The 56203-nt window shown below is 34.5% G+C and carries 64 protein-coding genes (2 of these 64 only partly in view); 39 read left to right on the forward strand and 25 right to left on the reverse strand.

The window, feature by feature from the left end:
* Positions 1 to 342, forward strand: partial view of an aldo/keto reductase gene (locus tag FGF67_RS09095; RefSeq protein ID WP_139696962.1) — the end only. The gene continues 690 nt to the left of window position 1, outside the view; the window shows 342 of its 1032 coding nt (coding positions 691-1032); its start codon lies off the left edge, out of view; its stop codon occupies positions 340 to 342.
* 61 nt (positions 343 to 403) lie between these two features.
* Here FGF67_RS09095 and FGF67_RS09100 read toward each other — a convergent pair whose 3' ends face one another.
* Together FGF67_RS09100 and FGF67_RS09105 are read right to left on the reverse strand one after the other, a co-directional pair.
* The gene (locus FGF67_RS09100) at positions 404 to 1948 is read right to left on the reverse strand and encodes an Rne/Rng family ribonuclease (protein WP_139696964.1); all 1545 of its coding nucleotides are present in this window, start codon (positions 1946 to 1948) and stop codon (positions 404 to 406) included.
* 409 nt (positions 1949 to 2357) lie between these two features.
* Positions 2358 to 2678, reverse strand: coding sequence for an HU family DNA-binding protein (locus FGF67_RS09105; RefSeq protein WP_262709371.1), 321 nt, complete (start codon positions 2676 to 2678; stop codon positions 2358 to 2360).
* 108 nt (positions 2679 to 2786) lie between these two features.
* On the opposite strand from FGF67_RS09105, the gene mutY reads away from it, so the two are divergent.
* From mutY to gldD, 4 genes are all read left to right on the forward strand, one after another.
* A complete protein-coding gene (mutY, locus tag FGF67_RS09110) occupies positions 2787 to 3830 on the forward strand; it encodes an A/G-specific adenine glycosylase (RefSeq protein WP_139696966.1) in 1044 nt (347 codons plus the stop codon).
* 86 nt (positions 3831 to 3916) lie between these two features.
* Positions 3917 to 4366, forward strand: a complete 450-nt coding sequence (locus FGF67_RS09115) for a single-stranded DNA-binding protein (RefSeq protein WP_139696968.1) — start codon at positions 3917 to 3919, stop codon at positions 4364 to 4366.
* 49 nt (positions 4367 to 4415) lie between these two features.
* Complete coding sequence (locus tag FGF67_RS09120) at positions 4416 to 5723, forward strand: gliding motility-associated protein GldE (RefSeq protein ID WP_139696970.1); 1308 nt, start codon at positions 4416 to 4418, stop codon at positions 5721 to 5723.
* Positions 5720 to 6301: a gliding motility lipoprotein GldD gene (gene gldD / locus FGF67_RS09125; RefSeq protein WP_139696972.1), complete on the forward strand. Its 582-nt coding sequence runs from the start codon at positions 5720 to 5722 to the stop codon at positions 6299 to 6301. The genes FGF67_RS09120 and gldD overlap by 4 nt, the downstream gene beginning before the upstream one ends.
* Positions 6302 to 6362: 61 nt before the next feature.
* Here the strand turns inward: gldD and FGF67_RS09130 are convergent, their stop codons facing one another.
* Complete coding sequence (locus FGF67_RS09130; RefSeq protein ID WP_233244045.1) at positions 6363 to 6860, reverse strand: heavy-metal-associated domain-containing protein; 498 nt, start codon at positions 6858 to 6860, stop codon at positions 6363 to 6365.
* A gap of 223 nt (positions 6861 to 7083) precedes the next feature.
* Here FGF67_RS09130 and FGF67_RS09135 point away from each other — a divergent pair, with 223 nt between their 5' ends.
* The 3 genes from FGF67_RS09135 (at position 7084) to rpmA (ending at position 8551) form a co-directional block, all read left to right on the forward strand.
* Positions 7084 to 7530: a DUF4199 domain-containing protein gene (locus FGF67_RS09135; RefSeq protein WP_139696977.1), complete on the forward strand. Its 447-nt coding sequence runs from the start codon at positions 7084 to 7086 to the stop codon at positions 7528 to 7530.
* 244 nt (positions 7531 to 7774) lie between these two features.
* Positions 7775 to 8266, forward strand: coding sequence for a 50S ribosomal protein L21 (rplU, locus tag FGF67_RS09140; RefSeq protein ID WP_139696979.1), 492 nt, complete (start codon positions 7775 to 7777; stop codon positions 8264 to 8266).
* A 24-nt stretch (positions 8267 to 8290) separates the two neighbouring features.
* Complete coding sequence (gene rpmA / locus FGF67_RS09145) at positions 8291 to 8551, forward strand: 50S ribosomal protein L27 (protein WP_136480425.1); 261 nt, start codon at positions 8291 to 8293, stop codon at positions 8549 to 8551.
* Positions 8552 to 8698: 147 nt separating this feature from the next.
* On the opposite strand, the gene FGF67_RS09150 is transcribed toward rpmA, so the two are convergent.
* Positions 8699 to 9043: a T9SS type A sorting domain-containing protein gene (locus FGF67_RS09150; protein WP_139696981.1), complete on the reverse strand. Its 345-nt coding sequence runs from the start codon at positions 9041 to 9043 to the stop codon at positions 8699 to 8701.
* Positions 9044 to 9302: 259 nt separating this feature from the next.
* Between FGF67_RS09150 and FGF67_RS09155 the strand changes: the two genes are divergently transcribed.
* Complete coding sequence (locus tag FGF67_RS09155) at positions 9303 to 9575, forward strand: hypothetical protein (RefSeq protein ID WP_139696983.1); 273 nt, start codon at positions 9303 to 9305, stop codon at positions 9573 to 9575.
* 159 nt (positions 9576 to 9734) lie between these two features.
* Here FGF67_RS09155 and ahcY read toward each other — a convergent pair whose 3' ends face one another.
* Positions 9735 to 11051 carry an adenosylhomocysteinase gene (gene ahcY / locus FGF67_RS09160; protein ID WP_139696984.1) on the reverse strand — a complete coding sequence of 439 codons (1317 nt, stop codon included), beginning with the start codon at positions 11049 to 11051 and terminating at the stop codon, positions 9735 to 9737.
* Between the two features lie 129 nt (positions 11052 to 11180).
* Between ahcY and FGF67_RS09165 the strand changes: the two genes are divergently transcribed.
* The 8 genes from FGF67_RS09165 to FGF67_RS09195 all read left to right on the forward strand — a co-directional run bounded on the left by FGF67_RS09165 (position 11181) and on the right by FGF67_RS09195 (position 18102).
* The gene (locus FGF67_RS09165; protein ID WP_139696986.1) at positions 11181 to 11807 is read left to right on the forward strand and encodes a 4'-phosphopantetheinyl transferase family protein; all 627 of its coding nucleotides are present in this window, start codon (positions 11181 to 11183) and stop codon (positions 11805 to 11807) included.
* The gene (locus FGF67_RS09170; protein ID WP_139696988.1) at positions 11807 to 12565 is read left to right on the forward strand and encodes a phosphoglycerol geranylgeranyltransferase; all 759 of its coding nucleotides are present in this window, start codon (positions 11807 to 11809) and stop codon (positions 12563 to 12565) included. Before FGF67_RS09165 ends, FGF67_RS09170 begins: the two co-directional genes overlap by 1 nt.
* On the forward strand, positions 12562 to 13194 hold the full coding sequence (gene pnuC, locus FGF67_RS09175; RefSeq protein WP_139696990.1) for a nicotinamide riboside transporter PnuC: 633 nt from the start codon (positions 12562 to 12564) through the stop codon (positions 13192 to 13194). Before FGF67_RS09170 ends, pnuC begins: the two co-directional genes overlap by 4 nt.
* Positions 13155 to 13724, forward strand: coding sequence for an AAA family ATPase (locus FGF67_RS09180; RefSeq protein WP_139696992.1), 570 nt, complete (start codon positions 13155 to 13157; stop codon positions 13722 to 13724). Before pnuC ends, FGF67_RS09180 begins: the two co-directional genes overlap by 40 nt.
* Complete coding sequence (locus FGF67_RS09185) at positions 13724 to 15277, forward strand: DUF4301 family protein (protein WP_139696994.1); 1554 nt, start codon at positions 13724 to 13726, stop codon at positions 15275 to 15277. Before FGF67_RS09180 ends, FGF67_RS09185 begins: the two co-directional genes overlap by 1 nt.
* Positions 15274 to 15681 (forward strand): alternative ribosome rescue aminoacyl-tRNA hydrolase ArfB, encoded by a 408-nt coding sequence (gene arfB / locus FGF67_RS09190; protein WP_139696996.1) that lies wholly within the window; start codon positions 15274 to 15276, stop codon positions 15679 to 15681. The genes FGF67_RS09185 and arfB overlap by 4 nt, the downstream gene beginning before the upstream one ends.
* Complete coding sequence (locus tag FGF67_RS17605) at positions 15674 to 15805, forward strand: hypothetical protein (RefSeq protein WP_262709370.1); 132 nt, start codon at positions 15674 to 15676, stop codon at positions 15803 to 15805. Before arfB ends, FGF67_RS17605 begins: the two co-directional genes overlap by 8 nt.
* Positions 15806 to 15924: 119 nt before the next feature.
* Positions 15925 to 18102, forward strand: a complete 2178-nt coding sequence (locus FGF67_RS09195) for a TonB-dependent receptor (protein ID WP_139696998.1) — start codon at positions 15925 to 15927, stop codon at positions 18100 to 18102.
* 145 nt (positions 18103 to 18247) lie between these two features.
* On the opposite strand, the gene FGF67_RS09200 is transcribed toward FGF67_RS09195, so the two are convergent.
* Positions 18248 to 18676: a hypothetical protein gene (locus FGF67_RS09200; RefSeq protein WP_139697000.1), complete on the reverse strand. Its 429-nt coding sequence runs from the start codon at positions 18674 to 18676 to the stop codon at positions 18248 to 18250.
* 161 nt (positions 18677 to 18837) lie between these two features.
* On the opposite strand from FGF67_RS09200, the gene greA reads away from it, so the two are divergent.
* On the forward strand, positions 18838 to 19311 hold the full coding sequence (gene greA, locus FGF67_RS09205) for a transcription elongation factor GreA (RefSeq protein ID WP_139697002.1): 474 nt from the start codon (positions 18838 to 18840) through the stop codon (positions 19309 to 19311).
* Between the two features lie 120 nt (positions 19312 to 19431).
* Complete coding sequence (locus tag FGF67_RS09210; RefSeq protein ID WP_139697004.1) at positions 19432 to 19821, forward strand: HIT family protein; 390 nt, start codon at positions 19432 to 19434, stop codon at positions 19819 to 19821.
* Between the two features lies 1 nt (position 19822).
* Here FGF67_RS09210 and FGF67_RS09215 read toward each other — a convergent pair whose 3' ends face one another.
* Both FGF67_RS09215 and FGF67_RS09220 read right to left on the reverse strand, forming a co-directional pair.
* Complete coding sequence (locus FGF67_RS09215; RefSeq protein ID WP_233244046.1) at positions 19823 to 20170, reverse strand: hypothetical protein; 348 nt, start codon at positions 20168 to 20170, stop codon at positions 19823 to 19825.
* Entirely contained in the window at positions 20171 to 21322 is a 1152-nt protein-coding gene (locus FGF67_RS09220) for a sensor histidine kinase (RefSeq protein WP_139697006.1), read from the reverse strand.
* A 122-nt stretch (positions 21323 to 21444) separates the two neighbouring features.
* Between FGF67_RS09220 and FGF67_RS09225 the strand changes: the two genes are divergently transcribed.
* The 3 genes from FGF67_RS09225 to aat all read left to right on the forward strand — a co-directional run bounded on the left by FGF67_RS09225 (position 21445) and on the right by aat (position 23445).
* A complete protein-coding gene (locus FGF67_RS09225; protein ID WP_139697008.1) occupies positions 21445 to 22314 on the forward strand; it encodes a flavin reductase family protein in 870 nt (289 codons plus the stop codon).
* A gap of 31 nt (positions 22315 to 22345) precedes the next feature.
* A complete protein-coding gene (locus FGF67_RS09230) occupies positions 22346 to 22723 on the forward strand; it encodes a DUF3127 domain-containing protein (RefSeq protein WP_139697010.1) in 378 nt (125 codons plus the stop codon).
* Positions 22724 to 22818: 95 nt separating this feature from the next.
* Positions 22819 to 23445 carry a leucyl/phenylalanyl-tRNA--protein transferase gene (gene aat, locus FGF67_RS09235; protein WP_139697013.1) on the forward strand — a complete coding sequence of 209 codons (627 nt, stop codon included), beginning with the start codon at positions 22819 to 22821 and terminating at the stop codon, positions 23443 to 23445.
* Between the two features lie 7 nt (positions 23446 to 23452).
* On the opposite strand, the gene FGF67_RS09240 is transcribed toward aat, so the two are convergent.
* From FGF67_RS09240 to FGF67_RS09250, 3 genes are read right to left on the reverse strand one after another with little or no spacing between them, the layout of a single operon-like run.
* Positions 23453 to 24130 carry a DUF2490 domain-containing protein gene (locus tag FGF67_RS09240; protein ID WP_139697014.1) on the reverse strand — a complete coding sequence of 226 codons (678 nt, stop codon included), beginning with the start codon at positions 24128 to 24130 and terminating at the stop codon, positions 23453 to 23455.
* Complete coding sequence (locus FGF67_RS09245) at positions 24117 to 24695, reverse strand: hypothetical protein (protein WP_139697016.1); 579 nt, start codon at positions 24693 to 24695, stop codon at positions 24117 to 24119. Before FGF67_RS09245 ends, FGF67_RS09240 begins: the two co-directional genes overlap by 14 nt.
* Positions 24682 to 25245, reverse strand: a complete 564-nt coding sequence (locus tag FGF67_RS09250) for a DNA-3-methyladenine glycosylase I (RefSeq protein WP_139697018.1) — start codon at positions 25243 to 25245, stop codon at positions 24682 to 24684. The genes FGF67_RS09245 and FGF67_RS09250 overlap by 14 nt, the downstream gene beginning before the upstream one ends.
* 198 nt (positions 25246 to 25443) lie before the next feature.
* On the opposite strand from FGF67_RS09250, the gene FGF67_RS09255 reads away from it, so the two are divergent.
* Both FGF67_RS09255 and FGF67_RS09260 read left to right on the forward strand, forming a co-directional pair.
* On the forward strand, positions 25444 to 26064 hold the full coding sequence (locus tag FGF67_RS09255) for a thioredoxin family protein (RefSeq protein WP_139697020.1): 621 nt from the start codon (positions 25444 to 25446) through the stop codon (positions 26062 to 26064).
* Positions 26065 to 26226: 162 nt separating this feature from the next.
* Positions 26227 to 26856 carry a thioredoxin family protein gene (locus tag FGF67_RS09260; RefSeq protein ID WP_233244048.1) on the forward strand — a complete coding sequence of 210 codons (630 nt, stop codon included), beginning with the start codon at positions 26227 to 26229 and terminating at the stop codon, positions 26854 to 26856.
* On the opposite strand, the gene FGF67_RS09265 is transcribed toward FGF67_RS09260, so the two are convergent.
* From FGF67_RS09265 to FGF67_RS09275, 3 genes are read right to left on the reverse strand one after another with little or no spacing between them, the layout of a single operon-like run.
* Positions 26840 to 27559 (reverse strand): hypothetical protein, encoded by a 720-nt coding sequence (locus FGF67_RS09265; RefSeq protein WP_233244049.1) that lies wholly within the window; start codon positions 27557 to 27559, stop codon positions 26840 to 26842. The genes FGF67_RS09260 and FGF67_RS09265 overlap by 17 nt on opposite strands.
* Before the next feature lie 45 nt (positions 27560 to 27604).
* A complete protein-coding gene (truB, locus tag FGF67_RS09270) occupies positions 27605 to 28306 on the reverse strand; it encodes a tRNA pseudouridine(55) synthase TruB (RefSeq protein WP_139697021.1) in 702 nt (233 codons plus the stop codon).
* A gap of 1 nt (position 28307) precedes the next feature.
* A complete protein-coding gene (locus FGF67_RS09275) occupies positions 28308 to 29102 on the reverse strand; it encodes an undecaprenyl-diphosphate phosphatase (protein ID WP_139697023.1) in 795 nt (264 codons plus the stop codon).
* An 82-nt stretch (positions 29103 to 29184) separates the two neighbouring features.
* Between FGF67_RS09275 and FGF67_RS09280 the strand changes: the two genes are divergently transcribed.
* On the forward strand, positions 29185 to 30306 hold the full coding sequence (locus FGF67_RS09280) for a glycerate kinase (protein ID WP_139697025.1): 1122 nt from the start codon (positions 29185 to 29187) through the stop codon (positions 30304 to 30306).
* A 4-nt stretch (positions 30307 to 30310) separates the two neighbouring features.
* Here FGF67_RS09280 and FGF67_RS09285 read toward each other — a convergent pair whose 3' ends face one another.
* The 3 genes from FGF67_RS09285 to FGF67_RS09295 form a co-directional block, all read right to left on the reverse strand.
* Positions 30311 to 30565 (reverse strand): DUF3098 domain-containing protein, encoded by a 255-nt coding sequence (locus FGF67_RS09285; protein WP_139697027.1) that lies wholly within the window; start codon positions 30563 to 30565, stop codon positions 30311 to 30313.
* A gap of 88 nt (positions 30566 to 30653) precedes the next feature.
* Positions 30654 to 31532 (reverse strand): cell division protein FtsX, encoded by an 879-nt coding sequence (locus FGF67_RS09290; RefSeq protein ID WP_139697029.1) that lies wholly within the window; start codon positions 31530 to 31532, stop codon positions 30654 to 30656.
* 89 nt (positions 31533 to 31621) lie between these two features.
* Positions 31622 to 32536, reverse strand: a complete 915-nt coding sequence (locus FGF67_RS09295; RefSeq protein WP_139697031.1) for a DMT family transporter — start codon at positions 32534 to 32536, stop codon at positions 31622 to 31624.
* Between the two features lie 152 nt (positions 32537 to 32688).
* Here FGF67_RS09295 and leuS point away from each other — a divergent pair, with 152 nt between their 5' ends.
* From leuS to FGF67_RS09330, 7 genes are all read left to right on the forward strand, one after another.
* Entirely contained in the window at positions 32689 to 35514 is a 2826-nt protein-coding gene (gene leuS, locus FGF67_RS09300) for a leucine--tRNA ligase (RefSeq protein ID WP_139697032.1), read from the forward strand.
* Positions 35507 to 35770 carry a SemiSWEET family sugar transporter gene (locus FGF67_RS09305; RefSeq protein WP_139697034.1) on the forward strand — a complete coding sequence of 88 codons (264 nt, stop codon included), beginning with the start codon at positions 35507 to 35509 and terminating at the stop codon, positions 35768 to 35770. The genes leuS and FGF67_RS09305 overlap by 8 nt, the downstream gene beginning before the upstream one ends.
* A 216-nt stretch (positions 35771 to 35986) precedes the next feature.
* A complete protein-coding gene (ald, locus tag FGF67_RS09310) occupies positions 35987 to 37084 on the forward strand; it encodes an alanine dehydrogenase (RefSeq protein ID WP_139697036.1) in 1098 nt (365 codons plus the stop codon).
* Between the two features lie 178 nt (positions 37085 to 37262).
* Complete coding sequence (locus FGF67_RS09315; RefSeq protein WP_139697037.1) at positions 37263 to 37958, forward strand: zinc metallopeptidase; 696 nt, start codon at positions 37263 to 37265, stop codon at positions 37956 to 37958.
* 81 nt (positions 37959 to 38039) lie between these two features.
* Positions 38040 to 39815 (forward strand): MutS-related protein, encoded by a 1776-nt coding sequence (locus FGF67_RS09320; RefSeq protein WP_139697040.1) that lies wholly within the window; start codon positions 38040 to 38042, stop codon positions 39813 to 39815.
* Between the two features lie 56 nt (positions 39816 to 39871).
* Positions 39872 to 41014, forward strand: coding sequence for a methionine aminotransferase (locus FGF67_RS09325; protein ID WP_139697042.1), 1143 nt, complete (start codon positions 39872 to 39874; stop codon positions 41012 to 41014).
* Between the two features lie 34 nt (positions 41015 to 41048).
* Positions 41049 to 41831, forward strand: a complete 783-nt coding sequence (locus FGF67_RS09330) for an amidohydrolase (RefSeq protein WP_139697044.1) — start codon at positions 41049 to 41051, stop codon at positions 41829 to 41831.
* Here FGF67_RS09330 and FGF67_RS09335 read toward each other — a convergent pair.
* Together FGF67_RS09335 and FGF67_RS09340 are read right to left on the reverse strand one after the other, a co-directional pair.
* Entirely contained in the window at positions 41821 to 43428 is a 1608-nt protein-coding gene (locus tag FGF67_RS09335; RefSeq protein ID WP_139697045.1) for an Ig-like domain-containing protein, read from the reverse strand. The two genes, FGF67_RS09330 and FGF67_RS09335, sit on opposite strands and share 11 nt — an antisense overlap.
* 54 nt (positions 43429 to 43482) lie before the next feature.
* On the reverse strand, positions 43483 to 44163 hold the full coding sequence (locus FGF67_RS09340) for a ComF family protein (protein WP_139697047.1): 681 nt from the start codon (positions 44161 to 44163) through the stop codon (positions 43483 to 43485).
* Positions 44164 to 44270: 107 nt separating this feature from the next.
* On the opposite strand from FGF67_RS09340, the gene FGF67_RS09345 reads away from it, so the two are divergent.
* Positions 44271 to 45818, forward strand: a complete 1548-nt coding sequence (locus FGF67_RS09345; protein ID WP_139697050.1) for a glycine--tRNA ligase — start codon at positions 44271 to 44273, stop codon at positions 45816 to 45818.
* A 60-nt stretch (positions 45819 to 45878) separates the two neighbouring features.
* Here FGF67_RS09345 and FGF67_RS09350 read toward each other — a convergent pair whose 3' ends face one another.
* The 3 genes from FGF67_RS09350 to FGF67_RS09360 all read right to left on the reverse strand — a co-directional run bounded on the left by FGF67_RS09350 (position 45879) and on the right by FGF67_RS09360 (position 48550).
* Positions 45879 to 46460, reverse strand: coding sequence for a DUF3575 domain-containing protein (locus FGF67_RS09350; protein WP_139697052.1), 582 nt, complete (start codon positions 46458 to 46460; stop codon positions 45879 to 45881).
* Positions 46461 to 46543: 83 nt separating this feature from the next.
* On the reverse strand, positions 46544 to 47011 hold the full coding sequence (locus FGF67_RS09355; RefSeq protein WP_139697055.1) for an Lrp/AsnC family transcriptional regulator: 468 nt from the start codon (positions 47009 to 47011) through the stop codon (positions 46544 to 46546).
* Between the two features lie 174 nt (positions 47012 to 47185).
* Positions 47186 to 48550 (reverse strand): saccharopine dehydrogenase family protein, encoded by a 1365-nt coding sequence (locus tag FGF67_RS09360; protein WP_139697056.1) that lies wholly within the window; start codon positions 48548 to 48550, stop codon positions 47186 to 47188.
* 97 nt (positions 48551 to 48647) lie between these two features.
* On the opposite strand from FGF67_RS09360, the gene FGF67_RS09365 reads away from it, so the two are divergent.
* Both FGF67_RS09365 and pckA read left to right on the forward strand, forming a co-directional pair.
* Entirely contained in the window at positions 48648 to 49031 is a 384-nt protein-coding gene (locus tag FGF67_RS09365) for a DUF423 domain-containing protein (protein WP_139697059.1), read from the forward strand.
* A 75-nt stretch (positions 49032 to 49106) separates the two neighbouring features.
* Positions 49107 to 50723: a phosphoenolpyruvate carboxykinase (ATP) gene (gene pckA, locus FGF67_RS09370; RefSeq protein ID WP_139697060.1), complete on the forward strand. Its 1617-nt coding sequence runs from the start codon at positions 49107 to 49109 to the stop codon at positions 50721 to 50723.
* Positions 50724 to 50792: 69 nt separating this feature from the next.
* Here pckA and FGF67_RS09375 read toward each other — a convergent pair whose 3' ends face one another.
* Positions 50793 to 51545, reverse strand: coding sequence for a uroporphyrinogen-III synthase (locus FGF67_RS09375; RefSeq protein ID WP_139697062.1), 753 nt, complete (start codon positions 51543 to 51545; stop codon positions 50793 to 50795).
* 20 nt (positions 51546 to 51565) lie between these two features.
* Positions 51566 to 52213, reverse strand: a complete 648-nt coding sequence (locus FGF67_RS09380; protein WP_139697065.1) for a DUF4271 domain-containing protein — start codon at positions 52211 to 52213, stop codon at positions 51566 to 51568.
* Between the two features lie 121 nt (positions 52214 to 52334).
* On the opposite strand from FGF67_RS09380, the gene FGF67_RS09385 reads away from it, so the two are divergent.
* The 3 genes from FGF67_RS09385 to FGF67_RS09395 are packed head-to-tail and all read left to right on the forward strand — an operon-like array spanning position 52335 to position 54987.
* Positions 52335 to 53060, forward strand: a complete 726-nt coding sequence (locus FGF67_RS09385) for a polyprenol monophosphomannose synthase (RefSeq protein WP_139697067.1) — start codon at positions 52335 to 52337, stop codon at positions 53058 to 53060.
* Positions 53061 to 53071: 11 nt separating this feature from the next.
* Positions 53072 to 54418: a dihydroorotase gene (locus FGF67_RS09390; protein ID WP_139697069.1), complete on the forward strand. Its 1347-nt coding sequence runs from the start codon at positions 53072 to 53074 to the stop codon at positions 54416 to 54418.
* The gene (locus tag FGF67_RS09395; RefSeq protein ID WP_139697070.1) at positions 54415 to 54987 is read left to right on the forward strand and encodes a DUF4296 domain-containing protein; all 573 of its coding nucleotides are present in this window, start codon (positions 54415 to 54417) and stop codon (positions 54985 to 54987) included. Before FGF67_RS09390 ends, FGF67_RS09395 begins: the two co-directional genes overlap by 4 nt.
* On the opposite strand, the gene FGF67_RS09400 is transcribed toward FGF67_RS09395, so the two are convergent.
* Positions 54947 to 55954: an NAD-dependent epimerase/dehydratase family protein gene (locus tag FGF67_RS09400; protein WP_139697072.1), complete on the reverse strand. Its 1008-nt coding sequence runs from the start codon at positions 55952 to 55954 to the stop codon at positions 54947 to 54949. The two genes, FGF67_RS09395 and FGF67_RS09400, sit on opposite strands and share 41 nt — an antisense overlap.
* An 86-nt stretch (positions 55955 to 56040) precedes the next feature.
* On the opposite strand from FGF67_RS09400, the gene tyrS reads away from it, so the two are divergent.
* A protein-coding gene (gene tyrS, locus FGF67_RS09405; RefSeq protein ID WP_139697074.1) for a tyrosine--tRNA ligase crosses the window boundary here: on the forward strand, positions 56041 to 56203 show its 5' end (the start). Its footprint extends 1133 nt past the window's final position; only the first 163 of its 1296 coding nucleotides appear in the window; it begins with the start codon at positions 56041 to 56043; its stop codon lies beyond the right edge, outside the window.

Raw genomic sequence — 56203 nt, forward strand, 5'->3', positions numbered from 1 at the left:
TCGCCAATGGCATTTGGGGTGCTTTCGGGGAAATACATCAAAGGAACGGCTTTAAGCAATGCAAGACTTAAATTGTTTCCAAGATTTTCCAGATATAGTAGTGAAGCTAGTACCGAAGCCACTAAACGTTATTTAAAGATAGCCGAGGATAATAATATGACTTTGGCACAAATGAGCTTAGCTTTTGTAAACCAACAGCCGTTTGTAACCAGTAATATTATTGGTGCCACTAATTTAGAACAACTTAAGGAAAATATAGCCAGTATTGAGGTAACACTTTCAGATGAGGTTTTACAGCAAATAAATGTAGTACACCAAGCTATACCTAATCCAGCCACTTAAAAAAGTTTATAAGCCTAATAAAAACAAAAAACCCTTAACTAGTATCAGCTAAGGGTTTTTGTTATTTGATTTTATCACCATTTTTATCAAAAAAGTGATATTCTAAATATGTGTAAGCATCACGGGGTAATATTTTAACCCACTTTTTGTGTTCTAAAAACCATTTAGAACGAATAGATGGAAAGCCTTTTGTTAAAAAGGCTGCTATAAAAGGATGTGTGTTTAGGGTCACCTTTTTATAGTCTTTTTTTAATAGTTTTTCAAGATCATGGGTGATGGTTTGCACCAATCCTATGGGTGCTTCAACCTCTGAACCATTTAGGTTATTAGGGTTTTCTTCACGCGTTTTTATGTTCATCTCAGGGCGAACTCGTTGTCTTGTTATTTGTATCAATCCAAACTTGCTAGGCGGCAATATTTTGTGTTTAGCTCTATCGTCCTTCATTTCATCACGAAGAAAGTTAAAGAGTTTTTGCCTGTTTTCAGCATTGGTCATATCAATGAAGTCTACTACAATAATACCCCCCATATCACGTAAACGCAATTGGCGCGCAATTTCAGCAGCAGCTATTAAATTGACTTCCAGTGCTGTATCCTCTTGACTATTGGCTTTATTTGATCGATTACCGCTATTCACGTCAATAACATGAAGGGCTTCGGTGTGTTCAATTACCAAATACGCACCTTTCGCCATAGATACAGTTTTGCCAAACGAGGTTTTTATTTGACGTTCTATTCCAAATTTTTCAAATATGGGAACTTTTGATTGATACAATTTAACTATTGATTCTTTTTTTGGTGCAATTTCTTGCAAATAATCTTTGATTTGATAATATAACTCTTCATCATCAACAGTAATGCCTGTAAAGGTGTCATTGAATATATCTCTTAAAATAGAAGAAGCTTTATTCATTTCGCCTAATACTTTACTGGGGTGGTGAGCTTTATGTAGCTTTTTGCACATTGCTGTCCATCGACTGAGCAAATGTTGCAAATCTTTATCTAGCTCAGCTACTTTTTTGCCTTGTGCTACGGTACGTACAATTACGCCAAAACCTTGGGGAGTGATACTCTTTACCAGGCGTTTTAGGCGGTCTTTTTCATCGCGGTCTTCTATTTTTTGTGAAATAGAAATGCGGTTTGAAAAAGGAACTAAAACAATATATCGACCAGCTATAGAAAGCTCAGAACTTATTCTTGGTCCTTTGGTTGATATAGGTTCTTTTACTATTTGTACCAATAGCGACTGATTAGATTTTAAGACATCGGCAATTTTACCGTCTTTCTCAATATCTTTTTCAAATGGGAAATCTTTTAAAGAAAAATCTTTTAGTTTACCTGTGCTTACACGTTTAATGAATTTTAAAAGAGAAGGTAGCTTTGGCCCTAAATCATGATAGTGCAAAAAGGCATCTTTATCATAACCTACATTTACAAATGCAGCATTTAGTCCAGGAACCGCTTTTCGTATTTTGGCTATAAACACATCACCAACAGAAAAGTTGTTACTATCTTCATCCTTTTGTAATTCAATGAGTTTTCCATCTTTTAATAAGGCAAAATCAACATTTTCGGAACTAGATCTAATGATCAATTCTTTATCCATTGTGTTAATTTTTATCCATACTTTTCAGTGAATAGTTAAAAGTTAATCGTTAATGGCGTTACTGCCAATAACTAATAACCAATTGCTAATAACCAAATGGTACAGATGGATTATACATTATTTTTTGTCACAGGATTTTTATCCGTGGAGCTCAAAATACATCGTTAAAATGCTAAAAAATTTAAGAGCTCATGTCAAAGAACTTTGTTGTTTTTCAAATCAAAAAAAGTAGTTAACCTAACTACTTTTTTGATTTATTTTTTCTTTTTGTGACGGTTAGCGCGTCTACGTTTCTTACGTTTGTGAGTCGCTACCTTATGTCTTTTACGTTTTTTACCACTTGGCATAAATAGTGTCTTTTTTAAATTAATAATTCGTTTTAATGCTGAACCTGACTAGCAGGTGTGTTTTATTTAACGTCTACATTTGTTTTAACGCCTTCAACAAATACTTTGGCAGGCTTAAATGCAGGAATGTTATGTGCTGGTATTTTAATGGTTGTGTTCTTAGAAATATTTCTTCCTGTTTTTTCTGCTCTTGTTTTAATGATAAAGCTTCCAAAACCTCTTAAGTAAACATTATCACCACCTTCTAAAGAAGTTTTTACTTCTTCCATGAATGTTTCAACAGTTGCTTGAACATCACCTTTTTCAATTCCTAATTTCTCAGAAATTTTTGCTACTAAATCAGCCTTCGTCATTTTAATATTATATTTTGGGTTACTATAAATTCTAAAAGGGATGCAAATATAGGAATTTAATATTCAATATTTCAAACCTAATTCACTAAAATTTAATATAATAAACGTTTATTTTTGTTCGCCCTATTACAATCATGTATGCAATTTTCTAAAAAGTTAATTAATTGGTATTCAGTTAATAAGAGAGTTTTGCCTTGGCGAGAGACTAAAAACCCCTATTATATTTGGTTGTCTGAAATTATTTTGCAGCAAACACAGGTTAAGCAAGGTTTACCATATTATGAAGCTTTTGTCGCACAATATCCTACTGTTTTTGATTTGGCAAATGCCGAAGAAAGAGAGGTCCTTAAATTGTGGCAAGGCTTAGGATATTACTCGAGAGCAAGAAATTTACATGCTTCTGCAAAGCATGTGGTTAATGCGTTAAAAGGTGAGTTTCCAAAAACATACAAAGAACTCCTTAACTTAAAAGGTGTTGGTGATTATACGGCAAGCGCCATAGCGTCTATTTGTTATAATGAACCAACGGCGGTAGTTGATGGTAATGTATACAGAGTCTTATCTCGCTATTTTGCCATTTGCACACCCACAAATGGATCAAAGGGTGTTAAGGAGTTTAAACTATTGGCTCAAGAATTAATTGACCAAGATAATCCTGCCGAATTCAATCAAGCCATAATGGAATTTGGTGCTACTTGGTGCACACCTAAAAATCCGAAATGTATAAGTTGTGTATTTCAAGATAGCTGTTTGGCGTTTGCTCATAATAAGGTAGAAGATTATCCGGTTAAAATAAAGTCAGCAAAGGCAAAGGTTAAATATTTCAATTTTCTGGTATTTATTTCTGATGATGGCAATACCATTATAGAAAGACGGAAAGGCAAAGGTATTTGGCAGAATTTATATCAATTTCCATTGGTAGAAACCAAGAAAGCTGTTGATTATACAACCTTTAGGAATCAAATAGAACAGCATCATTTATTGAAAAACATACCATTTAAATTGTCACTATATAATTCAGAGGCTATTGTGCACAAGCTGTCTCACCAACATTTATACACTAAGTTTTGGATTGTTAACGTTAATAGACTTCATGCCGAAGGCATTTCTGTTAATGATATAGAACAATTTGCAGTGCCTGTTTTAATTGGTAAGTTTATTGATGCTTTTAATTTTAAGTAGTTTCCTAATCACAATCATATTTTTTTATTAATTTTAAAAAAATGAAAAGCAATTGACTAATTTTGTTTTTCAAATTATAAAACATTATGTCAGGAACTTTAAATAAAGTTATGTTAATTGGTCATTTAGGTGATGAAGTCAAAATGCACTATTTTGAAGGTGGTGGTTGTGTAGGACGTTTTCCTTTAGCAACTAACGAAACCTATACCAATAAGCAAACCAATGAACGTATTACCAATACAGAATGGCATAATATAGTGGTGCGAAATAAGGCTGCTGAAATTTGTGAAAAATATTTGACCAAAGGTGATAAGGTGTATATTGAAGGGCGGTTGAAAACAAGAAAATGGACTGATGATAAAGGTAATGAGCGTTACTCAACAGAAATTCAGTGTAATGATTTTACGTTTCTTTCTACAAAGCGGGAAAGTGAGAATAACGCTCAAAATACAGCTTCGGTACAGCCTACTAACGTGTCCAAGTCAACTGAAAACTTTGAGCCTTTAGTTGATGATAATGATGATCTTCCTTTTTAATTGATGGTAGCGTATTATCAAAAATCTATGTTTAATTAAAGTGTGTTTTTTGGATCCTGACCCTGCCAGTTTGATACTTTTAATAATAGCAATTGACGCTTCAGTTGTTTTTAGTTTTGTGTTGCTCTTTGTCTTACTACTCTGTTCTGCACTTATTTCGGGTGCCGAAGTGGCTTTATTCTCATTAAATATTAATGATATACAAGAAAGTCTTGAACAAAAAGATAAGCGTATAGAAATCGTTTCTAGGCTTTTAGAGCGTCCTAAAAAATTACTCGCCACCATTCTAGTGGCCAATAACTTTATCAATATAGCGGTTGTTATTCTATTTGCTTATTTAGGGGATTATATGTTTGGTGGTTTAACCAATCCAAAAATTAAGTTTCTTATTGAAGTTGTTGTGGTTACCTTCCTCATTTTGCTATTTGGCGAAATACTACCAAAGATTTATGCTAGTAGAAATAATTTAAAGTTTGCGTCTTTTATGGCCCATCCGTTAAGGGTTTTAGATGTGGTGTTATCACCCATTAGTTTGCCTATGCGTAGTGTGACTTTGGGCATTCATGGTAGGTTAGGTAAAAAAAGGTCTAATATCAGTGTAGATCAGTTGTCTCAAGCATTAGAGCTAACTAGTGAAGAAGATACTACTAAAGAAGAGCATAAAATTTTACAAGGTATTGTGTCATTTGGTAATACAGATACTAAGCAAGCCATGAGGCCACGAATAGATATATTTGCTTTAAATATAGAGCAAAAATATTCCGAAGTAATGAAAGAAATTGTGGCTAATGGGTATTCTAGAATCCCTGTTTATCGAGATAATGTAGATACTATTGAAGGTATTTTATATGTGAAAGATTTGTTGCCATACATTGATAGAAAGCAGTTTGATTGGACACGCTTACTTCGTGACCCCTTTTTTGTGCCTGAAAACAAAAAGCTGGATGATCTAATGGCTGAATTTCAAGAAAAGAAGGTGCATTTGGCGGTTGTGGTTGATGAATATGGCGGTACTTCAGGAATTATATCCTTAGAAGATATTATTGAGGAAATAGTGGGAGATATAAGTGATGAATTTGATGATGAAGATTTAACTTACTCTAAGCTTGATGATAAAAACTACGTATTTGAAGGTAAAACGGCGCTAAAAGATTTTTATAAGATTACCAAAATAGAAGATGATGCACTTTTTGAAAATAATAAAGGCGAAGCAGAAACCATAGCAGGCTTTGTTTTAGAGATTTCGGGTAGTTTTCCTAAATTGAATAGCAAAATAAATTTTGAACATTATGTGTTTACCATTGAAGCTATGGATAAAAAGCGTATTAAACTCTTAAAATTCACCATTAACTCATGAGAAATCACCTCTGTATTATAGTTTTTATATGTTGTTTGTTTGCTTGTGGAGATGACGTGGTGCCAAAACCCAAGGCCTATTTACGGCTAGAATATCCTGAAGCTAAGTATGAAGCTGCCAATTTAGACTTGCCTTTTACATTTGAAATAAATAATCTAGCAACAGAGGTTACGTTGAAGTCTGTAAAAGCTTCAACAAAAAGTTATGGCATTAATTTAGAATATCCTGCATTAAAAGGAACCATTTTTTTAACCTATAAGTCGGTAGAAAATAGCAAGGAAAATTTGAATGACTTTTTAAGAGATGCTCAAAACTTTACTCAAAAGCACACTATTAAAGCTGATGAAATTCCTGTAGCATCTTATGAGAATACAGAACGTAACGTTTATGGTGCATTGGCTGAGGTTAAAGGAAATGTAGCGTCGCCCGCACAATTTTACGTAACAGACAGTGTGAACCATTTTTTAACAGGATCGTTATATTTTTATGCAAAACCTAATTACGATTCTATTCTTCCTGCGGCACATTATTTACAAAAAGACATTAGGCATATTATGGAAACCATCAGGTGGAAATAAAAAAAGGTTTCACTATAAGAAACCTTTTTTGTATTCTATTAAAACTGATTTAAGTCTTTAATTAGGCTGTTTTCTTAGCACAACAAGCTTTTTTACAATCAGCATTGCAGGCTGTTTTTTCTTCTGCCTGAATATCTTTTTTGCAACATGCTTTTTCGCAACCTGGTTTACAAGTTTTTTCTGTGGTAAAATCATTTACCGTTTTCATATCGCTTACTTTGTACGTATCAGAAACATTAGCAACAGCTTCGGTAAGGCTCATAGGCGTAACTTTTGCCTCATCATATTCAACCATGGCTAATTTTTTATCAAAATCAACAGTGGCCGATTTTACACCATCCATTTTTGATATTTTTTTCTGAATAGTCGCTGCACATCCAATAGCACAAGTCATTCCTTCAATGGTGAATTCTGCTTTGGCATAAGTAGCATGGGGGTCTGTGGTGTTAACTTCTTGTGTTTCAGAAGCAACTTCAACCGTTTTAACTTCTGGATTTGAATTGTTTTTGCAGCTTAATGCAGTAAAGCCAATTAAAACAATAACTAAAATATGTTTCATAATTTTCATAACTTAAAATTTATAGGTTAGTGCAAAATTACTAAATATTCAGAGGCATTTTAATGTTATATGAAAAGAAATATACCCTGTTTTTATAAATAAAAAAAGAAGGATTAAATGAAAAGCGGTTGCAAATCAAGTTGTTGCTGGTTATGTTTTTGCCATGAAATTATTTTTATTCAAGAAAATTCACGAAATTTAAGAGAAATAATTCCCTTTTGATATGAAAAAATTATCCATTGCATTACGTTTTGGCTTAGTAACAAGTGCCGTTTTAATAGCCTATTTTTTAGTTTTGGCTTTAGTAGATAAACATACAAATCCTGCATTTAGTTTTGTGAATGCTATTATTACAGGTTTAGGAATTTATGAAGCTATCCGATTACATAAACTTGAAAATCCAAGTGCTTTTTCCTATGGCGAAGGGTTTAAAACAGGTATAATTACGGGATTTGTGGCTACGTTGATTTTTACCATTTTCTTCTTGTTTTATGCCACAGAAATTAATAATACGTTTATTTCTGATTTGATTTTATCTATACATAGCGGATTGAATGCCGATATAGGTATGGTAGCGTTTGTAGTGGCTGTTATGGGGTTTGCTACAACCGTTGTAGCTACCTTAACAGTTATGCAGTTGTTTAAAAACACTAGAAACATAGTAAAGTAGTTTTTGCTCTTCAATAAACAACTGATTTATATACTTTTTTGTTACGGCTTAATGAGGTGTGTTTGGTTAAGTTAAATGTTTGTTACTAAGAGATTTGGGTTGTATTAAGCGATTTCATGGCATAATTTTTCAGAGAAATACAATGACTTTTTTTAAAATTAAAGCTTAAGGTTTGTAGTTTAATTATTTAGCAGTATATTTGCACTCATTTTTAATAAAAATTAATTAATAAAAACGTTACGCTATGTACGCAATTGTAGAGATAGCAGGGCAACAATTTAAAGTTGAAAAAGACCAAAAAGTTTTTGTTAATCGTTTACAAACTGAAGAAGGTGAGAAAGTTTCTTTCGATAATGTTCTTTTAGTTGGTGATGGTGACAATATAACTGTAGGCGCCCCGGCTATAGACGGAGCTCAGGTAGGAGCAAAAGTCTTAAAACACCTTAAAGGTGATAAAGTTATAGTTTTCAAAAAGAAAAGACGTAAAGGTTACCGTGTAAAGAATGGTCACCGTCAATCTTTAACTGAAATTGTAATTGAAAGCATTGCTGCTTCTGGATCTAAAAAAGCAGCCCCAGCAAAAGCAGAAAAGAAAGCAGAAGCTGCTCCTCAAGCTGAAGAAACTCAAGATTTAAGCAAATTAACAGTTGCTGAATTAAAAGAGTTAGCAAAAGCTAAAGGTGTTGAAGGGATTTCTTCAATGAAGAAAGCTGATTTAATTGCTGCTTTAAGTTAATATAAAAACTAAAATCGAAATAAAATGGCACATAAAAAAGGAGTCGGAAGTTCGAAGAATGGTAGAGAATCAGAATCGAAACGCTTAGGGGTTAAGATTTTTGGTGGTCAAGCTGCGTTAGCTGGAAACATTATCATAAGACAACGTGGTAACACACACCATCCAGGTGAGAACGTATACCAAGGAAAAGATCATACCTTACACGCTAAAGTTGATGGCGTAGTTAAGTTTACTAAGAAAAAAGATAACAAATCGTATGTTTCTATTGAGCCTTTTGAGGCTTAGAAAAGAAAATAAAGTTATCTTATAGAACGAATAAAATAAACCCTACTAAACATAGTAGGGTTTATTCGTTATTTATTATATATATTACAAAAATAGCCTTGCAACTTGCAAGGCTATTTTTTGAGTTTAGTTTGTCTAATTCAGAAATTAGTATTTAGCAAACTTTAAAGTTCCAGACGCTGATGTTAAGATATACATGCAAGATTTTAATGTAGAAACACTAATTTCTCTTGAAAACTCACCATTTAAAACAGACTGGCCTAATAAATTATAAATAGCATATTTGCCACTCACTGCATTATCAACCACTATAGTATCTAAACGGCTGTTGTAATAAGCGGCTAACTTTGTTTTGTTAAAGTCTTTTGTGCTTAAAGCATAATCTACAACTAAGACAGGGGAATCATTACCGTAAGTGAGACTTGTTGTTCCAAGGTTGGCATTGCCAGTATCTCGAGGTTGACCACCTGAACGTTTTCCATAAACTGTCATGTCAGCTGTTGGTGCATTTATATAACTTCTAACTGGAGGTATAGAGGTTGGTACCTAGGTCTTGTTCTAACAAAATTATCAGTATTGTGTGTGGTAGCATTGGCAGTAGTTAAACCGCTGTAAGCGTACACATTACTTGTGTTGTCTGTAGAATCTCTTCGAAGATGGAAAAATTGTTATACATGATATTAATAAATTTCTTAACTTTAAGCTATTGCGATAGCAATTGTTGTATTGTTTAACCTGAAATTATTTGATTATGCTACCGTTTAGATCTGAAATTAGAAATTCGCCAACCCAGCCAACCATCAAAATTTTTTTAAGTGATGAATCTTTAGATGAAAAGATAAAAAAGCACTTAGAGCATTTTAAGGAAATTGATACTATTGAAATAGCCGAAAGTATTGGGCAAAACAGAGCAAGCGAAAGTATTACCGTATTTTTAAAGGATGGTGTTGATATTAATAAAATGAAAACTTCTATAGACTCCAGTTTGTGGTGGTACTTTGAAGAAGATTTAGTAGATGAATAATAGGTTGTAATGAGTGTGTCTCGCTTTTGTTGATACAGCGTAAAAGATACTGTAACGCAGGATTGTTTTAGTATGAAATGGTTAAAAATAAAAAATCCCAAACGATGTTGATGTTTGGGATTTTTTATTAGAAAAACTGAAGCACGTTCAGTATAATGATTAATATCTGTAGTGTTCTGGTTTGTAAGGGCCGTCAACAGTAACACCAATATATGCGGCTTGATCTTCTTTTAATTCGGTAAGTTCTACGCCAATTTTTTCTAAATGTAATTTGGCTACTTTTTCATCAAGGTGTTTTGGTAGCATATACACGTTATTTTCATAAGCACTAGCATTATTCCAAAGTTCAATTTGAGCTAAGGTTTGGTTGGTAAATGAGTTACTCATTACAAAACTAGGATGCCCTGTAGCACAACCTAAGTTTACTAAACGACCTTCAGCAAGAATAATAATATCTTTTCCTTCAATGGTATATTTATCTACCTGAGGCTTTATGGTGTTTTTAGTGTGTCCATAATTTTGATTTAACCAAGCCATTTGAATTTCATTATCAAAATGACCAATATTACAAACTATGGTTTTATCTTTCATTGCTTGAAAATGTTCAGCACGTACAATGTCTTTGTTTCCTGTGGTTGTAATAACAATATCGGCATTAGCTACAACAGTTTCTAGTTTTTTAACTTCAAAGCCATCCATAGCTGCCTGTAGTGCACAAATTGGGTCAATTTCAGTTACTGTAACTATACTTCCAGCCCCTTTAAACGAAGCAGCGGTTCCTTTACCAACATCACCATAACCACAAACTACAACGCGTTTTCCAGCCAACATAATATCGGTAGCTCTACGTATAGCGTCAACAGCACTTTCTTTACATCCGTATTTGTTATCAAACTTAGATTTGGTAACCGAATCATTTACATTAATGGCAGGCATTGGTAATGTGCCATTTTTTACGCGTTCGTACAACCGGTGAACACCCGTTGTTGTTTCTTCCGATAAGCCATTGATACCAGCAGCTAATTCAGGATATTTATCCAAAACCATATTGGTTAAATCACCACCGTCATCAAGAATCATGTTTAAAGGCTGTCTTTCCTCACCAAAAAATAAGGTTTGCTCAATACACCAGTCAAATTCTTCTTCGGTCATGTCTTTCCAAGCATAAACAGCTGTTCCTGCAGCAGCAATGGCAGCAGCAGCCTGATCTTGCGTAGAGAAAATGTTACAAGAGCTCCAAGTAACTTCTGCACCAAGTGCTTGCAGCGTTTCTATTAGAACAGCTGTTTGAATGGTCATATGTAAACAGCCTGCTATTCTAGCGCCTTTTAAAGGTTGCTCGTCTTTATATTCTTCACGAAGACTCATTAAACCCGGCATTTCAGCCTCAGCCAATTCAATTTCTTTTCTTCCCCAATCTGCAAGCGTGATGTCTTTTACTTTATTTGCTACGTAAGGAATTGTTTTTGTACTCATATCAATTTTTTCTTTTGTTAATACCCAAACTTCATTGTGATTAGCACTTAAAATACTTAAATTCGCTTATCTAATAAGCAATGATGCTTTAGGCGATGCAAAGATAACTAATAACTTTCAGAATAATAAATGCCTCTATTTAAAACCATTGAAGCAAATTCACAAACCACGGTTAAAATTTGGAAGATTGAAGAATCACATGATGAACTGATGCAGCCATTAACCTTGAAACCCAATTCTATGGAGCGGGTTTTAGGTATGAAAAGTCAGTTACATCAAAGAGGTTTTTTAAGTGTGAGGCATTTATTGCGTGCATTTGGTTATACAGATTTTGATTTGTTTTATGATGAGCATGGGAAACCTCATTTAAAAGATGGTAAGCATATTTCTATAACACATTCGTTTAATTTTTCAGCTGTTATTGTAAGTGATGTTGAAGTAGGTGTTGATATTGAAAAGCACAGAGATAAGATTCAAATTATAGCTCATAAATTTATCGATTATGAGTTTGACTACTTGCAAAAGGAGGACTTAGATTATATTAGAAAATTAACGGCCATTTGGTGCGTGAAAGAATCCTTGTATAAATTATTTTGTGTACCAGGTTTAAGTTTTAAAAATTGTTTTTTGGTCATTCCATTTAATATAACCGATGAAGAAACGGTTGCATGGATTGACTATAAGGATAAAAAATACCGTTATACTATTCACTTTTTAGAATTTGAAGGCTTTACTTGCGCCTACGCGATAGCTTAATGACTATTTACAGTCACATACAAAACGCTGTTAATACTAAAAGAAAGCTTTTGGCAGTATTGATTGATCCTGATAAATTTCAATTAGAAAATACCAAACAGTTTATACTAAAAGTTAATGCTTCTATAGCCACACACATTTTTGTGGGAGGGAGTACAGTACAGCAGAATGCGACGCATGCTTTGGTGATAGAAATTAAAAAATACACGCAGCTACCTATTGTTTTATTTCCTGGTGATGTAACACAAATTACCGGAAGAGCCGATGCCTTATTATTCTTATCGTTAATTTCAGGAAGAAACCCAGACTATTTAATTGATAAGCATGTTAAAGCAGTTCAAACATTGAAGGGTTTAAATTTGGAAGTGATTCCAACAGGATATATTTTGATAGATGGCGGGCAGATTACAGCGGTTGAAAGAGTAACCAAAACAAAACCGATGGTGGTAAGTGGACTTCAAGATATTGCAAATACAGCTAAAGCGGGACAGTTATTAGGTATGAAGCTAATTTATTTAGAAGCTGGGAGTGGTGCCAAACAGGCTGTGTCATTTGAAACGATAAAGCAGGTAAAACAAGATGTAAATATTCCTTTAATTGTAGGAGGCGGGATAAAAAGTAAAATACAAATAAATGAAGCCTTTACCGCAGGAGCTGACATGGTGGTTATTGGGACAGCTTTTGAAAAAGATGAAACGTTTTTTGAAGCAATAAACGAGGTGGGTGAAAGAAAGAAAATAAATACTAGCATAGCATGAGTGCAATAATTGATTGGCTGTTTTCTCAGTATCAAGATGTGGAAACTCATCTTATAGTTTTAGAATTTATTGGGGTGTTTTTTGGGTTTTTAAGTGTTTGGTTTTCAAAAGAAGAAAATATTTTAGTGTATCCTACAGGGATTATTAGTACGGCTATATTTGTTTATATACTGTTAGTTTATGGTCTTTTGGGCGATATGCTTATTAATGCATATTATTTTATTATGAGCATTTTTGGTTGGTATTATTGGTCGAGAAAAGATACAAATAACAACGATATACCTGTGACAGTAACAACATATAAAGAACAACTTTGGAGTCTCTTTATTTTTTTAGCAACTACCCTATTTGTGGCTGTTGTTTATGGTGTAAATGATAATTTTAATAATTGGACGGCTTATATAGATACCCTAACTACAGCCATATTTTTTGTAGGCATGTGGCTCATGGCTAAAAAGAAAATAGAAAATTGGGTCTATTGGATTATAGGAGATATTATTTCTGTTCCCCTATATTTATACAAAGGGTTGGTGTTTACATCGTTTCAATATTTACTATTTACAATAATTGCTATTTATGGTTATAGAGCATGGAAGAAAAGCTTAAACAAGAGCCTGCAGATTGCCTAAAGGTGGTATTGTTCGGCCCAGAATCTACAGGAAAAACAACGTTGTCAAGACAATTGGCAAGGTATTACAATTCGGTATGGGTACCAGAATATGCTAGAGAATACCTTCAAAATAAGTGGAATAATGAAAGAAAAACTTGTGAGGCTCATGATTTATTACCTATTGCAGAAGGACAAATAAAACTAGAAAACGAGTTAGCAACAAAAACAGATACCGTTTTAATTTGTGATACCGATTTACTTGAAACCAAAGTATATGCCGAAACAAGTTATGGCGGTAGTTGTGATTCTCTTCTTGGAAAATATGCTATTGAAAATTCTTATGATTTATATCTTTTAACGTATATTGATACCCCTTGGGAAGCAGATGACTTAAGAGATAAATCTGACCAGCGTAAAGAAATGTTTGAAGCCTTTGAAAAAGCATTAATAGCACACAAAAAACCTTATGTTTTAATAAAAGGAAATAAAAAAAAGCGGTTAGAAGTAGCCGTAAAACATATTGATAATCTATTTAAAGCGCGTAAATAATGTTTTCAGAAAAAGATTTGAAGCAGATACATGATAAAGGAATCACTGTTGATCAGGTTAATGCTCAAGTAACACGACTAAAAAATGGCATGTCTTATTCTGATTTACTTAGTGCTGCAACTATAGGGAAGGGTGTTGAAAGCTACAATACCAATGAGATTGATGAATTCATTAGGCTATATGAAGCTAAGCAAAACGACTTATCTATAGTGAAGTTTGTACCAGCCTCAGGTGCTGCAACCCGTATGTTTAAGTTTTTGTTTAAATTTTTAAAAGGGTTTAACCCTAAAGAAGAAACTATAAGTAGTTATGCGGAACGGCACAATGACGATTTAATATTACAGTTTGTAAATAACTTTGAAAATTTTCCGTTTTACCAAGAGGTAGTGGCTAAGGCAAAAGCTTTAGATATCAATTTTGAAGTGCTTTCTGATAATGATAAGCTCGTTAGAATGGTGTCTATAATGCTTGATGATGAGATCTTAAAATATAGTTTTTTACCTAAAGGGTTGTTGCCCTTTCACAAGTATAAAAACGGAACGGTAACTGCTTTTCAAGAACATTTATTTGAATCTACTTTGTATGCGTCTTCAAATGATAAGGCAAACTTACACTTTACCATATCAAAAAAGCACCATGCCTATTTTATAGATCTCTTAAATAAGATAAGAAAAACATTAGAAACCAATACGAACACCCATTTTAATGTGTCTTTTTCTTATCAAAAAGAAGCTACAGAAACGGTTGCTTTAGCTAAGAATGGGAAAGTTTATAGAAATGAAGATGATTCTATACTATTTAGGCCAGCTGGCCATGGGGCTTTACTCGAAAATTTGAATGATCTTAATCACGATTTTATTTTTATAAAAAACATTGATAATATTGTAGTAGCAGACAGAAATATTGAGGTGTCAAGTTTTAAAAAACTTCTAGCAGGTGTGCTATTTGAAACACAGGAAAAGGTGTTTGCTTTTCTTCATAAATTAGATGAGGCCGGCATAACCGAATCAGACCTTAAGGTTATGGTTTTATTTTTGAGATACAGACTAAATGTGCCCATTGAAATTCATTTTGATGCCCTTAGCAAACAAAAAAAGATAGATTATTTAAAGGATAAGTTCAACAGACCACTTAGAGTGTGTGGCATGGTAAAAAACCAAGGAGAACCTGGTGGCGGACCGTTTTGGGTTAAAAATAAATCGGGTAATGTATCGCTTCAAATTGTGGAGTTTGCTCAGATAGATTTTAGAAGAAAAAGTCAGCAGGAAATTGTTTATAAAGCCACGCATTTTAACCCTACAGATTTGGTTTGTGGCGTTAAAAATTATAAAGGCGAAAAATTCGATTTAAGAAATTTTGTTGATCCAGAAGCAGCTTTTATAACTTTGAAAACACATAATGGATCTGAAATTAAAGCTTTAGAATTACCGGGGTTATGGAATGGAAGTATGGCGTATTGGAACTCTATTTTTGTTGAAGTGCCTTTAGAAACATTTAACCCCGTTAAAACGGTAAATGACTTGTTAAAACCAGAGCATCAACCGTTAATATGATACATGATGTAGCTGCTTTATTAAAAGAGCTGAAATATAAGGCTGTAAGGAGCTCTGGAGCGGGCGGACAACATGTAAATAAGGTGGCTTCAAAAGTTGAACTTTCTTTTGATGTAGCACAAACCCAAGCACTCAATAGTATACAAAAGATACGACTTCGTAATAAACTGAAAAATAGACTAACTAAAGAGGGCATTCTAATACTTCAATGTGATGACAGCAGGAGTCAGTATAAAAATAAAGCGCTAGTGACTAAACGATTTATGCATTTAGTAAAAGGCGCTTTAAAGCCTCAAAAGGTAAGAGTTTCAACAAAAGTGCCAAAATCTGCTATTAGAAAACGTCTTAAAGGTAAACGACTCCATTCGGAGAAAAAGGAAAGTAGAAGAAAACCAGATGTTTAAAAATAATCAAGATTTCTTGTTTAAAATTGCCAACTGGTTATTACATTTGCACCGTTCTCAAAAAGGGGTGCCTATTTCGGCTGAGATCATACCCATAGAACCTAGAACAGGTAATGCTGTTTAGGGACAGACGTAAAGTTTTTTAAATAGAAAGAAACACTTGAAAAACGTTTACGTACCAATTATCTATTAATTAGAAAAGAATAATTACCTCTTTTTATTCGGTTAAACCAATTAATCGACATGAAAAACAGTTTTCTTTTTTTAACATTTTTAGTGTTATCAGTCAGTGTGTATGCACAACAAAATCAAAAACTTCAAGATTCAACAACAACAGAAAAGCTTGATGAAGTTTTAGTAAAAGCAGTTCGTGTCAATGCAGATGCGCCAATCACGCATTCTAATGTTTCAAAAGAAGAACTTGCTAAACGAAATTTGGGGCAGGATATGCCTATACTATTAAATTATTTGCCATCGGTAGTTACCACCAGTGATGCGGGTGCTGGGGTGGGCTACACAGGTATTAGAGTACGTGGTACAGACGCTACTCGTGTTAACGTTACTATAAATGGAATTCCTTATAATGATGCTGAAAGTCAGGGTACTTTTTGGGTAAATCTTGGTGATATAGCCTCGTCTACTGAGAGTTTGCAATTGCAGCGTGGTGTAGGAACGTCTACTAATGGCTCAGGCGCCTTTGGTGCTAGTTTAAATTTGTTAACCGATGCCTTCTCAAAAGAAGCTTACGGTGAAATTTCTAATAGCTTTGGGAGTTATAACACAAGGAAACATACCGTAAAAATGAGTACAGGATTGTTAAATGATCACTTTGAAGTTTCAGGTCGTTTATCAAAATTATATTCAGATGGTTATGTGGATAGAGCCTTTTCCGATTTAAAATCTTACTTCTTACAAGGTGTTTATAAAGACAGTAACCGATTAATCAAAGCTGTTGTGTTTGGTGGATCTGAGTATACGTATCAATCGTGGTACGGATTAACTGCTGATCAGTTAGAGGAAGATAGAAGACAAAATCCGTATACTTATGACAATGAAACAGATAATTATTGGCAAGATCACTACCAATTTCATTGGAATGAACGATTTGATAACCAATGGTCAGCCAATCTTGGTTTAAATTATACTAAAGGAAAAGGATATTTTGAACAATATGAAGATGATACAGAGGACATAGATTTATACAACGGTATTGTACTTCCAACTGACTCTTATGTTAATGATGATGGAAATATCATTCCTATTACAGATGTAATACGAAGACGTTGGTTAGACAATGATTTTTATGTAATCAATGCAAATGCTACTTACAAGCAAGCAGGTGTTGAGGTTATTTCAGGACTTTCGTACAATACATACTTAGCCGATCATTTTGGCGAAGTCATTTGGGCAAGACGTTTTTCAGAAAATGCTGAAATAAGAGATCGATATTATCAAGGCGATGCCACTAAAAATGATTTTAGTGTGTTCTCAAAAGCCTCTTTTAATTTTGCTGAAAAGTTTACAGGGTATATTGACCTGCAAGGGCGTTTTGTGACCTACAAAACAAATGGGTTAGATTCTAATAGATCGGAGTTTGTTACTGATGCAACGTTTGATTTTTTTAATCCTAAAGTAGGTTTAACCTATAAACACAATGGTGCTAATAGTTTTTATGCATCTTATGCGCGCGCCAACAGAGAACCAAATAGAGATGATTTTAAGGCAGGTGTTACAGAACATGAAACCCTCAATGATGTGGAGATTGGTTGGCGCTATAACCGTTCAAAAGTGAGTGTAAATACTAATTTGTACTATATGTTTTATCAAAATCAATTAGTACTTACTGGTGAGTTAGATGATGTTGGAAGCCCTATAAGAGCAACCAGTGGTAGAAGTTACCGTCTAGGACTTGAAGTAGATGCCAAAATACTGTTTACCTCTAAGTTTAATATGAACACAAATGTGGCTTTAAGTAGCAATAAAAACCAGGATTTTAAGAGTAATATGAATGGCGAATTGGTGCATTTAGGTGATACTAATATTTCGTTTTCACCCGAATTGGTAATAGGTAATGCATTTAATTTTAGTCCCATAAAAAATATGCAATTGTCATTACTGAGCAAATATGTTGGAGAGCAATACATGGGGAACATTGATAACGAAGACTCTAAGCTTGACGACTATTTTGTAAATGATTTCAACGTGGTCTATGAATTGAAACCTAAAAAAGTATTTAAAGCCATTGTTTTATCGGCACTTGCTAATAACATTTTTAATGTTAAGTACGTTTCAAATGGTTATTTTGGGTCTTATGATTATTCTGACGCAACTAGTCCTACAGGAATAGCAACAGGTTATTATGCAGGGTATTACCCACAAGCTACGGCAAACTTTTTACTAGGAGCAACATTAAAGTTTTAGTTGTGACACAAGAAGAGCTTAAAAATTTTAAAGATTTAGGAATTGTAAAAACAGCAATTCCTAAATCTATCAATGTGCTTATTAAAACGTCATTTGAGTGGTTTTAATACATATAGGCGTCAGCTAAAATTGAGTTTGTATGATTTTAATTGAAAATTAAAAGATTGTTTCCAGAGGGCTCAACACGATATTGTTTTAAAGGACAACGTAAATTACCATTGTTTACAGCTAGGCCATTCAATAGGTTGTACTCATTTTTATCTTCACACCCACAAATGGCGTTAATGCCGTTTATTTTTAAAACAGAACAATTTTCAAATATATGGTTTGGGTCGGCCGCATCAAAGGCAATATAACTAGAACCAGTATTGTTTACAATAACACCACCATTCCCTGCATTAGAAATATAAACAGGGTTATTTGGAAATTGTAGTTGGCTGTATTCAGGCAGGGTTAGGTTAATAGATGTATTAACATCAACGTCTAGCAAAAAATTACAATTTCTATTATCGTCAGAGTTTTTACTGCATGAAAATAAGGTGATTAGGAAAATTAAGGGAAAAAGATATTTCATAGCTTAAAAATAAATTTGCAATTTACAACAAAAAGTAAATTGACTTAAATATTTTGTATATTTGTGCTAAATCTCGTGTAAACGAGATTTTTTTATTGCTGAATGCTTCGCTATAAAGAAGTTTTTTCAGCATATTTTTTTACTAATTAAATAATGACGTTATGAGTAAAGTATCATACTATACACCTGAAGGACTAAAAAAATTAAGAGAAGAATTACAGCAACTTAAGGATGTGGAGCGTGTTAAAGCCTCAAAAGCTATTGCTGAGGCTAGAGATAAAGGCGATTTAAGTGAGAATGCAGAATATGATGCAGCAAAGGAAGCGCAAGGTATGTTAGAGATGCGTATTTCTAAACTAGAGGAAGCCTTATCTGGTGCGCGAGTTATTGATGAATCGCAACTTGATACCTCAAAAGCCTTGGTACTATCTAAAGTAAAGATAAAAAATCAAACCAATGGGATGGAAATGACATACACTTTGGTTGCTGATGGTGAAGCTGATTTAGCTTCAGGAAAAATATCTGTAAATTCACCTATTGGTAAAGGCTTGCTTGGTAAATCAGTGGGTGATGTGGCTGAAATACAAGTGCCTAGTGGAGTGATGAAATTTGATGTTATTGAAATTACCCGATAGTTATATTAAATTCATCTAGTTTAATCCCGTTAAAACCGTATTTTTAAAAAGATTCCTGCTTATTTTTATCAGGAATCTTTTTTATATTTACAACACTTACCATCTCTCAAATTATTTATTATGGCTTCAATTTTTACCAAAATAGTTCAGGGCGAAATACCTTGTTATAAAATTGCTGAAACCGATGATTTTTTAGCCTTTTTAGATGTTAATCCGAACGCTAAAGGGCATACATTATGTATTCCTAAAAAAGAAGTTAATAAGGTTTTTGATTTAGATGAAGCAACCTATAATGGTCTAATGGCCTTCTCAAGGCAGGTGGCTTTAGCCCTTGAAAAAGCTGTACCGTGTAATAGAATTGGAGTAAGTGTTATTGGTTTGGAGGTGCCTCATGCACATGTGCACCTTATTCCTTTGCAATCTATGGAGGATGCCAGATTTATAAAAAAAGAAAACATGTCACATGAAGCATTTCAGGAACTGGCTGAACTCATTCGTTCTTATGTGTAAACTAGAGGTAAAATGTAAAGCCAGTAGCGGCAATAGCCAATAAAATAATCAATGTAATAATAAGCCATGATGTTTTTTTTAGGTGCGTAGATCTGTTACGTGGTTTCAATGCTTTGGTGTGATACGTTACTACACGTTCAATATCGTTGGTCCACCTTACAGGGTAAATAATGGTGCCGCAGGTTTTGCACTCTAACACTTGATGTATTTCTGGTGTTATAGACTTAATAAAACTATTTTCTGTTAGTTTTTGTTTAAATGTTAAACGCAAACCATCCCTACTATAGCATTCAGGGCAGTTGTTTTTTAGAGGGACTTCTTTAAGGTCAATCAATTTTTCTTTCATCATTTAAATGGTGCTTTGTAAACTAATTTGAATGGTTGTTCCTTTGTTTATTTCAGAGTGTAAAACCTTAATTTTTCCATTGTGAAAATCTTCAATAATACGTTTTGTTAAAGATAAACCTAAGCCCCAACCTCTCTTTTTAGTGGTGAAACCAGGTTCAAATATTTTGGAAAAATCTTTTCTTAATATGCCTTTTCCAGTGTCAGACACACAAACTTTCACATGGCTTTCAAGCTGTGAAACTTCAATGGTAATTTTACCTCTGCCTTTCATGGCATCAATGGCATTTTTAACCAAGTTTTCTATGGTCCAACTATACAATTGTTTGTTTAAACGTACAGGAATTTCTCCTTTTGGTGTAATCATTTCAAACGTTATCAAATCTGAAGATCTGGCCTTTAAATAATCATAGGAGTCTATAGTTTCTTTAATAATATCAGTAACTTCCAGAGTAGGTAGAGAACCTATTTTGCTAAAGCGTTCGGTAATTGTTTTTAGGCGTTCTACATCCTTTTCAATTTCAGCAATATAATCAGGTTCTACATTTTCGGTTTTTAGTATTTCTGTCCACCCAATTAAAGACGAAAGTGGTGTGCCAATTTGATGCGCCGTTTCTTTGGCCATACCAGACCATAGTTTATTTTGTGTGGCATTTTTATTACTACTGTAAAAGAAAAAAATAACGGCTCCAAAAAGTACAACAATAAGAAGAAGCGCCATAGGGTAATATTTTAATTTATTGAGTAGCGGTGCATTACCGTAGTAAATGGTGCTGTGAAGTTTACCGTCAAAAACAACATCAATAGGTGAATTTTCATTTTTAAATTGTTCAATAAGTTTGCTTATGCGGTTTGGGTGATTTAGATTATTATCCTTAATATTTAAATGGTTACCAATGGTGCCATCTGAATTGATTTCTAAAACAGGTGTGCTAGAATTACTATTTAGAATTTTTAGAATCAAATCAAGATTGGTGTCGGTATCAGAATTGATGAGTTCTGTTTGTGCAAACGACCAAATTTCCATTTTAGCACGTTCTTCTTCTTTAAAATGTTGAAAAAACTCATAGGTTTTCCATAAAATAAGAGAAACTATGGAAAAAGATGCTATGATGATAGCCCATCTGAAGGCATTACTATGCTTAGAGAAAATCATAAACCATTAGAATTGATTGGTAATATAATGCAAATCTGTTAATATTATTGCGCAAGTTGTTAGTAAATCGGTTTTTACATGAGTTGTACTTTAATTACATTTGTGAAAACTTAAAGGGGTAAATGCCGTCTATTGATCCAAAAAGCTTATCAACCAGTAAATTGCATGCTTATTTGTTAAGTGCTGTAGCGCCAAGGCCTATAGCTTTTGCTAGTACTATTGATGACGAAGGACGACCTAATTTGTCGCCTTTTAGTTTTTTTAATGTGTTTAGTGCTAATCCGCCGATTTTAATTTTTTCACCGGCAAGACGAGTTAGAGACAACTCTACCAAGCATACATTACAAAATGTTGAGACCACGAAAGAAGTAGTTATTAATGTGGTAAATTACCATATGGTACATCAAATGTCTTTTAGTAGTGCTGAGTTTCCTCAGGGTGTTAATGAATTTGAGAAAGCAGGGTTGCAAATGTTGGCGTCACATTGCGTTAAACCCTTCAGAGTGGCAGAATCACCTGTGCAGTTTGAATGTAAGGTAAACGATATTGTGAAACTTGGAAATGAAGGTGGTGCTGGAAATTTGGTGATTTGTGAAGTTGTAAAAATTCATATTGATGATGAGGTCTTAGATGAACATGAACAGATTGATCAAACAAAAATGGATTTAGTAGCGAGAGCAGGAGGAAGTTTTTATACCAGAGCCAAAAAAGGCTTTTTTGAAGTTCCTAAACCTACAACCAACTTGGGAATTGGTGTAGATAATTTTCCTGATCATGTGAAACAAAGTATGGTGTTAACAGGTAATGATTTAGGCGTACTGGCAAATATTGAGAAGTTACCCTCTAGTACTGAGGTCCAGCAATTTGTTGAAGAATTGGGGCGTAAGTATCCTAATATAAAAACAGCAGGCCCTAGAGAAAAGCACAAATTGGCACGTAATTACTTAAGTTTTGGTGATGTGCAGAGTGCTTGGAAAATTTTATTAAGTTAGAGAAAGAGTAAATAAATATAAATATTAGTAAATGGAAGTTCAAGGAAGAATTAAAGTGATTGGAGAAACTCAAAGTTTTGGAAGCAATGGGTTTAGAAAAAGAGAAATTGTAGTGACTACAGAAGAACAATATCCACAACATATTATGGTGGAGTTTGTACAAGATAAAACAGACTTACTGAATAATTACCAAGTAGGGCAACAAGTGAAAGTTAATATCAATCTAAGAGGGAGAGAGTGGGTAAATCCTCAAGGAGAAACTAAATATTTCAATTCTATTCAAGGTTGGAGAATTGAAGCATTACAGGCTGAAACAAGTGGTGCAAATATGCCGCCTGTGCCACCAGCAGATGCCTTTGAACCAGCAGGAGATTTAAACGAAGACGATCATGATGATTTACCGTTTTAACTAAAAACGGTTTTTATAAAACCAAAATGGTGAGAAGCCAATAATTAAACCTCAATGTTTTTATAAATGTTGAGGTTTATTATTTTTATCAACCTATGTACTATTTGACAGAAGATTTATGGTTTCCTGATGTTTCTGAAGCGTCTAGCGATGGTTTATTGGCTATTGGAGGCGATTTGTCTATACCCCGCTTATTACTCGCTTATAAAAATGGAATCTTTCCGTGGTTTGAAATAGAAAGCCCTATTCTATGGTGGTCACCAAACCCACGGTTTGTGCTTTTTCCCAATAAACTTAAGGTTTCAAAAAGTATGAAGCAGGTGATGCGCAATACAAATTTTGAAGTTTCTATAAACAGAGATTTTAAATCGGTTATTGAATCGTGTGCTAAAATAAAACGTTCTGGGCAATCTGGTACTTGGATAACTCAAAGTATGATTACGGCCTATACGAAGCTTCATGAGTTAGGGTATGCAAAATCTGTTGAGGTGAGGCAGGACACCATATTGGTTGGTGGGTTTTATGGTGTTGATTTAGGCAATGGTGTGTTTTGTGGAGAAAGTATGTTTGCTAAAGTGAACAATGCCAGTAAAGTAGCCTTTATCAGTTTCATTCAAAACACCAGTTATAAGCTTATTGATTGTCAGGTTTATACCAATCATTTTGCTAGCTTGGGTGCTGAAGATATGGATAGAACACAATTTATGGAATACTTAAAATGAGAGTGACCTAAATTTTAATAACCGCTGAAGTTAATACAAAAAGCGTGTTAAAGGTTTCAAGATTAAATGCTTCAAGTCTATGTTCAAGTCCAGTTTGTAATTTTAACGCTTGAGAGAGTTGCCATCCAATTTGAGCGGTAAGTCTAAGGTCTGTTTCAGGCTGATACAAGTCGCTTAAACTAAGTAAGCTTTCTACGGCACTAATTAAGTAAGTTTCTCCAATGTCTAGTTTTTCACCGTTCAACGGAAAGTCAACCGCAAATCTGTAACGCTGTCTGTAAACGGTTGAGGTTTTGAAAAAACGCTGCTCAAATCTTATTCGGTGTCCGTATCGAACCCCCAATTTTTGTTTGGTATAATTAAATTGTTCGGTTAACCTAAACTCATCACTACCTCTTTGAAACCAATCTCTATTTCTATAAAGAAATCCTAAACTTAACCTATGATTGTAGCTTAGTTTTAAGGATGAAAAATGTAAAAAATCAACTTGTTGCTGTAAATATTGAACATCAAAATCTGAGTATAAAATGTATCTGCTTCTTAATGCGATATTCATACCATAATTCTGCGAAACATTATGATTTATAGACAAAGAAGATTCTCCTAAAGTTGAGAAGTTTTTTTGTGCATGATTAAAAAAGGGGAATAAAAATAAAATAGTAAAAAAAATGTTAGTAAAGCGCATGCGAATAAGAAGATGAGGTTACGTGTCTTGCCTTTATAAATTGACCGTTGCTTCTGAAGGTAAATTCACTAAGTTGTCGGTCTTTCTTCTTTTTTGTTTCGGCGATAATCTCAAAATTATCAGGCATTTTGTTTGGGTTTTCAACAACCATTTGAATAAACTGTTTGTCTGGTTTCATGCCAGAATTCACGAACTGTTTTTGAATTTTTATGAACCTAACATGGTTGTAATGTGTTTCAAAATAACCTCCAATCTTTGCCTTTATTGTTTTAGGAATGTGCTTTTCTTTTATCACTATTTCTATGTCTTCAAGTTTTCCCAGGGTGTCAAATTCTATGCTAAAATGAAAGCCTTGTGTTTTTAATTTGGTTTCATAACTTACTTTGTCACCATCAGTTTCTCTATAAAACTTTAGATATTTTAACTCTTTTATAAAGTTATTGAAATAGGTACTTGTTACTTCTGGAAATTCTGAAGGTTTTACACGTACCTCCCGCTCATTTTTTGATTGCGAAAAACTCATAATACCGGCAAGTATGTAAATAAAGAGGCTAAACTTCTTCATATCTAAAACAGGTGGTTTCATGGTCATTAACCATACCAGTAGCTTGCATATGGGCATAAACAACCGTGGTACCTACAAACTTAAATCCTCTCTTTTTTAAATCTTTACTTATCATATCACTTAAGGCCGTATTAGCGGGTAATTCCTTCACACTTTTAAAAGCATTCTTTATTGGCTTGCCCTCAACAAATCCCCAAATATAGGTGCTGAAACTTCCAAATTCTTCTTGAATTTTAATAAAGGCTTGGGCATTAGTAACCGTAGCTTTTACCTTGAGTTTGTTTCTTATAATACCAGCGTCTTGTAATAGTGCATTAATTTTAGCTTGATCATATTGGGCTATTTTTTTGTAATCAAAATGATCAAAAGCTTTTTTGAAATTGCCGCGCTTGCGCAAAACAGTAATCCAGCTTAAGCCTGCCTGAAATGTTTCTAAAATTAAAAATTCAAAGAGTTTATCATCATCATATACAGGAACACCCCATTCTTCATCGTGATAAGCTTCATAAAGTGCATCTCCTTTACACCATGCACATCTGTGCTTTGTCATTGTTTTTTAATTAAAGGGTTTTAAACAATAAAGTTACTATTTCTATTGTAAATGCAGGTCAGAAAGCATGGTTTTATGAAACAAATGTTACCTGATGTTTTATAAAGGCATCGTTCCTTTGTAGCATGTTTAGTAAGGAGGTAGTTTCTTTTCAGACAAACATTATCAATTTGATAGAATATTAAAATAAAAATATATATGTTACATCCAGTTGTAAAGCATAGTTTAGAGAACAGCATGTCTTATGAAACCTATTCGGAACTAGTAAATAGGTTAGTTGAAATTAAAGGAACCACGGGTTCTGATTCATCTGAAGCCTTGGTAGAATATACCAAATTAAATCAGCGTCGTATGAAGCGATGGGATAAAACCACAAAAGTTTCAGAAGCAACCAAAGCCATGATTTCAAGTTTACCTCATAAAATGACCTGGTTATTGATTACCGAAAGTTGGTGTGGTGATGCAGCCCATGTTGTTCCAGTAATTAATAAACTGGCAGCGCTTAATGATAATATTAAGTTGCACATTGTATTGCGAGATGAACATCCTGAATTGATGGATATGTTTCTTACCAATGGGGCTAGAGCCATTCCAAAGTTGCTTATCATAGATGATGAAACGGGTGATGTGTTAAGTACCTTTGGGCCAAGACCAAGTGAAGCTACGCAAATGGTGAAAGCATACAAGGGCGCTCATGGAAAGTTAACAGCAGAGTTTAAAGAAGAACTTCAAGTTTGGTACAATAAAAACAAAGGTCAAAACATCATTGAAGACATTGCAAAGGAGCTCTGTAAATTTGAACCAAGCATGTGTTTATAATACTATTAGCGCCGCATTTAAATACGGCGCTTTTTTATTTCTTACCCTAATATAGTCTTAAAAGTTTCATAAAATAACGTCTAATTGTCTGGAAACAATTAAAGTATGACAAAAATCATCTTAATAAATAGGCTGGCAGATTAATTTTGTTTTAAATATTTTATGAAATTAGTTATGGAAGCTATCATTAAAAGAGGCATAGAACGCAGTATGTCTTATAAAACATATAGAGATTTAGTTAGGCAATTAGCAGAAGATAATGCTAATACAGGTATTGAAAAGACAGAAGCATACGCAAATCTTACCAAACTTAATGATAGGAGAATGAAACGCTGGGATAAAACCATTGAGGTTTCAAAGGTTGCCAAAAAGCGTATTGCTAATTTTAATCATAAAGTAACTTGGTTGGTTATTACAGAAAGTTGGTGTGGTGATGCGGCCCATGTTATTCCTGCATTAAATAAAGTAGCAGAATTAAATGCAAATATTACACTCAGACTCGTTTTACGAGATGTGAATCCAGAATTAATGAATGCTTTTTTAACAGATGGTAATAAGGCAGTGCCAAAGTTAATTATGATTGATGATGAAACAGGAGATGTTATTGCCACATATGGACCCAGACCTTCTGAAGCTGAAAATTATGTAAAACGGTTTAAAGCAAAACACGGTGCTTTAACGTTAGATTTTAAGGAGGATTTGCAGTATTGGTATAATGACAACAAGGGGCAAAATGTCATTGATGATATCACCCAATTATTGGGTCACATGCAATCTACCGCTTGCCTATAAAATAAAAGGTAATAGACCCTAGCTGGCTTTCTTTTGAAGGATCTGCACTAAATTGAGATTGTTTGGCATACTCTAAAGCATGTTGAATTAAACAATCATTTTTAGAAGTTGATGAGGTGTTCAAATAAGCATCGGTGACATCTCCTTCGGCATTTACATTAATGTTAACTACAATTTTGCCATCCACCTCACATAGGTAAACAGGTATGGGAATGTAAACTTTATTACGGTTTAATAATGAAAAGCTAATAGAGCTTTTGGCATTATTATTTTCAGCGTTTTGCTTTTTCAATAAATCATTAACCTTACTGAATTTAGATAGGTCTTCTTGATCTAGTTTAGAATCTTCAGGAATGTCATATTGTTTTGTTGAAGCAGTTTGCTGTAATCCTTCTTCTGTACTTGATTTTGGCACGTAATCTTCAGGAGGTGCAATACGTTTATAGGCCTGAGCAAAATGTTTCGTTTCCTGATTTTCATTAAAAGCATTATTGGTTTCGGCTTTAGCTTTGTTCATGTTTTCTAAAGCTTCAAGTACTTTTAATTCTTCTTCAGTTAACTCTTTTTCTGGTTCTAATTCATAATAGCTTTCAGATGCAATGTCATCCTTTTGTTTTAAGCTTAAATTGAATACAGAAAGCACTACAGTTCCTGAAACAAGACATGTTAAGATTAGGGCTCTATGTTGATTTGTTAGGTTCAAATCGGTACAATTTATAATAGAATTGTGTTCTAAATATACGTAAAATTATATATTTTGGTTTTTTAGCGCTTTAATGAAGTTTTCTATGGTCTGGGCATTCAGCACATTGAAATCTCCAATTTTTGTGCGTCTTAAAACTGATAAATGGGCACCAGAGTTAAGGGCTTTGCCAAAATCATGAGCTAAAGAACGGATGTAAGTACCTTTGCTACAAACCACTCTAAAATCAACGTGCAAATCATCAATTTTTGTGATTTCAAATTCTGAAATATGTACATGTCTTGGTTTTATTTCAACGGTTTCACCTGCTCTGGCAAATTCATATAAGCGTTTTCCATCTTTTTTAATTGCTGAAAATACGGGTGGATATTGTTCAATATCACCAATAAACTGTTTGGTAGTCTCTTGAATTAATTCTTTAGTGATATGTGTAGTTGAAAAGTGTGCATTGATTTCTGTTTCTAAGTCGTAAGAAGGTGTTGTACTTCCCAAAGCAAAGGTGCCAGTATATTCTTTTATTTGCGCTTGAAAGGTATTTATCTCCTTGGTTTTTTTACCTGTACAAATAACCAAAAGGCCAGTCGCCAAAGGATCTAGGGTGCCAGCATGTCCTACCTTTATTTTTTTTATGTTAAAGGCCTGACGTATTTCCCAGCGTAATTTGTTAACCACTTGGAAAGAGGTCCAGTTTAAAGGTTTGTCAATGAGTAAAACCTGTCCTGAAAGAAAGTCTTCAGCTGTTTTCATATTAGTTGGCAAACGAAAAAATAATAGCAATAACGCCAACTATGGCGCAGTATATGGCAAAATAGGTCAACCTACTTTTTTTAACCAAAGCAATCATCCATGTGCAAGCAAAAAGCCCTGCTATAAAAGCTGCTATAAATCCAATGGATAATGCTGTGAAATTTCCACTGTTGTATGACAAATCACCACTTAAAACATCTTTGGCTATTTTTCCAAAAATTAAAGGAACAACCATTAAAAAAGAAAATCGAGCAGCTTTGGTTTTGTCATTGCCCAATAACACCGAAGTTGAAATGGTTGCGCCAGAGCGTGAAATACCAGGAAGCATAGCAACAGCTTGTGATATACCAATGACAAAGGCGTTTTTAAAGGATACTTTCTTGCTTGTATCTTTCGCTTTATCCGCTAGATATAACAATGCCGCTGTAATAATCAGCATAAACCCAACCAGAACAATATTACCCCCAAAAAGTTGTTCAAGCTGCTCTTCAAAAAAAAGACCAACTATTACGGCAGGTATCATAGATATGGCTATTTTGGCAATGAACTGTAAATCATCATTCCATTCAAATTTTAAAGCTCCTTTAATGAGCTCTAAAATGTCTTTTCTAAAAACTACTATGGTGCTTAGTGCGGTAGCAAAGTGAAGTACTACTGTAAATAATAAGCTTTCTTCTGGTACAGAATGATCGCCTAAAATGGCTTTGCCTAATTCTAAGTGCCCACTGGACGAAACGGGTAAGAATTCTGTTAAGCCTTGAATGATACCCAAAACAATTGCGTCTATAATTTCCATGGCGCAAAAGTATTAAAATACTTATATAATAAGCTGGGCCCTCAGTAATAAAATCGTATTTTTAAGATACAGATAATGTATAATGAAAATAGTAATAGCACCTGACAAGTTTAAACACTCCATGACAGCGATCGATTTTTGTCGAATTGTACAGTGCGAAATGAAACGTTTAAACCAAAATCTTGACGTATTTTCATTTCCCCTAGCCGATGGTGGTGATGGTACCATTGAAGTGGCCAATTATTATTTGCAAGGCGAGCTAATTTCATTAGAGGTGAATAATCCGTTTTTTCAACCCGTTAAGGCTAGTTATTTGTTTTCTGAATCAACCGAAACAGCTTTTATTGAAATGGCCGAAGCTTCGGGCGTTAAACTTTTAGACCCTCAAGAACTTGATTGCAAAAATGCCACAACTTTAGGTACAGGTGAAATGATAGTGGATGCTATAAATCGGGGGGCTACAAATATTATTTTGGGGATAGGCGGAAGTGCTACAAACGACTGTGGTATTGGAATGGCTACTGCTTTAGGGTATCAGTTTTTAGACGAAGAGAATAAAACAGTGCGCCCGATAGGCGCAAATCTTTCAAAAATTAAAGCTATTGATGTAGCCCAAGTGACCCCTAAATTATTCAATGTGAATTTTGAAATAGCTTGCGACGTTACCAATCCGCTTTATGGCGAAAATGGTGCAGCTTATGTTTATGCTGCCCAAAAAGGAGCTTCGGCAACCGATATTGAAATGTTAGATCTGGGTTTAAGAGATTTTTCTAAAATATTGCAAGCTGTGTTTCAAGTAGAACCTCAGTTGGTTAAAGGGGCGGGAGCCGCTGGAGGTATGGGGATTGCTTCAAAGGTGTTTTTAAATGGAAATTTAAAGTCGGGTGTTCAGTTGATTAAAGATTTGGCTAATTTTGATAGTGAGTTACACGGAGCCGATTGGGTTATTACAGGCGAAGGCAAGCTGGATGAACAAACCTTGTCGGGAAAAACCATTGAAGGTGTACTGCGTTCTGCAAAAGCCCAGAACGTTAAAGTAGCCGCGTTTTGTGGTGCTGTAACATTAGATAAGCAGGCTATTCAAACCTTTGGGATTGATTATGTTGATGCCGTTGATAATTACGCGAGTTGTAAAGATGACGCTATGCATAATGGTGCAAAATATCTAAAGAAAATAGCGGCAAATTTTTTAGAGAATATATGATGAATTACTTCTTATTCGGATTTAGAAGAATGGCATAAATTTGAATTCCCAAACCAATTAAAACTAATGTTGGTGCTAATCGAATACGTCTCCAACTAAAAATTTCAGGATTAAACACATTTGGGTCGTCACTACCGCCACCCGCCATCAAAATAAAGCCTAAGGCAATGACAGCAAGCCCGATAAACATAAACTTGTAGTTTTTCTTGTCAAATACAAATGCGGGTTTGGCTACCTCTTTACGCTTTTTTTCTCCCATGGTTAATTTCTAAAGACTTATGCGTTGCAAAATAAAAGATTTATTTAAAATTATGGTGTTAATAGAACACTAATTTCTGGTTTCTAAATTAATAATATAACTCGTCTGTTCTTAAATTAAGAAAACGTTGTGTGGCAAAATGAGTGCTAATCCAAGTGATTACAATACCTAGTCCAAAAATAATGACAAAGAGTAAACTTACTAAAACAGGATTGCTTAATAGCTCTAATTCAGTAAAGGTTTTATTCAAATAATACAACACAATGGCCATGCCTATTAGGGCTAAAAAGGCCCCTATCATACCAAGACGAATGCTTTTCCATATAAAAGGACGTCTAATAAACTGCTTCGTGGCGCCTACCATTTGCATGGTTTTTATGGTAAAGCGTTTTGAGTATACTGCCAGTCTAATAGAACTATTAATTAACAATACCGCAATTAAAGTAAAAATGCTGCTAATGACTAACACCCAAAAACTTATTTTTTTCACATTATCGTTCATAAGATTGACTAAGTCATTATCATAAGTCACTTCTTCTACAAAATCTTTATGTAAGGCTTCGGTTGAAATTTTTTCAAGATGTTCAGACGTTACAAAATCGGCTTTTAAATGCACGTCAATAGAATTTTGAAGCGGATTGTACCCTACAAAATCCATAAAATCTTCACCGTTTTCAGCTTTCATAAATTCGGCTGCTTTTTCTTTTGAAACGTATTCGGTAGATTTAACATAATCGGCCATAGCCAAACTTTTCTCTAGCTGTTTTGTTTCAACCTCTTTAGCAGAATCCTTCAGATAAATTGTGAGTACAACCTGTTCTTTAAAATGATCTGAAACCTTTTTAGCATTAAGAATAAGCATGCCCAACAATCCTAATAAAAACAATACTAAGGCTATACTTAAAACAACAGAAAAATAAGAAGAAATAAGTCGACGCTTTTGATGCTTTTCAAATGATGAGCTCATAGAGTGTTTCGGATTAATGCTGTAAAAATAAGAAAGTATGGTTAATCTATGTTTATCATTAACTAAAACAAATCAAAATTGTTGTAACCCTAGCGTAATTTAGGTTTTTTGCTAATTAAATACACGCCTATAATGACAAAAAAGCAGCAAATGAATTTAATGATGTTGAGGTCTTCATTGTAGCGATTATTGTGAAATACCAAGGATAAGACAAGAACAATAGCAAAACTTAAAGCAGGTTGCACATATGAATAGCTACCAGCCACTGATGGCGACACCTGACGAAGCGCATAAATATTAAAAAGAAAGGCTAAGAAGGTGGTGAAAATAATAACGTAAGCAATAACAAGATACGTATTGGTGTTAAAAAGAGAATAGTTTGTAGCATATAAAACATCTTTTAACCCCAAAGGCATTAAAAACAGCAAACCAAACAAAAATACCCAGCTAATAATGGTGATGAAATGATACTTTTTCATGAGTGGTTTTACGGTAACTTGGTATAATGAGTAAAACAGCACATTAATAAAAATAAAGAGATTGCCTAAAAAGCTACTGGTGCCTTCGGCTGTTTGGCCGTACCATACTAAACCAAGGGCGCCTACGGCTCCAATGCTTAACCCCACAATCTTATTTTTTGTGGCTTTCTCTTTAAGCAGAATCATGCTTAAAATAAAAACAACCGCTGGTGCTGATGTCATGATGATAGCGGTGTCAACGGGAGAAGTTAAACTCAGCCCATGAAAGAAAAATAGCTGATTACATGAAGCCCCAAAAAGACCACAAAGTCCCAATCTGAGGAAATCTTTTGTTTCAACCTTTTCTTTAATAAAGGCTTTAATGAACCAAAACAAAATAGCAGCACCTAAAACACGAAAAAACACAAAAGGAGTCGGACTCAGTTTATTGGGCATAATCCCCTTGGCAATAAAGTGATTGGCAGCATAGATGGCATGTGTGCCAAACAAGGCTAGGTGCGCTTTTATGATGTGGCCTTTAGTCAAAGGGGTTATAAGGTTTTAAAGTAGGTGTTGGTTAAATGGCTTCAAAAGTAAAGGTATTATTTTACAATGTTTTAGGAAAGGCATTTTTTATGGTTTAATCTCGGGTATTTCTAATTAAAACGTAAATTTGCAACTTCTTAAAAAGGATCAAAATGAAGTACAATTTCAATGAAATTGAAGCCAAGTGGCAAAACTATTGGGCAGAAAATCAAACGTTTAAAGCAGAAAACAAATCAGAGAAACCTAAATATTATGTGTTAGATATGTTTCCGTATCCAAGTGGAGCAGGGTTACATGTGGGACATCCACTCGGGTATATTGCTTCTGATATTTATGCGCGTTACAAACGTCATCAGGGGTTTAATGTGTTACATCCACAGGGCTATGATAGTTTTGGTTTGCCTGCGGAACAATATGCTATTCAAACAGGGCAGCATCCTGCTATTACCACGGCTGAGAATATTAAAACCTATCGCCGTCAGCTCGATCAAATAGGCTTTTCTTTTGATTGGTCACGAGAGGTGCGTACTTCAGATCCTCAATATTATAAGTGGACACAATGGGTTTTTATTCAACTGTTTAACTCATGGTACAATAAAGATACAGATAAAGCTGAAGCTATTTCAGAATTAATAAAACGATTTGAAACTGAAGGGAATGCAAATGTTAACGCCGTATGTGATGATGAGGTTGAAATGTTTGCGGCAGACGATTGGAAGGGTTTTGATAGTGTAAAGCAACAAGACATTTTATTACAATACCGTTTAACCTATTTGGCTGAAACCGAAGTAAATTGGTGTCCAGCTTTAGGAACCGTTTTAGCTAATGATGAAATTGTAAATGGCGTATCAGAACGTGGTGGCCATCCTGTTATAAGAAAGAAAATGACCCAATGGAGTATGCGTATTTCGGCTTATGCCGAACGTTTGCTACAAGGTTTAGAGCGCATAGATTGGACTGATTCTTTAAAGGAAAGTCAGCGTAACTGGATTGGAAAGTCCGTTGGTGCAGCTGTGACTTTTAATGTCATGTCGAGCAAAGTCGAGACATCGCATCAAATAGAAGTGTTTACTACCCGTCCTGATACTATTTTTGGGGTGAGTTTTATGACCTTAGCACCTGAGCATGAGTTAGTGCCTAAAATCACTACCGAAGAACAGAAAGCAGAGGTTGAAGCGTATATTGAAGCCACAGCGAAGCGAAGCGAGCGGGATAGAATGGCCGATGTAAAAACCATTTCGGGGGCATTTACTGGCGCTTATGCCGAGCACCCGTTTACCAAAGCACCTATTCCTATTTGGATTGGTGATTATGTTTTGGCAGGTTACGGAACAGGTGCCGTGATGTCAGTGCCATGTGGCGATCAACGTGATTATGATTTTGCAAGGCATTTCAATATTCCTATTCCAAACATTTTTGAAGGCATTGATATTTCTGAAGAAGCGTTTGCTGATAAAGACAAAACTATTATTGCAAACAGTGATTTCTTAAACGGATTAAACTATAAAAAAGCCACCAAGCGTGCTATTTATGAATTAGAGCAATTGGGTCAAGGGAAAGGAAAAACCAATTATAGGTTACGAGATGCGGTATTTTCACGTCAACGGTATTGGGGAGAACCCTTCCCAGTATATTACGTTAATGGAATGCCACAAATGATTGATGTAGCACATTTACCTATTCAATTACCGGAAGTAGAAAAATATTTACCAACCGAAACAGGTGAACCGCCATTAGGGAATGCCACCGTTTGGGCCTGGGATACTGAGCAGAATCAAGTGGTTTCAAATGATTTAATAAATCATGAAACCGTATTTCCATTAGAACTTAATACCATGCCAGGTTGGGCAGGAAGTTCCTGGTATTTTAATCGTTACATGGATGCGAATAACACAGAGGCTTTTGCCAGTAAAGAGGCTCTAGACTATTGGCAGGATGTTGATTTGTACATTGGAGGAAGCGAACATGCCACGGGGCATTTATTGTACTCGCGTTTTTGGCAAAAATTCCTATTTGATAAAGGCTTAGTGCCAACCGATGAATATGCTAAAAAACTCATTAACCAAGGGATGATACTTGGAACGAGTGCTTTTGTGTATCGGGTTGAAGGAAAAAATAAATTTGTTTCTAAAGGATTAGTAGGTAATCTAAAAGTCCAACCAATTCACGCCGATGTTTCTTTTGTGAATGCATCCGATGAGTTAGATATTGAAGCCTTTAAAAACTGGCGCGAAGAGTTTAAAGATGCTGAATTTGTTTTAGAAGATGGCGTGTATAAAGTGGGTAGAGACGTTGAAAAAATGTCTAAATCAAAATACAATGTGGTCAATCCAGATGATATTGTAAAAGATTACGGTGCAGATTCATTACGTCTTTATGAAATGTTCTTAGGGCCTTTAGAACAATACAAACCTTGGAATACTGCTGGCATTACTGGGGTGCACTCATTTCTTAAAAAGCTTTGGAAATTATACAACAACGAAAACGGATTAAAAGTAACTGATGCCGAACCCAGTAAAGACAGCTTAAAAACGTTGCATAAAACCATTAAAAAGGTTCAGGAAGATATTGAGAATTTCTCGTTTAATACGTCGGTGTCTACCTTCATGATTGCGGTGAATGAGTTAACGGCTCAAAAGTGTGTTTCAAAAGCTGTTTTAGAACCACTTTTAGTATTAATTTCCCCTTATGCGCCACATATTGCAGAAGAATTGTGGCAACAATTAGGGCATAAAGAGTCTATTGCTACGGTAGCATTCCCTGTTTTTGATGAAAGTCATTTGGTAGAGAGCAGTAAAAATTACCCTATTTCATTCAACGGTAAAATGCGTTTTACCCTTGAGTTGCCGTTAGATATGAGTAAGGAGGATATTGAAAAAGCGGTATTGGCACATGAAAAAACGCAGGATCAGTTACAAGGGCGTACACCCAAAAAAGTCATTGTAGTACCTGGTAAAATTGTAAATATCGTTGGATAATTATAAAGAATTTATAGGGTTTTTAGCTGCGGTTTTAACCACCGCAGCTTTTTTACCTCAAGTCTACAAAACTTGGAAAACAAAAGATGCTTCAAGTTTATCCTTACCTATGCTAGTTATCTTCTTTATAGGTATTGTATGCTGGCTTATTTACGGGGTATTAATAGATAGTCCTTCTATGATTTTTGCCAATAGCATTACCCTCATTTCTTCATTTTTATTGTTATACTTCAAGCTTACCTATAAAAAACCTTAAAATTAACGTTTTTTTAATAGGGGTTTAGGGCTCAGAATAGGTCATACTTGATAGTTGCACATGTGCTATACATTGCTGTGTTTTGATTGATTCTTAATAAATATTAAAATATGTTATGTTTATTTTTGGTTAATGTATAATTTAACAATTACTTTTCAATCATTTAGTTTAAATTTGCAACTGTTTTTATAAAATAACTCTAAAAATATTACGCTTATGAAAATTGGTGTTCCCATCGAAATTAAAAACAACGAGAACAGAGTTGGTATGACCCCCTCTGGAGTATTTGAATTAACAAAAAGAGACCACGAGGTATACGTGCAGAAGAACGCTGGTTTTAATAGCGGTTTTTTAGATGAAGATTATATCAAAGCTGGTGCCACTATTTTAGATACCATTGAAGCTGTTTATGATATCGCCGAAATGATTGTAAAGGTAAAAGAACCTATTGAACCAGAATACAAATTGATTAAGAAAGATCAAGTGGTGTTTACCTATTTTCATTTTGCATCAAGTGAGGTGTTAACAAATGCCATGATTGACAGCAAAGCTATTTGTATTGCGTATGAAACTGTTGAAGACGCTGATGGAACTTTACCTTTATTAATTCCAATGTCTGAAGTAGCAGGAAGAATGTCTATTCAGCAAGGCGCAAAATATTTAGAGAAACCCATCAAAGGCCGAGGTATTTTGCTAGGTGGTGTACCAGGTGTACCTCCTGCCAAAGTCCTTATTTTAGGCGCTGGTGTTGTGGGTTATCAGGCTGCAAAAATGGCAGCAGGTCTTGGGGCTTTGGTTATTATTATGGATATTAACATGAAAGCATTACGCTATGTGAGCGATTCTATGCCAAATAATGTTATCAGCGAGTTTTCAAGTGAATACAATATAAGAAAACATATAAAGGATGCCGATTTAATTATTGGAGGTGTTTTAATTAAAGGGGCAAAAGCGCCTAAATTAATCACAAGAGATATGTTAAAAGATATGCGCCCAGGTACTGTTATGGTTGATGTAGCGGTTGATCAAGGTGGGTGTTTTGAAACTACAAAACCAACTACACACCAAGATCCAACTTATATTATTGATGAAGTAGTGCATTATTCTGTGGCGAATATGCCTGGAGCTGTACCCTATACCTCTACTATGGCTTTAACTAATGTAACCTTGCCTTATGTGATTAAATTAGCCAATGAAGGCTGGGAAAGAGCTTGCGAAAATAACGCACCTTTGGCAAAAGGATTAAACATTGTAAAAGGTAAAATTGTGTATAAAGAAATAGCAGAAGCTTTTGATATGGAAATGAGTTTCTAATCCTATTAAAAATAATCATTTAAAATGCCTTGATTTTTAAAATTACGGCATTTTTTGTTGGAGGAACTTGGTTAGGTCTTAAATAAATTAACATCTAACTGACATTATTTCATTTGAAATCCTTGGCTTTATTTTTGTTATCTTTATTCCTGAATTTAGAAATTAAAAAAAGAAAACCATGATTGGATATTATATATTAATTGGAGCTATTGCTCTGGTAAGTTGGGCAGTTAGTAACACCTTAAAACGCAAGTTTGAAAAGTATTCAAAAGTGCATTTAAGAAACGGTATGAGCGGAGCCGAAATAGCAGAAAAAATGCTTGCTGATAATGGAATTTATGATGTTGAGGTGATTTCAACCCCTGGGCGTTTAACAGATCATTACAATCCTAAAAACAAAACGATTAATTTGAGTGAAGCAGTATATAATCAGCGTAATGCCGCAGCTGCAGCTGTAGCAGCACATGAATGTGGGCATGCTGTTCAGCATGCTCAAGCTTATAGCTGGTTAGAAATGCGATCTGCACTGGTGCCAGTAGTTAGTGTTACATCAGGTATGTCACAGTGGTTAATTATTGGCGGACTCGTGCTAGGTGGTGCAGCTGGTTTAGGTTTAGGCTGGTGGGTTGCGGTTTTGGGTGTTGTATTCATGGGAATGGCTACGCTTTTTAGCTTTATCACATTGCCAGTTGAATATGATGCGAGCAATAGAGCCTTAGCTTGGTTAAAAAATAAAAATATGGTAACTCCTGAAGAATATAAAGGATCGGAAGATGCCTTGAAATGGGCAGCCAGAACCTATTTAGTAGCAGCCATAGGTGCTTTAGCAAACTTACTTTACTGGGCGTTACAGATATTTGGCGGAAGAGACTAAATATTACTCACATAAAATACATCATAAAGCTCTGAGATAGTTCAGGGCTTTTTTGTTTCTTTATGCTTAAATCTTTTTCGGATGATACATCCCTTAAACTATTACGAAAAACAATTAACAAAACATCAGCTTCAGGAAAAAACCTATAGCAAGCGCATGATTCGTTTAAGCTTTATGCGTGTAGCGTTTTTTTTATTGACGGCTTATGGTGTGTACTATTTTTTTAATACATGGGAATTGGCCGTTGGTATAGCTGTTTTGGGCATTGTGGTGTTTATTTATTTGCTGTCTCGCTATACGGACGTGAAGCGCCAAAAAAGGTTGCATCAAGAACTGGTTAAACTTAATGAGTTGGAGTTGAAAATAGCTTCGGGTGATTTTTTCGAAGAACCTAACGGATTGCAATTTCAAGACGCTAATCATAGTTATAGTCTTGATGTAGATTTGTTTGGTCGAGGTTCTTTTTTTCAGGTTATCAACAGAACGGCTGTTCAAGAAGGTACACAAAAGCTAGCGTATTTTTTAAAGGCAAATAAAATTGGTAATATAAAGCAACGCCAAGAGGCTATAAAAGAACTTTCCAGTGCACCAGAATGGCGTCAGCAATATACAGCAGTAGCGCGCTTAGTTAACCTAGAAACTTCGGTCAACCAAATCAAGAGTTGGTTAAACCATTATCAACCTTTTTTGCCAAAGGTTATAAAGTGGGTTCCATTAGGTTTTAGTATAACTTCAGTCATGATTCTTGTTTTAACGGTCTTGAATATAGTAACCAATAAAGCGTTGTTGGGGTATCTGTTACTACTTGGGCTTGGAATTACGGGAATTTATCTTAAAAAAGTTAATGTTTTAGCGCTTAAAACGGATAAAATTAGAGATACTTTTAGGCAGTATGCGGCCTTGTTAGATTTGATTGAACGGCAAACCTTTGCTTCAGATTTGCTTATAGAAAAACAAAAGTTAATAGAATGTCACGGTAAAAAAGCATCAATAGTATTCAAAACATTTTCTAAACACTTAGATGCTCTTGATAATAGAAACAACTTAATAGGAGCCATTTTTGGAAATGGGTTGTTTTTAAATGACCTAAGAAATAGTTTTGCCATAGAACAATGGATTGATACCTATGGCTCCAAAGTAGCCGATTGGTTTGAGGTGGTTGCCTTTTTTGATGCGTATAACACGTTGGGGAACTATACTTTTAATCATCCTAAGTTTGTTTTTCCCGAGATTTTTGAAAACGGCCCCATTATTAATGCTGAAAAATTAGGGCATCCTATGCTGAATGAGGCAAAACGAATTACGAGTGATGTATACATAGAACAAAGTCAGTTTTTTATTGTAACAGGAGCTAACATGGCTGGAAAAAGTACGTTTTTAAGAACCATTTCTTTACATATCATTATGGCCAATATGGGATTGCCTGTGTGTGCTGCGTCAAGCACATATACGCCCATGAAACTCATTACAAGTATGCGAACGTCAGATTCTTTGACAGATGATAGTTCATATTTCTTTTCGGAATTAACACGATTGAAGTTCATTGTTGATGCTATTCAAGAAGATGCGTCTTACTTTATAGTTTTAGATGAAATTTTAAAAGGCACAAATAGTACCGATAAGGCCATTGGTTCAAGAAAGTTTGTTGAAAAACTAGTAGCCTCAAAAGCAACAGGCATTATAGCAACGCATGATTTAAGTCTTTGTGATATTGAAAATGAATTAAAAGACGTAAAAAACTATTATTTTGATGCTGAAATTATTAACGATGAGTTGTTTTTTGATTTTAGACTAAAAAAGGGTGTGTGTCAAAATATGAATGCCTCCTTTTTGTTAAAGAAAATGAACATCGTTTAGCCTGAATAGCATTTAATACAGATTTTATATAGCAACAATTCATAAATTTAGTAAGGATGCGGCACAGTTCAAAATTACCTCATGTTGGCACTACCATTTTTTCAGTGATGAGCGGATTGGCAAAAAAGCACCATGCTATTAACTTCTCGCAGGGGTTTCCAGATTTTGGCAGTGATTCAAAACTTATTGATTTGGTAAACCAAGCCATGCATTCTGGGTATAATCAATATGCGCCTATGGCAGGTAATTTAGAGTTGCGAACGGCTATTGCTAATAAAATAGAAACGCTATACCATACCAACTATCATCCTGATAATGAAATAACGGTCACCGCTGGTGCTACTCAAGCCATTTCAACAATATTAACAACCTTTATTAAACAGGGTGATGAAGTTATTGTGTTTAAACCAGCTTATGATAGTTATGAACCAGGGATTAGGCTTCATGGCGGTAAACCTGTACTCATACAACTTCGGGCACCAGAGTATTGCGTAAATTGGGAGGAAGTAAAGCAAAGCATTAGTGTTCGTACAAAAATGATTATAATTAATTCGCCGCATAACCCAACGGGGATGGTTTTTTCAAAGGCAGATATGTTGCGGTTGCAGGAACTTACCAGGGACACCAATATTATTGTGTTAAGTGATGAGGTTTATGAACATATGATTTATGATGCTAACAAGCATCAAAGTGTATGTTTGTTTCCTGATTTAAAATCAAGAAGTTTTTTAGTGGCCTCGTTTTGTAAAACATTCCACAATACAGGTTGGCGTATAGGGTATTGCTGTGCTCCAAAAACGCTTATGGAGTTATTTATGCAAGTGCATCAATTTAATGTGTTTTGTGTGCACCATCCCACCCAAAAAGGGATTGCGGATTATATGCAAGAACCTGAGCATTATTTAGGGTTATCTGCATTTTATCAAAGGAAACGTGATTTATTTTTAAGCCTCATAAAGGAATCTAGGTTTACTTATGTGCCTACTAAGGGCACTTATTTTCAGGTATTGAATTATTCTGCAATAACCGATGAGTATGATGTAGACTATGCTAAACGATTAACTGTAGAATCAGGCATTGCTTCCATTCCATTATCCGTTTTTAACACCAATAATTTAGACTATAAAGCCTTGCGTTTCTGCTTTGCTAAGTCTGAAGATTCTTTAAAACGTGCTGCAGATATTTTGTGCCATTTATAAAATGCGTATATTTTGGTGAAACTTGTAACATAATATGCAAAGTCAATTAAATATAGCCGTAATACAATCTGATTTGGTTTGGGAAAATCCAAAGGCGAATCGCGAAAATTTTGAAACGAAAATACTTGGTATAACCAAGGCTGTTGATATCATTGTTTTGCCAGAAATGTTTACTTCTGGGTTTACTATGAACGCTTCAAAAGTAGCAGAACCTATGGAAGGAGCAACGGTATCATGGATGAAGCAGTTAGCCGTAACAAAAGGAGCGGCTATATTAGGAAGTTTGGTGATTTCTGATGAAGATAAAAACTATTACAACCGTTTACTTTTTGTAGAACCCTCCGGACGTATTACAACCTATAACAAACGCCATACATTTACTTTAGTTGGTGAAGATAAGGTGTATACTTCAGGTGATGAAAAGGTGCTAATTGATTATAAAGGGTGGCGTATATGTCCTTTAATATGCTATGATTTGCGTTTTCCTGTTTGGGCTAGAAATGTTGACAACTATGATGTTTTAATCTATGTAGCTAACTGGCCAAAGCCCAGAATTACGGCTTGGGATGCTTTGCTCAAAGCCCGCGCCATTGAAAACATGAGCTATTGTATTGGTGTTAATAGAGTAGGGGTTGACGGTGTAAATAGTGTATATTCAGGGCACTCAGTAGTTTATAATGTGTTGGGACAAGAGATTCTAAAAACGGAAGCAGGAACCGAAACGATTCAAACCATTACACTTGAAAAGCGACATATTGAAGCCTACCGAAATAAATTAAAATTTTTAAACGATAGAGATCATTTTACTATTGAGTAAATTCAAGCGTTTCTTGAATACCCCAATCAGCTCTAATTTCAATATCCTGAAAATGACTTACTTTTTCGGGTTGTATCTTTTTTAAATAATTACCCGTGTCAAACTTTTGGTTACCATTGGCATCATGAATCACGCGAATAGAATACATAGCAGGACTTAGATTTAAAAAATCTACAGTGCCTGGTTGGGCAACAGCTTGTTCACGTTTTACCTTACCACCTTTATCTGTCAACTGAATGATGAGTGGATATTGAGCGTTAACCAATGTAAAACGTACATATCCGTAATCGGATGACTTTCGAGTTTTTAATGTGTAAAAAATGGTGTCGTTTTTATCTTCAAAAAAGTCAGTGAATGCCTCTGGGAGAAGCTGCACTTGATAGCCGTTATCTTCAGTTTTATTGAAATCTAAAGCATAGGTGTTGTTAATACTATCAAAGGTTGATGTAAAGGCTATTATGGTAGAATCTCTGTCCATGATTTTAACTTTTGAAGCATCAAAATGATCAATAGGCGTAGAGCCTGAAATTTTAAAAGGTTCATCTAGGCCAATGGTGCCCTCGGGGGAGGCATCTAATATCAACGAATCTCTTTTTTGCTCACTAATACGCACGGTGAAGTCTTTTTCAAAGAGAGTAGGATGTGAAACATTAAAAACAAGAGAATCTACCTCTAATCTCGGCTTGTACCAGTAATTTAATGTGTCGGTTTTTGGGTCTTTTGTAACCCTGTATTCAAACTCGGCTGGTGTTTCAGACACTAATTTGATATTCATGCCCTCATAATTTCCTTCGTAGCCAAAGGCTATTTTTTCTCCCGAAATGAGTCGTGGTCTGGTTGCCTTATAATCCAATTCTTCTGAAAATAATTTCAAGGTGTATAACGAATCTGTAGGAACTTCAATAAACGTGCTTTGAAAGGCAATTTGGTCTGTTTTCTGTTGAAATTTATTGTCTCCATTATTGTCTTTTAATGCAACAAGCAAATATTTACCTGCTTTTATGTTTTCAATAGAAAAAGTAGTTAAGCTATCTAAAGTATTTGTAATGTACTTAGGTACTTCTGTGTAAATGATAGAGTCTGTAAACGTAGAGTCAACTTCATAAAGCCCCACATTTACAAAGGATTCAGGTTTTGTGTCAATAGCATGAACAATGGTGCCTTGTACGGTTAAGGAATCAATGTAGTCACCAGTGGAAAATACATATCGATAATACGGGTAAGGGTTGCCTTCGTTGTTGTCTTGTATGCTATTACCAAAGTTAAAGGCATATGTAGCATTGGGTTCTAACGTGTCATTTATTTTTATGGTGATTTTTTTACTGGCATTACCTAAAGGGGTAATATCAGGTTTATGCTTCATAGGAGGCGAAATAATAAGTTGTTTTGAAAGATCTTTAATTTTGATATACTCATCAAAGGTGATTTCAATTTCTTCCGCATCAAAATGTATTGAGTTGTTCTCTGGAGATGACGCTATAATAACTGGAGGTGTTTCATCTTTTGGTCCGCCTTGAGGCGTGCCTCGGTTGGCACAGTTGATAAAAATAATACCTAAAATAAAGGCGAAAATAAAATTTGAAAGCGTCTTATTCATCAGCAAATTTAAATTTTTACAAACCTACATAATTTTCAAGATATAACGTGTAATTCATAGGGCTATTGCCATAGTAGCAATGCTAATTTTTATATTCTTAGCTTGGCTTAAAACTAGAATGCAAGCCTCCATGGTTGCGCCAGTAGTAATCAAGTCATCAACAAGTAATAGATGTTTGTTCTCAATTTTTTCTTGATTGACTAAGGCAAAGAGTTCAGCGCTTTTTTGCCATCGTGTAAGGCGATTTTTCTTGGTTTGTGATGAGGTGTTGGTCACTTTTAGTAGCACATCATCTATATAATCAGCCTGTAAAGCCTGTGCTATTTGTTGGCCAAATTTAGCCACTTGATTAAATCCTCTTTGTTGCAGTTTTTTCTTGTGAAGAGGCACAGGTATAACAGCATCAATTTGCTTAAAAGCATCGCATTCTTGTAGTTCATGCCCTAACCAGTTGCCTAGAACAACACCAATTTGTTCTTGGTTTTTGTATTTTAAATTATGAATAAGGTGTTGCACTTTACTCTGTTTTTCAAATCGGAATAATGCCGTACCAGTTTCAATTTTTGCACGACCATACAACACTTTAGCAACATTATCTGTTTTATCAAAATGAAAATTGGTTACAGGTAAATCATGCCGGCAATTGGTGCAAATAGTGTCTTCATAATCCCCTAAAAAATTAGAGCATGCACAACATACTTTTGGAAAAAATAAATTGATTAAAGATTTGAGCATGGTTTATGAATGTAATCTTGTAAACTTAGGTAAAAAAATGAAGGTATTCAATCGTTATTTTTTAATAAACAAGCTTTTAGTTACAAGCGGTTTTATATTTTTGCAGCATGGCAAATCAAGATGATAAATTTAAGAAGGTAATATCGCATGCTAAGGAGTACGGGTATGTATTTCAAAGTAGCGAAATATATGATGGTTTAAGTGCAGTTTATGACTATGCTCAAAATGGTGCTGAACTAAAGAAAAACATTCGCGACTATTGGTGGAAAGCCATGGTGCAAATGCATGACAATATAGTAGGGATTGATGCGGCAATTTTTATGCATCCTACTACATGGAAAGCCTCAGGGCATGTTGATGCTTTTAATGATCCTTTAATTGATAACAAAGATTCTAAAAAACGGTATAGAGCTGATGTTTTAATTGAAGATTATTGTGCTAAAATAGAAGCAAAAATTGATAAAGAAGTGGCTAAAGCCGAAAAACGCTTTGGAGACGCTTTTAATAAGGAGGAATTTGTGTCGACTAACGGTCGTGTACTAAGTTATCAAGAAAAAATTGACAGCATTCTGTCACGAATGGCCAAATCATTAGAAAATGAAGATTTAGCAGATGTAAAAGCGCTTATTGAAGAGTTAGAAATAGCCGATCCGCTTACAGGAAGTAAAAACTGGACTGATGTGAAGCAATTCAACTTGATGTTTGGTACCAAATTAGGAGCTTCAGCAGAAAATGCTATGGATTTATACTTACGTCCTGAAACGGCCCAAGGTATATTCGTAAATTTCTTAAACGTTCAAAAAACGGGACGTATGAAGATTCCGTTTGGAATTGCGCAAACAGGTAAGGCATTCAGAAATGAAATTGTCGCCAGACAATTTATCTTTAGAATGCGTGAGTTTGAACAAATGGAAATGCAGTTTTTTATCAAGCCAGGCACGCAACAAGAATGGTATGAACATTGGAAAGAAACCAGACTTAAATGGCATTTATCATTAGGAATGGGAGCAGACAATTACCGATTTCACGACCATGAAAAATTAGCACACTACGCTGATGCTGCTTGCGATATTGAGTTTAAATTCCCATTCGGATTTAAAGAACTAGAAGGGATTCATTCACGTACCGATTTTGATTTATCACAACACGAAAAATACTCTGGCAAAAAACTACAATATTTTGATCCAGAAGAAAATAAAAGCTATGTGCCTTATGTGTTAGAAACGTCTATTGGGTTAGATAGAATGTTCTTAGCGGTATTCTCAAATTCGTTAGTTGAAGAAGAATTAGAAAACGGTACATCAAGAACAGTTTTAAAATTACCAAGTGTTTTAGCACCTGTAAAAGCAGCTGTTTTACCTTTAGTTAAAAAAGATGGATTGCCTGATGTAGCTAGGAAAATAGTAGATGAATTGAAGTGGGATTTCAATGTTATTTACGATGAAAAGGATGCGGTTGGAAGACGTTACCGCAGACAAGATGCTAACGGAACACCGTTCTGTATTACTGTAGATCATGATACGCTTGAAGATAACACGGTTACCATTCGTCATCGTGATACCATGGAACAACAACGTGTTAAGATAGATGATTTAAGAACTATCATCAAAAATGAAGTGGATGTGCGTTCATGGTTATTGAAAATGAAAGAATAACCACGATATAGAATTGTAAAAAATAAGGCGCCTGAGTTTTTTTATTCAGGCGTTTTTTATTTAAAATCGATAGCCGGCTGATATAGAGGATTTTCCAATGATACGTTTATTCGTAGACGCATTGCCATAATCTCCAAAGAGATTGCTTCCCACGCCAATATTAAAAGCTATGATGATATTTGAACGGGTAATCCATTTTGAGCCTAAACCTATGCCAAGCGCAAAATCTGTTACCTTTTCAGTGCGGGTTTCTCTAATTTTGATATCAGGAAATAGACCCCAGCCAAAAATGGTTCTAGTTTCGCCGGTATATTTCTTAATATTTTGGGAGTTTAACATACCAAACCCTTCAAGGAAAAACCCAGAAGCGTATTTTTTACCCAAATAAAATCTATAATATGGGGTTACGTAATAATTAAAAAAATCATTTTTGACGTCTTCGTCAAAAGCAATAAAAGTAGATATACCTATACCTGAATTTTTAGCTAAGGTACGCTCATAGCTCACACTAATACCACCGATAGCTAATGCCAAAGCATTTAAATTAATCTCATTAAAGTTTTGATTCCATGCAATGTTTTGAGCAAAACTATTAGAGAAAAATAATGAGCATGATACACAAATAAAAATCAAACTTTTCACTAGGCTCGTAAGTTAACTAGTAATAAAGTTAATGAAAAATTTTGCAATAGTTTAAAATACAGTGTTTTTGATGTGAAAAAGTACTATACTTTAATCTGTCTATCAATTTGTTGATGTAATGAAATAAGCGATTCGGTTCTTAAGACACCGGCTATAGATTGAATATTTTTATTAAGTAAATGCATTAAATGCTCATTATCATAAGCTAATAGTTTGATAAATAAATTATAGTTTCCCGTAGTAAAATGACATTCTAATACTTCAGGGAAACGCTTTAATGCTTTTACAACATCATCTGTAATAGCCGCTTTGTCTAAATAAATACCAACAAAGGCCATGGTTGAATAGCCTAAAACCTCTGGGTTTATTATGAATTTAGAACCCGCTAAAAGCTTTGATTTTTCAAGTTTCCTAAGACGTTGGTGAATGGCTGCTCCTGAGATGCCTACATTTCGTGCAATTTCTAAAATAGGTGTTCTGGCGTCTTCGGTTAAAACGCGAAGTATTTTTTTGTCAATCCCATCAATGGTAATAGCTTTTTGTTTTTTCATTAGTGTTGTGGTTTGACGGTAAAAATAGTGATTTGATTTTAATTTGTAATTATAATTGATAAAAAGCTATAAGAATGAAATGTTTTTTTAAAGGAATTCAAAGACTATTGATATCGTTTAAAGATTTATAAGCTTGAAGGGGGATATTTTGGTATTAATGTAAAGCCAAGCAGTTTAATTGTTTAAGGGATTGTACCCTAAATATGGTACTTCTCTCTCATTAAAAATTATACCGTGGTTTTGAAGTTCTAATAAAATGGGGGTATAAATTTCTTTAGTTACAGGTATTTGTACACCAGGCGATGTAATTTTTTTATTTAAAATGGCGATTGTGGCCATAGCTACTGGAAGTCCTACGGTTTTAGCCATGGCGGTATATGTTTGATTGGTACCAAGAACTACCATATTGGCATCAATTTGATGCTTTTTACCATCAAGTTCATAGCCAAATTTATGATACATCACAATCATATCTTTATCGTTTTCTGAGAGTGTCCAGCTATCCATTAAAATTTTCTGTAGTATTTGAGCAGGTGTAGCCTTTTTTAATAAAACAGGTTTGTCAGCACTAAATAAATTTAATTCAACAAGTTTATCCCAAACAATATCATCTTGATCAATTTTAAGTTGATGTCTTAGTTTAAGCTCAACAGAATCACTTGGGCTGTAAGGTAAAAAGGCATTCACAAAATCTCTATAACTCATATGTTCACTATCTTCAATAATATAGCTATCATCGGTCATACCCAGCGTTACAAAAATATGCCATGCTCTACAAAATCCCACACGTCTTATAGTGCCTCTGTAAAGTGTTGCTACATGGTTTAAACCATAAGCCTGTTGGTATTTTAAAGAATCTCGGTTAGCGTAAACTTCAAATTGACCATAGTTATCAATATTTAAAAATTCGGTACGCCTAAACAGTTGGTTGTAGGGAATGTATTTAAAGGTGCCTTCTTGAAGAAATTTTGCAGCGCCGCCTTGACCAGCTATAACTACATTTCTTGGGTTCCAGGTAAACTTGTAATTCCATAAATTCGTATCGCTTTCAGGGGCAACCAGTCCACCAGTAAATGACTCAAATAGAATTATTTTTCCACCTTTTGATCTAATTTTATCAAGCACCTGCATAGCACTCATATGATCGATACCAGGGTCTACACCTATTTCATTTAATAGGATTAAGTTTTTTCTCTTGGCTTCTTTATGTAGTTGTTGCATGTCTGAACTAACATAAGATGCTGTAACCATATGCTTGTTGAAAGTCACACAATCTTTAGCTACCTGTATATGTAAATGGGCAGGTAACATGGAAATAACGATATCTGCATTTTGAATAGCTTCAACTCGTGCCATTTCATTAAAGATGTCTAACTTAATAATGTTGCAATGGTTATGCGAGCCAATCATCGTCTTGATACGTTCAGTATTCAAATCACCTATGGTAATGAATAAGTTTTCAGTAGCAGATTTTTCTAATAGGTATTTTAAAAGATACGATGTAGATTTACCGGCACCAATAATTAAAATGTGTCGCATATTTAGTGTAAAGTGTTTTAAGTTTGGCGTTTAATGAGAACAAAAACTAACCATTTGTTAGTAAAAATAAATTTTTATTAAGAATAATTTAATTTTAATGAGTAGAAATATTTTAACTTTAGGAGCAGTACTTGGAGGGCTTAGTATTATAATTGGTGCATTTGGTGCGCATAGTTTAAAAGAGTTAATCTCTTTAGAAGCACTACAAACATTTGAAACTGGTGTGAAATATCAAATGTATCATGCGCTTTTATTGTTGTTTGTTGGAGGGTCTGAAAGGCTGTCACAAAAAACTAAAAATTATGTAGGTTGTTTCGTTTTATTTGGCGTGTTGTTTTTTTCTGGTTCCATTTATGGACTTGCCACAAATGCATTAACTAATTTCAATTTTAAACGTATTGGTTTTATAACCCCAATTGGAGGTTTACTGTTCATTAGCGCTTGGGTGGTTTTAATTATGAATTTCGTAAAAAACAAGTAATAACTATCTTTTATAATACGAATTATTTAAAATAATTATCATAATTTTGCTGTATAACTATTAATTTTCTATTAAATGAGTAGCTTTAATCAATTTACGAAAACGATTTCGTTGGAGAAATATGGTATAACAAACGCTCAGGTCAATTATCAATTATCACCTGAAGCGCTTCATCATATTACGCTTGATAAAAACCAAGGTGTTGAGGCGTCATCTGGGGCATTAGCTGTAAGAACAGGTGAATTTACAGGAAGGTCGCCAAAAGATCGGTTTATTGTTAAAGATGAGGTTACCGAACATCTTGTTTGGTGGGGGAATATTAATATTCCGTTTTCTTCCGAAAAATTTGATGCATTGTATAATAAGGTGATAAGCTATTTGTCTGGAAAAGAAGTCTTTGTAAGAGATAGTTGTGCGTGTGCCGATGAAAATTATAAATTGAATATTCGGGTTATAAATGAGTATCCTTGGAGCAATCAATTTGCTTATAATATGTTTTTGCGTCCAACTGAAGAAGAACTAGAACATTTTGATCCAGAATGGCTAGTAGTTAATGCGCCAGGTTTTATGGCCAATCCCGATATTGATGGTACAAGACAACATAACTTTGCTATATTAAATTTCTCTAAGAAAATTGCTTTAATTGGAGGCACAGGTTATACGGGTGAAATAAAGAAAGGCATATTTTCTGCCCTTAATTTTATATTGCCTGTTTACAAGAAAACACTTCCTATGCATTGTAGTGCTAATGTGGGTAAAGGGGGAGATACGGCTATTTTTTTCGGGTTGTCTGGTACGGGAAAAACAACCCTTTCTACAGATCCTAATAGAAGTTTAATTGGTGACGATGAACATGGTTGGACCCAAGAAAATACCATCTTTAATTTTGAGGGTGGCTGTTATGCTAAGGTTATTAACTTATGTAGAGACAATGAACCAGAGATTTACGATGCTATAAAGAAAGGTGCTATACTTGAGAATGTAGTGTTAGATGAAGCGGGTCATGTAGATTTTACTAATACCTCTATTACGCAAAACACAAGAGTAAGTTATCCTATTAATCATATTGAAAATATTAAAGTTCCTTCGATAGGGAAAAATCCAAAAAATATTTTCTTTTTAACGGCCGATGCTTTTGGGGTGATTCCACCAATATCAAAATTAACACCAAGCCAAGCGGCTTATCATTTTATATCTGGCTATACGGCAAAAGTAGCAGGAACTGAAGCTGGTGTAGTAGAGCCAGTGCCTTCGTTTTCTGCCTGTTTTGGGGCGCCATTTATGCCGTTACACCCTTCAAAATATGCCGAAATGTTGAGTAATAAAATGATTGAAGCAGGGGTGAATGTTTGGTTGGTAAACACAGGATGGACTGGCGGACCTTATGGTGTTGGAACCAGAATGAAACTAAAATATACCCGAGCCATGATTAATGCGGTTTTAAATGGTGATTTAGGTTTATACAATTATGATGATTACCATATTCATTCGGTTTTTGGTGTGGCGCAACCTAGAACATGCCCTGGGGTGCCAACCAGTGTATTGAGTCCGAGACAAACTTGGAATGATGATGAAGCATATTACACGATGGCGTTCAAACTAACTAATGCTTTTAGAGAAAATTTTAAGAAGTTTGAAGCACATTGTAATGAGGAGATAAGACGAGGCGGGCCACAGCGCTATGCGTTTTAGAACGATAAAAAAAGAGGATGATATGTTTTTAATATATCATCCTCTTTTTTTATTTGAAAACGTTTTGAATTATTTTTTTCCTTTATTAACTTTTTCAATATATTTTTCAAGAGCCATAGTCATTGAAGGTGTTTCTGGAGTTGGGGCAGCAATATCTACACGCAATCCTTTTTCTTCAACGGCTTGAATTGTCGTGTTTCCAAAAACAGCTATTCTAGTATCATTTTGTTTAAAGTCTGGGAAGTTTTGAAATAACGATTCAATTCCAGACGGACTAAAAAATACTAAAACATCATAATATACATTAGCTAAATCAGATAGGTCACTTACCACCGTTTTATAAAATGTGGCTTGTTTCCAGTTTACCCCTAAAGCATTTAATGTTTCAGGAACCAATGGTTTTACCTTGTCTGTATTTGGTAATAAGAACTTTTCGTCCTTATATTTCTTAATTAATGGTGTAAGCTCAGGAAACGTTCTTTTTCCAACATAAATTTTACGTTTTCTGTAAACCACATATTTTTGCAAGTAGTAAGCCACAGCTTCACTTTGGCAAAAGTATTTCATGGTATCAGGAACCTTAAAACGCATTTCTTCAGCAACTCTAAAAAAATGATCAACAGCATTTCTACTAGTTAAAATAATTGCTGTATAATTATTTAGATCCACTTTTTGTTGTCTGATTTCTTTGGCAGGTACACCTTCAACGTGAATAAAAGGTCTGAAGTCAATTTTTACGCGTTGTTTTTCCTGTAAATCAAAGTAAGGCGAGTTCTCTATTTTAGGTTCTGGCTGAGATACTAAAATTGTTTTTACTTTCATAGATGGGTACGTAGTTTGTCTTAGTTGCTAATAAATACCTTATATAAAATAATATAGGGTGCAATTTCAAGAGCGCAAAGATACAAAATAAAATAGAACAAGTTGTGTTTTAAAAGACTTTGATTGCTTTTAAATGAACTAATTAGTCCCATAATATTAATTATAAACAGTAAGGTAACGATACCATAAATAAAACTTAATGTAGGCTGAAAAGAATAAATAAGTAAAGCATTGATAGGCAGAAGTATGATGCCCAAATAATTTTTAAAGGTGATTTTTTGAAAGAGGTATTGATCTGTAAGTTTATCAATTTCAAAAAGGCTGCCTATTAGACGTTCTACAAGTACTTTTATTAAAATAAACACGCTTGCCCCAACAGCAAGCTTAAACATGTCATTTATTGGAATCTTGTTGGTTTCATTGGAAAATCTATAAATAATAAAGCAAAATATAGATAATGAAATGATAAGGTTTGAAAAAAGGAGTGCATCAAATTTGTCGAAAAATTTCTGTTCTCTTGAATAAATCTTTAAATATTTATCATTTCCTAAAACAAGAATAAAATCATAAAACCGCTTAGGAGCCATTATTTTAGCAATAGCAACAATCATCAAACAGATGATTAATAACACGGTAAACAACTCATTTGAAACTATTTGACGTAGCATGGGGTAAAATTATTATAAATTTTAATTTTGGCTTATATTATTAGCAAATATTTAAAAAAAATACAGGCTTATTGATGTACATTTGCTAAATAAAAATACGAGGTTTCAGTACCATATGAATATGTCCAATACGGTTGTTATTATACCTACATATAATGAGATTGAAAACATAGAAGCCATTATTAGAGCTGTTTTACTACAGTCTAACCAATTGCATGTTCTTGTTGTAGATGATAACTCTCCCGATCTCACGGCGTTAAAAGTAAAAGAACTGCAAAAAGAATTTTTAGACAGACTATTTCTTGAAGTCCGACGAGAAAAATCAGGCTTAGGTACAGCTTATATTCACGGGTTTAAGTGGAGCTTAAGTAGAGGCTATAAATATATTTTTGAAATGGATGCCGATTTTTCGCATAACCCCAATGATATTATGCGATTATATGAAGCTTGTGCGGTTGATGGAGCAGATCTATCTATTGGTTCCAGATATATAACGGGTGTTAATGTGGTTAATTGGCCAATGAGTAGGGTACTTATGTCCTATTTAGCATCAAAATATGTACGCTTAATTACAGGAATGAAAATAAATGATACTACAGCTGGTTTTGTATGCTACAAACGCGAAGTGCTGGAAGCTATAGATTTAGATAACATTAAGTTTATTGGTTACGCCTTTCAAATTGAAATGAAATTTAAAGCGTATTTAAAACAGTTTAATATTGTTGAAGTTCCTGTTATTTTTACAGATAGGACTAAAGGGGAGTCTAAACTGAGTTCTGGGATTATTTCAGAAGCTATTTTTGGGGTCATATCCATGAAATTAAAAAGTTTATTGCAGAAGTCATAAGTGTATTAACTATGAGAAATAAAATAACACTAATAAAAAATGCCAAAATTGTAAATGAAGGTACAATAATGAGTGGCGATATTTTAATTGAAGGCGAGTATATTAAACAAGTTGAAGCATCCATAAGTCCAAAATCAGCAGATGTTTTACTTATAGATGCCGAAGGAAAATACGTGTTGCCAGGGGTTATTGATGATCAGGTTCATTTTAGAGAGCCAGGTTTAACACATAAGGCTAATATTGAAACAGAATCTAGAGCGGCAATAGCAGGAGGCATCACATCTTTTGTTGAAATGCCCAATACAAATCCGCAAACCACTACTGTAGAGAAATTAGAAGAGAAGTTTGATATTGCGGCAAAAACATCGTATGCTAATTATTCGTTCATGTTTGGAGGCACTAATGATAACTTAGAGGAAATATTAAAGTTAGATAAAAATCAGGTTGCTGGGTTAAAACTATTTTTAGGTTCTTCAACAGGAAATATGTTGGTTGATGACCCTGAAGTTCTTGAAAAAATATTTAAGAGTACAGATATGGTTATCTCTGTACATTGTGAAGATGAGGGGACAATAAAAAGAAACTTTAAGAAATATCATGATGAATTTGGTGATGATATTCCTGTTGATTGTCATCCATTAATTAGAAGTGAGGAAGCTTGTTATTTGTCTTCTTCTAAAGCTATTGAACTTGCAAAAAAAACAGGAGCCAGATTGCATATTTTTCATTTGTCAACAGGTAAAGAGACACAATTATTTACGAATAAAATTCCTTTAAAGGATAAAAAAATCACAGCTGAGGTTTGTGTGCATCATTTATGGTTTTCAGATGAAGATTATAAAACAAAAGGGACGCATATTAAGTGGAATCCTGCCGTTAAAACAGCTGCAGACAGAGATGCTTTATGGAAAGCCTTATTAGATGGCAGAATTGATGTTATTGCAACAGACCATGCGCCGCATACTAAGGCTGAAAAAGATAATGTTTATACTAAAGCGCCTTCAGGAGGGCCTTTGGTGCAACATGCCTTACAAGCCATGTTAGAGATGTATCATAAAGGAAAAATATCACTTGAAAAGGTGGTAGAGAAAATGTGCCATAATCCAGCTATTTTGTTTCAAATTGAGAGACGCGGGTATATTAGAGAAGGATATTATGCCGATTTGGTTTTAGTTGATTTGAATAATCCAATTACAGTTCAAAAAGAAAATATCCTCTATAAATGTGGTTGGTCGCCTTTTGAAGGTTCTACATTCAAGTCTAGAATCACAGATACGTTTTTAAATGGTACATTGGTATATCAAAATGGTAAATTTAAAGAGGTAAAGGCTGCTAAAAGATTAACTTTTAACAGATGATAAGACGATTTAGTATTGGTTTTGTAGTAGGATGTGTTTTTCTGGGGTGTAATGAATATAAAGGTCCAGAAAAACCTGAGGATTTAATTCCTAAGGATAAAATGGTTAATATATTAATTGATGCCAAGTTGTTAACCACCGCAAATACCAAGAACAAAAGGATTATGCGAGAAAACAATCTTGATATTAATTCTTATGTTTTTAAAAAGCATGGTATTGATAGTTTGCAGTTTGCAAAAAGTAACAGCTATTATGCCTATCATATGGACCTCTATGAAGAGATTTTTAAAATTATTGTTGATAGTTTAGAACGCCTCAATATAAAACTTAAAGATCAAGAAGCTTTAGAGTGGAAGGAACAAACAAAAAGAGAAGAGGATTCTTTAAGAGCTATTAGAATTGAAAAAGACATTGACACCCTTTTGATAGGCTTTAAACAATTAGATTCTTTAACAATGTTAAGAAAAAGAGATTCTATTAGAAAAATTCTGATTGAAAAAGAATCAGAAAAACAAGATACCTTATTAATTACTCCTGTTTCAGATAGTGTTGCCCTACCTGAGAAATAGTGCTGTCAATAGGTTTAAAATTATAATCAAGGGCTTTTATAACTTTTTCGCTGCTAAAGTTTTTTTCTGATGATATAGCGTGTGTTAATTGTTTGGTTAAAACCCTGCTTTTGCCAGTAAGCTTTTGCTTGAGCCAATCCAGTCTCCATGCTATATTTAAAAGACGTTTTGAAGCTAATGCTTTTGGTGGTTTTGCATTTACTGAGTGAGCTAAAGCACATAGAAAATCTTTATATGTCCAGTTTTCAGCTACTAAAATAAAACGCTCTTTGTGGATGTCGCTTTCCATTAGTTTTATCATGATGGCAACCACATCTTCAACCGCAACCAAGGCTACGGTTCCAGAGGAGAAATATTTTAATCCGCGGTGAGCGCGTTTGAACAAACTTCCCGATCCGTATTGCCATATACCAGCCCCTAAAATAACACCAGGATTTACCATAACAGCATTTAAACCTTCTTGAGTGGCACGCCAAACCTCCATTTCTGCACCATATTTTGTAATCGCATAAACGGTATTCTCTGCCTCAGGATTCCAAAAAGTGGATTCTGTTATAGGTGCATTATTTAACATTCTTCCCAGCGTGGCAACAGAACTTGCATAGCATAGTTTTGTCACTTGGTGTGCCATAGCTAGGTTTACAATATTAGCGGTCCCTTCAATATTTATCTTTCTTAAGAGGTGGTATTTGTCAGGCTCAAAAGACACAAAGGCTGCACAATGATATACATGCGTGACATTTTTAAATGCGGCATCTAGGGCTGAGATATCAAGAATGTCGGCCATAACCCATTCAATGGTATTAAAAAGAGCCTCACTGTTTTTAGTATAGCCAGCAAAAACCTGTTTCGTTTTGGTTAGTTTTTTTTCATTTCTGTAAATAGCCCTTACTTTTTTATGAGTGCTAACCAGTCTATATAATAAATGAGCTCCTACTAAGCCTGTACCTCCTGTAACTAAAATCATGGAACTAAATTAAAGAATTATTCATTATTGCTGCCAAATTCTAAGCGTATTTTTATCTTTGCCTTGGTTTTAAAAATTGAGATAAAATGATAAAGAATTTTGTAGAGGAATTAACTTGGAGAGGTATGATACAAGACAGTATGCCAGGAACTGAAGAACACCTAATGGAAGCCATGCGATTGGCTTATGTTGGGATTGATCCAACGGCTGATTCCTTACATATTGGGCATTTGGTTGGTGTTATGGGAT

The sequence above is a fragment of the Allotamlana fucoidanivorans genome (assembly GCF_006265225.1).
Taxonomy (GTDB): Bacteria; Bacteroidota; Bacteroidia; order Flavobacteriales; family Flavobacteriaceae; genus Allotamlana; species Allotamlana fucoidanivorans.

Excerpts from the sequence above, each read along its gene's own strand:
- rplU (WP_139696979.1), top strand. The coding sequence starts at position 7,775 with ATGTACGCAATTGTAGAGATAGCAGGGCAACAATTTAAAGTTGAAAAA.
- FGF67_RS09260 (WP_233244048.1), top strand. The coding sequence starts at position 26,227 with ATGAAATTAGTTATGGAAGCTATCATTAAAAGAGGCATAGAACGCAGT.
- FGF67_RS09290 (WP_139697029.1), bottom strand. The coding sequence starts at position 31,532 with ATGAGCTCATCATTTGAAAAGCATCAAAAGCGTCGACTTATTTCTTCT.
- pnuC (WP_139696990.1), top strand. The coding sequence starts at position 12,562 with ATGAGTGCAATAATTGATTGGCTGTTTTCTCAGTATCAAGATGTGGAA.
- FGF67_RS09335 (WP_139697045.1), bottom strand. The coding sequence starts at position 43,428 with ATGAATAAGACGCTTTCAAATTTTATTTTCGCCTTTATTTTAGGTATT.
- FGF67_RS09395 (WP_139697070.1), top strand. The coding sequence starts at position 54,415 with ATGATAAGACGATTTAGTATTGGTTTTGTAGTAGGATGTGTTTTTCTG.
- greA (WP_139697002.1), top strand. The coding sequence starts at position 18,838 with ATGAGTAAAGTATCATACTATACACCTGAAGGACTAAAAAAATTAAGA.
- FGF67_RS09325 (WP_139697042.1), top strand. The coding sequence starts at position 39,872 with ATGCGGCACAGTTCAAAATTACCTCATGTTGGCACTACCATTTTTTCA.
- FGF67_RS09255 (WP_139697020.1), top strand. The coding sequence starts at position 25,444 with ATGTTACATCCAGTTGTAAAGCATAGTTTAGAGAACAGCATGTCTTAT.
- ahcY (WP_139696984.1), bottom strand. The coding sequence starts at position 11,051 with ATGAGTACAAAAACAATTCCTTACGTAGCAAATAAAGTAAAAGACATC.
- FGF67_RS09210 (WP_139697004.1), top strand. The coding sequence starts at position 19,432 with ATGGCTTCAATTTTTACCAAAATAGTTCAGGGCGAAATACCTTGTTAT.
- FGF67_RS17605 (WP_262709370.1), top strand. The coding sequence starts at position 15,674 with ATGTTTAAAAATAATCAAGATTTCTTGTTTAAAATTGCCAACTGGTTA.
- FGF67_RS09285 (WP_139697027.1), bottom strand. The coding sequence starts at position 30,565 with ATGGGAGAAAAAAAGCGTAAAGAGGTAGCCAAACCCGCATTTGTATTT.
- FGF67_RS09320 (WP_139697040.1), top strand. The coding sequence starts at position 38,040 with ATGATACATCCCTTAAACTATTACGAAAAACAATTAACAAAACATCAG.
- FGF67_RS09380 (WP_139697065.1), bottom strand. The coding sequence starts at position 52,213 with ATGCTACGTCAAATAGTTTCAAATGAGTTGTTTACCGTGTTATTAATC.
- FGF67_RS09385 (WP_139697067.1), top strand. The coding sequence starts at position 52,335 with ATGTCCAATACGGTTGTTATTATACCTACATATAATGAGATTGAAAAC.
- FGF67_RS09170 (WP_139696988.1), top strand. The coding sequence starts at position 11,807 with ATGACTATTTACAGTCACATACAAAACGCTGTTAATACTAAAAGAAAG.
- FGF67_RS09220 (WP_139697006.1), bottom strand. The coding sequence starts at position 21,322 with ATGATTTTCTCTAAGCATAGTAATGCCTTCAGATGGGCTATCATCATA.
- FGF67_RS09240 (WP_139697014.1), bottom strand. The coding sequence starts at position 24,130 with ATGCGCTTTACTAACATTTTTTTTACTATTTTATTTTTATTCCCCTTT.
- FGF67_RS09185 (WP_139696994.1), top strand. The coding sequence starts at position 13,724 with ATGTTTTCAGAAAAAGATTTGAAGCAGATACATGATAAAGGAATCACT.
- gldD (WP_139696972.1), top strand. The coding sequence starts at position 5,720 with ATGAGAAATCACCTCTGTATTATAGTTTTTATATGTTGTTTGTTTGCT.
- aat (WP_139697013.1), top strand. The coding sequence starts at position 22,819 with ATGTACTATTTGACAGAAGATTTATGGTTTCCTGATGTTTCTGAAGCG.
- FGF67_RS09130 (WP_233244045.1), bottom strand. The coding sequence starts at position 6,860 with ATGAAACATATTTTAGTTATTGTTTTAATTGGCTTTACTGCATTAAGC.
- FGF67_RS09355 (WP_139697055.1), bottom strand. The coding sequence starts at position 47,011 with ATGAAAAAACAAAAAGCTATTACCATTGATGGGATTGACAAAAAAATA.
- FGF67_RS09280 (WP_139697025.1), top strand. The coding sequence starts at position 29,185 with ATGAAAATAGTAATAGCACCTGACAAGTTTAAACACTCCATGACAGCG.
- FGF67_RS09330 (WP_139697044.1), top strand. The coding sequence starts at position 41,049 with ATGCAAAGTCAATTAAATATAGCCGTAATACAATCTGATTTGGTTTGG.
- FGF67_RS09315 (WP_139697037.1), top strand. The coding sequence starts at position 37,263 with ATGATTGGATATTATATATTAATTGGAGCTATTGCTCTGGTAAGTTGG.
- arfB (WP_139696996.1), top strand. The coding sequence starts at position 15,274 with ATGATACATGATGTAGCTGCTTTATTAAAAGAGCTGAAATATAAGGCT.
- FGF67_RS09195 (WP_139696998.1), top strand. The coding sequence starts at position 15,925 with ATGAAAAACAGTTTTCTTTTTTTAACATTTTTAGTGTTATCAGTCAGT.
- FGF67_RS09215 (WP_233244046.1), bottom strand. The coding sequence starts at position 20,170 with ATGATGAAAGAAAAATTGATTGACCTTAAAGAAGTCCCTCTAAAAAAC.
- FGF67_RS09150 (WP_139696981.1), bottom strand. The coding sequence starts at position 9,043 with ATGACAGTTTATGGAAAACGTTCAGGTGGTCAACCTCGAGATACTGGC.
- FGF67_RS09245 (WP_139697016.1), bottom strand. The coding sequence starts at position 24,695 with ATGAAGAAGTTTAGCCTCTTTATTTACATACTTGCCGGTATTATGAGT.
- FGF67_RS09225 (WP_139697008.1), top strand. The coding sequence starts at position 21,445 with ATGCCGTCTATTGATCCAAAAAGCTTATCAACCAGTAAATTGCATGCT.
- FGF67_RS09345 (WP_139697050.1), top strand. The coding sequence starts at position 44,271 with ATGGCAAATCAAGATGATAAATTTAAGAAGGTAATATCGCATGCTAAG.
- pckA (WP_139697060.1), top strand. The coding sequence starts at position 49,107 with ATGAGTAGCTTTAATCAATTTACGAAAACGATTTCGTTGGAGAAATAT.
- truB (WP_139697021.1), bottom strand. The coding sequence starts at position 28,306 with ATGAAAACAGCTGAAGACTTTCTTTCAGGACAGGTTTTACTCATTGAC.
- FGF67_RS09375 (WP_139697062.1), bottom strand. The coding sequence starts at position 51,545 with ATGAAAGTAAAAACAATTTTAGTATCTCAGCCAGAACCTAAAATAGAG.
- FGF67_RS09115 (WP_139696968.1), top strand. The coding sequence starts at position 3,917 with ATGTCAGGAACTTTAAATAAAGTTATGTTAATTGGTCATTTAGGTGAT.
- rpmA (WP_136480425.1), top strand. The coding sequence starts at position 8,291 with ATGGCACATAAAAAAGGAGTCGGAAGTTCGAAGAATGGTAGAGAATCA.
- FGF67_RS09250 (WP_139697018.1), bottom strand. The coding sequence starts at position 25,245 with ATGACAAAGCACAGATGTGCATGGTGTAAAGGAGATGCACTTTATGAA.
- leuS (WP_139697032.1), top strand. The coding sequence starts at position 32,689 with ATGAAGTACAATTTCAATGAAATTGAAGCCAAGTGGCAAAACTATTGG.
- FGF67_RS09400 (WP_139697072.1), bottom strand. The coding sequence starts at position 55,954 with ATGATTTTAGTTACAGGAGGTACAGGCTTAGTAGGAGCTCATTTATTA.
- FGF67_RS09180 (WP_139696992.1), top strand. The coding sequence starts at position 13,155 with ATGGAAGAAAAGCTTAAACAAGAGCCTGCAGATTGCCTAAAGGTGGTA.
- FGF67_RS09155 (WP_139696983.1), top strand. The coding sequence starts at position 9,303 with ATGCTACCGTTTAGATCTGAAATTAGAAATTCGCCAACCCAGCCAACC.
- FGF67_RS09360 (WP_139697056.1), bottom strand. The coding sequence starts at position 48,550 with ATGCGACACATTTTAATTATTGGTGCCGGTAAATCTACATCGTATCTT.
- FGF67_RS09230 (WP_139697010.1), top strand. The coding sequence starts at position 22,346 with ATGGAAGTTCAAGGAAGAATTAAAGTGATTGGAGAAACTCAAAGTTTT.
- mutY (WP_139696966.1), top strand. The coding sequence starts at position 2,787 with ATGCAATTTTCTAAAAAGTTAATTAATTGGTATTCAGTTAATAAGAGA.
- FGF67_RS09100 (WP_139696964.1), bottom strand. The coding sequence starts at position 1,948 with ATGGATAAAGAATTGATCATTAGATCTAGTTCCGAAAATGTTGATTTT.
- FGF67_RS09200 (WP_139697000.1), bottom strand. The coding sequence starts at position 18,676 with ATGAAATATCTTTTTCCCTTAATTTTCCTAATCACCTTATTTTCATGC.
- FGF67_RS09165 (WP_139696986.1), top strand. The coding sequence starts at position 11,181 with ATGCCTCTATTTAAAACCATTGAAGCAAATTCACAAACCACGGTTAAA.
- FGF67_RS09365 (WP_139697059.1), top strand. The coding sequence starts at position 48,648 with ATGAGTAGAAATATTTTAACTTTAGGAGCAGTACTTGGAGGGCTTAGT.
- FGF67_RS09135 (WP_139696977.1), top strand. The coding sequence starts at position 7,084 with ATGAAAAAATTATCCATTGCATTACGTTTTGGCTTAGTAACAAGTGCC.
- FGF67_RS09390 (WP_139697069.1), top strand. The coding sequence starts at position 53,072 with ATGAGAAATAAAATAACACTAATAAAAAATGCCAAAATTGTAAATGAA.
- FGF67_RS09340 (WP_139697047.1), bottom strand. The coding sequence starts at position 44,163 with ATGCTCAAATCTTTAATCAATTTATTTTTTCCAAAAGTATGTTGTGCA.
- FGF67_RS09275 (WP_139697023.1), bottom strand. The coding sequence starts at position 29,102 with ATGGAAATTATAGACGCAATTGTTTTGGGTATCATTCAAGGCTTAACA.
- ald (WP_139697036.1), top strand. The coding sequence starts at position 35,987 with ATGAAAATTGGTGTTCCCATCGAAATTAAAAACAACGAGAACAGAGTT.